Raw genomic sequence first — 53591 nt, 5'->3', positions numbered from 1 at the left:
TCACGCTGTTTGGGGCTGCCATCTTTGCCGTAGCGCACCACCGCTTCTGGCTGCTGGCGGGGGCGCTGTCGGGCTTTCTGGTGGTGGCGCCAGTGCTGGCCACCAGCCTGTATGCGCTGAGCCGCGCGCTGGAGCGTGGCGAGCCCGCCAACCTGGGCGTGGTGCTCAAGACCTGGTTCAACTGGCAGAACAGCCACGTGAACAAATGGGGCAACGACTACTGGTGCATGGTGCAGTTTGGCGCCCTGCTGGCGCTGGCGGCCTCGGGCTGGGTCATGACTTCGGCGGCGCTCATCACGCTGCTGGCGCCGGTGCCGATCGAGACACCGCTCGACTTTCTGCGCCACGTGGTCATGGCGCGCGATGGCTGGCTGTTTGAAATCTGGCTGGCCCTGGGCAGCCTGATGGCCGCGCCGATTTTTGCGTCCAGCGTGGTGGCCATGCCGCTGCTGCTGGACCGCCGCGCCACGCTGCTGCAGGCGGTGCTGACCAGCTGGCAGGCCGTGGTGGTCAACCCGCTGCCCATGGCGTTCTGGGCGGCGATCATCCTGGGCTTTACCTTGCTGGGCCTGGGCTCGCTGCTGCTGGGCCTGATCGCCGTGATGCCCATGCTGGGCCACGCCAGCTGGCACGCCTACCGCGACCTGGTGGATGCATCCAGCCTGCCCGAGCGCGACCTGGCTGCACCCGCTGCACCGGCGCGTACGCCTGGAGGGGCATCGTGATATTTGGCTTCACCGAGGCACAGATCTCGGGCTTCTTCCTCACCTATGGCGTGGGGGCGTTCATCGCCTACATGCTGTTCATCATCGGGCAGCTGGCGTGGGAATCGAAGGCCGGGCGGTTTGGCACCTTTGTGCTCTTCCTGGGCCTGGGCGTGGGGTTTCTGGGGTTCCTGGCCAAGGTGGTAATCCAGTGGTGGCTGGAGAAGTGAGCGGGCCAGAAATCCTCTGAGACCACCGCACGGGCTCTGCAGCAGCCGCCTCAGCGCGGCCAGGACCGCAGGCCCAGCTCCTGTGCCAACTGGCGGTAGTCGGCCAGACTGCGTTGCACGAACTCCTCCAGCGCCGCGCCGGTGCGTGCAAACGGGTACAGGCCGTACTGGCTGCACAGCGCGGCATAGCCGGGGGCGGCCAGCGCATCGGCAAAAGCCGTCACCCAGGCGCGCACGGCGGCATCGGGGGCGCTGGCGGCCATGTACAGGCCGCGCACCGTGGGCCAGACCAGGTCCACGCCCTGCTCACGGGCTGTGGGCAGATCGGCCAGTGCGCCGGGCAGGCGGGCCTGGGCCAGCACGGCCAGAAAGCGCAGGGGTGCGCCTTTTTCCAGGGCCTGCCGGGCCTCGGCGGCATCGCCGGTAAAGACGCCGATGTGGCCGCCGCGCAGGGCCTTGAGCGCCTCGCCGCCGCCTTCGAATGACACAAAGCGCATGCGCTTGGGGTCCTGCCCGGCGGCGCGGGTCAGCAGGGCGCCTTTCATCCAGTCCTGGCTGCCCAGGGTGCCGCCCGCGCCAAACACCACGCGGGCCGGGTCCTTGCGCAGCGCGGCCACCACGTCTTGCAGGCGCTGGTGGGGCGATTCGCGGTGCACGGCCACCACGCCGTAGTCGGTGCCCAGGGTGGCGATCCAGCGCACGGCGCTCACCGGGTGCGGGCCAAAGCGGCCCTGTGCGATGTTGAGCAGCGAGCCGCTGGAGAACGCCACCAGCGTGCCTGGCCCGCCCAGCCGTCCGGTGGCAACCTGGTCAAACGCCATGGCGCCGATGCCGCCGGGCAGGTAGCGTGTGTGCAGCGGTGGGCGTGCGGGGCGCACGGCTTGCACGGCCTGCGTGGCCAGGCCGCAGGTCAGGTCGAACCCACCACCGGGGCGGGAGGGGGCGATGCACTCGGCGGGCTCCAGCGATGCGTCGGCCGCCCACGCAGCTGGCGTGTGCGCAGCGCCTGCGGTGCCCGCCAGTGCTGCCAGCCACTGCAGGGCGTGGCGGCGGGGCAGGGTGGGGAAGGGGGGTGGTGCGGATGGCATGCGGGGCGAATTCTGGCGGAATCTGGGGCGCTGCGGGATGGGGGTTTTCAGCCCCGGGGCCACCACAGGATGGCCAGCAGGCCGGGACCACCCGCGCGTTCTTCCAGCCGCAGGCCGCCCCGGTGCCGTTCGGCAATGGAGCGCGCGATTGCCAGCCCCAGGCCCGAGCCGCCTGCCGCCGCCTGTGAGCCACGCCGGTAGCGCTGGCCCAGTGCATCGCGTTCGCTGGCGGGCAGGCCGGGGCCGTTGTCTTCCACGCTGAGGCTCCAGCCCAGGCCGTCGCCCGCAGCAGACACGGTGACCGTGCCGTGTTCGGGCGTGTAGGCAATGGCGTTGGCGGCCAGGTTGGTGAGCGCCTCGCGCAGCAAGCCGCTGTCGCCCACGGCCATGAACTCGGGCGTGGGCGTGTGGATGCCAAAGTCGATCTGCCGAGCGCGGGCGCGGGGCAGCAGCTCCAGCGCCACGGCGCGCAGCAGCGCGGCCAGGTCGAATGGGGTCAGCTCTACCGCAGCCGTATCGCTGCGGCCCAGGGCCAGCAGCTGCTGGGTGCTGCGCGTGGCGCGTGCGACTTCGCCGCCGATGGCTTCCAGGGTGTGCTGCACCTGGGTGGCGTCGGCCTCGCGCCGGGCGTAGTCGATCTGCATCTGCAGTGTGGTGAGGTGGGTGCGCAGCTGGTGCGAGGCGTCGTCCAGAAACTGCCGCTGCTGGGCCACCAGGTCTTGCGTGCGGGCCATCTGCTGGTTGGCGGCAGCCACCAGGGGGCGGATGTCGGCGGGCAGGTCGGTGTCGGCCATGGGGGTCATGTCGTCGGGGCTGCGCGCCTGCACCTCGCGCGCCAGGCGCGCCAGCGGCCGCAGCGCCACGGCCAGCGTGGCGGCCGTGCCCAGCACCATGAGCGCCAGCACCAGCGTGTCGCGCAGCGCTGCCCGGCGCACAAAGCGGCGCGTGAACTCCTGCCGCGAGCGGGTGCTTTCGGCCACCTGCACCAGCACGCTGCTGGCATCGGCCCCTGGCGCGGCGCCTTCCACCGCGCGGCGGTAGGCGGCCAGCCGCACGGATTCGCCGAAGTAAGTGGCGTCGTAGAAGCGGGGCACGCCGGGCGTGAGCGGGCCGGGCGGAAGGGGCAGGTCGGCGTTGCCCAGCTCCACCAGCCCGTCGGACGACGCCACGCGGAAGTACACATTGCCGCTGGCCGTGAGTTCAAAAAATTCGAGCATGCTGTAAGGCAGCTCGGCCGACAGGCCACCCGAGGCGGTGGAGATGTTGGCGTCAATGGATTTGAGCGCCCCGAGCAGCGAGCGGTCGTAGGCCGCGTTGGCCGCCTCCAGCGCGTCGTGTCGCGTCATCCACAGCTCCACGCCTGTCACCACGGCCAGCAGCGGCAGCAGCAGCAGGGCCAGCAGACGCCACAGGCTGGCGCGGCGCAGGCGCGCGATCAGTCTCATGGTTCAGCCTGTTTCCAGCGCGTAGCCCAGGCCGCGCAGGGTGGTGATGCGCACACCGCTGCCATCGAGCCGCTTGCGCAGGCGGTGCACAAACACTTCCACGGCTTCGGGGTGCACGTCCTCGTCGTCAGAGAACACGCGGTCCAGGATCTGCTGCTTGGAAAACGGCTCGCCGCTGCGCTGCACCAGCACGCGCAGCACGGCGTGCTCGCGCGGTGACAGAGCCAGGGGCTCGCCGTGCAGCGTGAACTGCTTGCGCGGGTTGTCGTAGACCAGCGCGCCACAGGCCAGGCGCGGGTGCTCGTTGCCGCGCGCGCGGCGCACCAGGGCGTGCAGGCGGGCCTCCAGCTCGGCCAGCTCGAAAGGCTTGGCAAGAAAGTCGTCAGCCCCTGCGTTGAGCGAGCGCACGCGCTCGTCCAGCGAATCGCGGGCCGTGAGGATCAGGGCGGGCAGGCGCTGGTCGCGGTCGCGCAGGCGCTGCAGCACGGCCTGGCCATCCAGCCCGGGCAGGCCCAGGTCCAGCACCAGCGCGTCGTAGTTGTCGTGCTGCTGCAGGGCACGGTCGGCCAGGCGCCCGTCGTTCACCCATTCCACCTGGATGCCCGCATGCTCCAGCGCGCGGCTGAGCCAGGTTCCCAGGTTGTGGTCGTCTTCGGCCAGGAGGATGCGCATGGGGGGGATGCTAATGCCGTTGTGCCGTGGCCCGGTCCGCCAGCAGGCTGTTGAAACTGGCGCGCCCCCAAAGCCAGTGCCACCGTGGAGCGGGCTTTGCCCGGCCACCGGTGGCGTCCCCCTCGGGGGAAGACGCGAAGCGGCTCAGGGGGGCTTCCTAGTCCGGCTTGATCTGCGCGCGCTTGATGACTTTCTGCCAGCGCGCCTGCTCCGCCGCAATGAACTGCGCAAACTGCGCGGGCGTGCCGCCGATGGCTTCGGCGGCGTCGCCGTTCAGGCGCTTGAGGGCTTCGGGTGCCTTCACGGCCTTCATGGTTTCGGCGGCCAGCTTGTCCAGGTGGTCCTTGGGCAGGCTGGCAGGGGCCAGCATGCCGTACCACTGCGTCATCTCGAAGCCGGGGAAGCCCTGTTCGGCCACGGTGGGCACGTCGGGCAGCTGGGGCAGGCGCTGGGTGGAGCCGGTGGCGATGCAGCGCACCTTGCCGGACTTGATGAACGGCAGCAGGGCCGCTGCGCCCACCGAGGCGGCATCAAGGCGGCCCGAGAGCAGGTCGGTCATCATGGGGCCGGTGCCCCGGTAGGGCACGTGCAGCATGAAGATCTCGGCGGTCATCTTGAGGTATTCAAACGCGAGGTGGCCCGCGCTGCCATTGCCTGCCGAGCCGTAGCTGAGCTTGCCTGGGTTCTTCTTGGCGTAGGCGATGAACTCCTTGAGGTTCTTGGCGGGCACGTCGGGGTGCACCACGTACAGGCTGGGCACCTTGGCCAACAGGCTCACGGGCTTGAAGTCCTTGTTGGCGTCGTAGGGCAGTTTGTCGAAGATGTAGGGGTTGACGGCCAGTGTGCCGATGTGGCCCAGGATGAGGGTGTGCTGGTCTTCGGCACGGGCGACTTCCTGCATGGCGATGTTGCCTGCGGCGCCGGGCTTGTTGTCTACAAACACGCTCTGGCCCAGGGTCTTGCTCAGTTCGGCCGCTGTGGAGCGCGCCACGATCTCGGAGCTGCCGCCCGGTGCAAAGGGCACCACAAAACGCACGGACTTGGAAGGCCACGCGGCCTGGGCCGACGCGGTGGTGGGCAGAAGGCCACCCAGGGCCAGGGCGCTGCCTGCGCCCAGCAGGTGGCGGCGGGTGGGGTGGAAGGCGGGGGGAATGTCGTTGTCGAACAGCATGGGTGTCTCCGTAAAAGCCATTGCGGCGTTGCCCGGCCTATGGTGTGCGCAGCGTGCTTTCGGAATGCTGTCAGTCGGCCTGGGGTTTTCCCGAGGCACCCCGCACGGACAGAGCGAGGATTACGCCAGTGCAGCTACTGCCGTGCCGCTCAGCACGGCACCTTCCAGAGTGGCGGGGTAGGGGCCGTCCACATAGTCCCCGCAGGCCGTAAGCCCCGGCAGCACCTGCATGCCGGGCCGCTGCAGGCCAGGGGTGCAGGCAAAGGTTGCGCGTTTTTCCACCACAGTCTGCACGGGCTGCAGGCCGGGCAGGCCCAACTGGGTGGCGGCCTGCTGCAGCACCTGCTGCTCGATCAAGGCGCGGTCGTCGTCACTGGCGCTCACCACAAAGGCCAGCAGCCCGTGCTGGCCGTCGAGCTGGCCCCGGTCGAACACAAACTGCGCCGGGTGGGTAGCGGTGTTGCGCAGTGCCAGCATGGGCAGGGGCAGGTGGGCGCCTGGGGCGTGGGCATAGACGGTGGTGATGGCCTCAAACCGCAGGGCGCTTGTGGTGGCGCTCCAGCGGGCTGCACTGGCCAGGCCCGCAGTGCCTGCCAGGCCTTCGACCAGGCGACTGGCCTCCCAGGACGGGCAGGCCAGGGTGACGTGGTCGAACGCTCCGGGTTCTTCGGTGCCGTTGGCGGCCACGACCGGCTGCCAACGCCCCCCGGGAAACGGCTGCAGGCGCTGAATGCGCTGGCCGGTGAGGACCTGGCCGCCTTGCTGCTGCAGCCAGCGGGCAGCGGCTTCGGGAAAGAGGGCGCCTAAGTCCGCACGTGGCAGCAATAGGTTGGAGCCGCCGCGCCCGCTGAACAGGCTGTCCTGCAGCACGCGCAGAAACACCTGGCCGCTGGCCTGGTTGGCAGGGGTGTTGAGGGCCGACACACACAGCGGGTCGATGAACTCGGTCATGAGCCGGGGCGTGAGAGGCGCGCACAGCGCGGCCACCGAAGTGGCGGGCGCGCAGCGAAAGCCGCGCAGCTGCCAGGCCGTGGCTGTGCGCAGCAGTGCCAACTTGTCGCGCCAGCCCCAGCCCTTGGCGCGGGCAATGCCCAGCAGCGCATCGAGGGGTGGGCGCAGGTCGGGCAGTTGCAGGCCCTGGCCATCAGGGAATTGAAGTGTGAGTGGCAGGCGCAGCAGGGCGGTATCGATGTCCACGCCCACCAGCCGCATCAGGCGCAGGCTTTCGGCGTAGGCGCCGATCAGGATGTGCTGGCCGTTGTCGAGCGTGGCGGGTGTGCCATCGGGCAGCGCGCTCGGCACGGCACGCGCCCGGCCGCCCACGGTGCGCGCGGCCTCGAACACGGTGACCTGGCGCCCTGCCTGCACATGGGCGATGGCGGCGGCCATGCCCGCCCAGCCTGCGCCGATGACGGCAACCTTCATGGACGCGGGCCCACTGCTACGACATCCGGCCGAGCGCCTGCACCTTCCACGCCAGCCAGAACTTGCGCAAGGGCGTGAGGCGGATGCGCTGGTGCAGCACCTGGAAGTTCTCGTGCTCGATCTCGCGCAGCAGGGTGCGGTAGATGTTGGCCATCATCAGGCCGGGCTTCTGGGCGCGGCGGTCGGCATCGGGCAGCAGGGCGAAGGCCTCGTCGTACAGCCGGTGCGCGCGCTCGGCCTGAAAGCGCATCAGCGCCGTGAAGCGGTCGGAGTAGGTGCGCTTCAAGATTTCGTGCGCCTTCACATCAAACTGCTGCAGCTCGTTCACCGGCAGGTAGATGCGGCCCAGCATGGCGTCTTCGCCCACGTCACGGATGATGTTGGTGAGCTGAAAGGCCAAGCCCAGCGTGTGGGCGTAGTCGGTGGTGCGCGGGTCGGTCTGGCCGAAGATGCGTGCGGCGACTTCGCCCACGATGCCCGCCACCAGGTGGCAGTAGCCCTTGAGGCCCGCAAAGTCGAGGTAGCGGGTCTGCTCCAGGTCCATCTGGCAGCCGTCGATCACGGCCTGCAGGTGGCGTTGTTCAATGCCGTAGTCGGCGGCCAGCGGCATCAGTGCCTGCATCACGGGGTGGGTGGGCTGGCCCGCATAGGCCTTGGCCACCTCGGCCTGCCACCAGGCCAGCTTGGTGCGGGCTACGCCAGGGTCGGAGACTTCGTCCACCACATCATCCACTTCGCGGCAGAAGGCGTAAAACGCCGTGATCGCGGCGCGGCGCGGGGCCGGCAGGAACAGGAAGGCGTAGTAGAAGCTGCTGCCCGAGGCCACGGCTTTTTGCTGTACGTATTGCTGTGGGGTCATGGGGCGAGATTGTCCCATGGCGGACATGGCCCGCGAATGCAACCTGGCAGCTGGTGGAGGCCGCAGTTCCCCAGTTTGGCCTGCCTGTTCTGCGGCAGTTCTGCGGCAGGCCGAAGGGCATCAAAAGGCGATCTGTTCCACGCCCACGTCGCTGGGCCGCTTGAGCGCTTCGCGCATGAAGACGCTCATGGGGAGCGTGCCTTGGTCCGAGTGGAACCACTTTTTGTAGAGAGCCGCCATCTCCCCGGTCTGGATCAGGCGGCGGGTGACTTGGTCTACCAGCTCCTTGAAGCGAGGGTCTTGCCTGCGCAGGCCAATGCTGTAGGGCTCTACCGAAAGGCGCTTTTCCAGAAACTGGTAGTCCCCCATGGCCTTGCCCAGCCGGGTCATGGGGCTCCACAGGCCTGCATCGTCTGCAAAAACCGCATCTGCCTCCCTGCGCGTGAGTGCATCCAATCCCTGTGCGGTACTGTCTACCGGCACGTAGATGAATTTGCGGTGGTAGGTGCGTTCGTTCGTGGCCAGCAGGCCGTCATTGGTGGTTTTCCGTTCGACGGCAATGCGTTTGCCGTTCAGATCGTCCACCGTCTTGATGCCCGAGTCCTTGCGCACGAGGAAGGCGGTGGTGGCAATGAAGATGTGGTGGCTGAAGGCGACTTCCTTCTGGCGTTCCAGGGTGTTGGTGGTCGTGCCGCATTCCAGGTCCACTACGTTGTTTTTCAGGTCCGCAAGGCGGTTCTTGCCGTCTACCAGTACATAGGTCAGGCGCAGGTCGGGGCGCTTGAGTTCCTTCTTGAGCTCCTCGTAAATCTTGGTGCAGATATCAACGCTGTAGCCACGCACCTGTCCAGTGGCTGGGTCTTTGTAGGAGAAGGGGTGGGATGCCTCGCGGTGCCCCAGTCGCAATTCGCCGGTCTTGGCAATGTGGGTCAGGGTGTCTTGCGCCCAGGCGCCAGGGGACATCCAGGACAGGGGAAGGATCAGTAGCAGGGCTCGCAGCGCAGAGAAGAGGTGCATAGGAAACGGAAAAGGTGACGGGACCATGCATGCCAGGCGTCGCAGGAAGCGCGCGAGGCTGCACGCCGCGCATTGTGCTGCGGCATCTGTTGTTGTGTCACATTGGCGACAGGTTTGTCAGCATTCCACAACATTCACCGCCAGCCCGCCACGCGATGTCTCCTTGTATTTGACCTTCATGTCCGCGCCGGTCTGCATCATGGTCTTGATGACCTTGTCGAGCGAGACCACATGCTGGCCGTCGCCACGCAGCGCCATGCGGGCGGCATTGATGGCCTTGATGGCGCCCATGGCGTTGCGTTCGATGCAGGGGATCTGCACCAGGCCGCCCACGGGGTCGCAGGTCATGCCCAGGTTGTGCTCCATGCCGATTTCGGCGGCGTTCTCGATCTGCTCGGGGGTGCCGCCCATCACCGCAGCCAGCGCGCCTGCGGCCATGGAGCAGGCCACGCCCACTTCGCCCTGGCAGCCCACTTCGGCTCCCGAGAGCGATGCGTTTTCCTTGTAGATGATGCCGATGGCGCCTGCCGTGAGCAAAAAGGTGGCAATGCCATCGTCGTTGGCCGGGATGGGGCCTTGCAGGAAGTTGACGTAGTAATGCAGTACGGCGGGGATCACGCCTGCAGCGCCGTTGGTGGGCGCCGTCACCACGCGGCCTCCGGCGGCGTTTTCTTCGTTGACGGCCATGGCATAGAGGTTCACCCAGTCGAGCATCGAGAGGGGATCGCGCAGCGCGGCCTCCGGCTGCGTGCTGAGCTTGTGGTGCAGCTCGGCCGCGCGGCGGCGCACGTGCATGGGGCCAGGCAACGTACCGGTGCTGGCGCAGCCGCGCTGCACGGCACCGGCCATGGTCTTCCAGATGGCCATGAGCTGGCGGCGCACCTCGAATGCGCTGCGCCAGTGTTGCTCATTGGCCGCCATGAGCTGGGCGGGGGTGAGGCCGGTGGCCTGGCACTGGGCCAGCAGCTCGGCCCCCGTGCGGAAAGGGTGGGGCAGGCCTTGGGCATGGCCGGCCGCATCGGGCCCAGCGGTGGCGGCGCTGTTGAGTACACGCTCGCCCGCCGCGTCGATCACAAAACCGCCACCCACCGAGTAGTACTCACGCGCCGCAATCTCGTTGCCCTGCGCGTCGAACGCGTGAAACGCCATGCCGTTGGGGTGCAGCGGCAGGCTTTTGCGGCGAAACAGCAGGTGCTCTTTTTCGACAAACGGCACCATATGCTCGCCCAGCAGCTCCAGCGTTTGCCGGATGCGGATGTCGGCAATGGCAGGCTGGATCTGGTCCGGGTCGATGTGGTCGGGCTCGTGCCCGGCCAGGCCCAGCAGCACGGCCTTGTCGGTGCCGTGGCCCACGCCGGTGGCCGACAGCGAGCCGAAGAGTTCTACGGTGACGTGGTGCACGGCGGCCAGGCCCAGCGTGTCACGCACATGGCAGGCAAACTGCCGCGCCGCAATCATGGGCCCCACGGTGTGGGAGCTGGAGGGGCCGATACCGATCTTGAAGAGGTCGAAAACGCTGACGGACATGGTGGGTGCGTACCGGAAGGGCCCGGGGCCTCAACGCTTGTGGCGCGGGCTTGGGTTGCGTGATGGGGCCGCACGGGGCGGTTGGTGGCCGCGAGGCTAACCGCGCGCTGCAGCAGCCGGATGCTCGCTATCCCTGCCTTACGGGATTGCCCCTCATCAGCGTGCAGCGCCCAGCAGGGAAAGCGTTCCTGAATTGATAGCTGCCAGCGATTGATAGATAAGCGCTAGGAGCCAATTTGGCTTGTAATTTTGGCCAAGAAACATGCCGATGTCAGCGCGCCTTGTGGCCCATGAATCTTTCTTACATCACCAGCGCGCGGCCCAGCATCACGCACCAATCCCACGCATGCAGGCGTGGACGGGTGTGCAGGCTGCCGCCTTTGAGGGCGTCCACCTTGTCCAGAATGCGAAGGCCGCCTTGCACCACCAGGCGCAGCTCCCACCCGGCGCGGCCGGGCAGGCGGTGCACCAAGGGGGCGCCTATTTGCATGCTGGCGCGGGCCCAGCGGGCGCAGTCGGAGATGAGGCGCACGTTCTCGGGGGTACTTCTGAGTGCCAGCAGCTCGGCCTGGCAGGCGCCATGAACGGCGCAGTCAGCGCGGGGCAGGTAGTGGCGCCCTCGGGGGATGTCCACGGAGAGGTCCTGCCAGAAGTTGATGAGCTGCAGCGCGGTGCAGATGGCATCGCTTTCTTGCAGCGCCTGGGCGTCTGTTACGCCGTACAGGTGCAGCAGCAGCCGGCCCACGGGGTTGGCTGAGCGGCGGCAGTAGTCCAGCAGCTCGGCGCGGTCAGCGTATCCCTCGGCATCACGGGTTTTTTCAACATCTTGGGCAAAGGCGCTGAGCAGGTCTGCCAGCAGTGGCACGGGCAGCTGGTGGCTACGCAGCACCGCTTGCAGCGGCAAGAACACGCTGGCCCAGCGGGGCGAGGGCGGCTGGCCTTGGGCGACGGCCATCAGGTCGGCATGGTAGGCGGCCAGGTCGGCCAAGCGGGCGGCAGCCAGGGCGTCGCCCTCATCAGCGATGTCGTCGGCGGTGCGCGCAAAGCCGTAGATGGCGGCAATGGGCTGGCGCAGGTGCGGTGGGCACAGCAGGGACGCGACCGGGAAGTTCTCGTAGTGCGTGACAGGGGCGGCCAGGGTGGCAGACGCATGGTGTGGTGCGGTCTGGAGCGGCTGTGGCGCGTAAGTTGCAGCGGACGCCACTTCAGGCTGGGGAGGGGGGGATCGGTCGTTCACACCCTGGATTGTCGCTTGACAATGCCAAGGGCTTCTCATAGATTACTAACCGGTCAGTCAGTAATCAAAAAACCAATTCAATCAGGGACAAGGAGGCTGGCCGGTAACTGTTACTGCAGTTCCGTTTTCAGCGCAGGCATTCGTGCCTGCGTTTTGCGTGCAGCCCCTGCAACTCCTTGTAGCCCTTCTCTATTCACCGGATTTCCCATGCGCACATCCTCCGCTTCGCGGCCTTTTCAACGGCACTGCCGGACCTTGCTGATGGTGGCCGCCGCTGCTTTGCTGGCCGCCTGTTCCCGCCCCGCGCCGCCCGAAGAGCCGGTGCGCTCCGTCAAGTTGCTGACGGTGGGGGTGGGTGCGCTGCAATCCAGCCTGGAGTATTCGGGTGAGGTGCGGGCGCGCGTGGAGTCGCGCTTGGGGTTCCGCGTGGCGGGCAAGATCGTGCAGCGCCAGGCCGAACTGGGCCAGCGTGTGCGGGCCGGACAGGTGCTGGCCCAGCTGGACCCCAAGGATTACCAACTGGCCACCGACGCCGCGCGCGCACAGTTGGCATCGGCCACCACGCAGCGTGATCTGGCCGCTGCCGACTACAAGCGCTACCAAGCCCTGAAGGACCAGAACTTCATCAGCGGCGCCGAGCTGGAGCGCCGCGACGCGACGCTGAAAGCCGCCCAGGCCACGCTGGACCAGGCCCGCGCGCAGCTGTCATCGCAAGGCAACCAGGCGGCCTACACCACGCTGGTGGCCGACGTGGCGGGCGTTGTCACTGGCATTGACGCCGAGCCTGGCCAGGTGGTGTCGGCCGGGACGCCTGTGGTGCGCATTGCGCAGGATGGCCCCCGCGATGTGGTGTTTGCGGTGCCGGAGGACAAGGTGGGGCTGATCACCCCAGGCTCAGAAGTGGCGGTGCGCGGCTGGTCCGGTGGCGCCAACCTGACGGGCCGCGTGCGCGAAGTGGCCGCCAGTGCCGACGCCGCCACGCGCACTTACCAAGTCAAGGTGGCCATCGACGGTGCCGATGCGCCTGCCCTGGGCTCCACCGTGTATGTCACGCCCAAGGCGCTCAGCCATGCGGGCATTCCGGCTATCAAGCTGCCCACCAGTGCGCTGCGCCAGGAGGGGCAGTCCACGGCGGTGTGGGTGTATGACGCGGCCAGCAGCACGGTGAAGTCGCAGGTGGTGCAGATTGCCACGGCCGATGGCAACGAGGCCGTGGTGGCTGCGGGTCTAGCCCCCGGCATGCAGGTGGTGGCCACGGGGGTGCATGTGCTCTCGCCTGGGCAGAAAGTGCTGATTTATCAGCCAAAAACGGCCTCAGCGCCCGCCAGTAAAGCGCAGACAGCTACCAATCCAGTAGCAATGCCTGCCGCGCCTGCTGCCACAGCAGCGGCACCCGCAGCTTCCACAGCCAACTGAGGCCGGCCATGACGCAAGTACAACCCAAAGAGGGGTTCAACCTCTCCAAGTGGGCGCTCGACCATCCCGCCCTCACGCGCTACCTGATGGTGGTGCTGATGCTGCTGGGGTTTGCCGCCTATTTCCAGCTGGGGCAGGACGAGGACCCGCCGTTCACCTTCCGTGCCATGGTGGTGCGTACCTACTGGCCGGGCGCCACGGCGCAGCAGGTGGCCGAGCAGGTCACTGACAAGATCGAGCGCACGTTGCAAGAGGTGCCCTACGCCGACAAGATCCGCAGTTATTCGAAGCCCGGCGAGTCGCAGATCATCTTTCAGATCAAGGATTCGTCCAAGGCCAGCGAGGTGGCCAACGTCTGGTACAGCGTGCGCAAGAAGGTGGGCGACATGCGCTACACCTTGCCGCAGGGCATCCAGGGCCCGTTCTTCAACGACGACTTTGGCGATGTGTATGGCGTGATCTACGCGCTGGAGTCCGAGGGCTTCAGCTACGCCGAACTCAAGCAGTTTGCCGATGACGCACGCCAGCAGCTGCTGCGTGTGCCCGATGTCGCCAAGGTTGAGCTGTTTGGCGTGCAAGACGAAAAACTGTTCATCGAAATCTCGCAAAAACGCCTGTCGCAACTGGGCCTGGACATGAACCAGGTGCTGGCCCAGCTGGGCCAGCAAAACGCCGTGGAGAGCGCCGGAGCTATTCAGACCCCGCAAGACCAGGTGCAGGTGCGGGTGCAGGGTCAGTTCAACGCCATTGAAGACCTGCGCGCCATGCCGATCCGTGGCCCGTCGGGCGCACAACTGCGCCTGGGCGATATCGCCGAGGTCAAGCGCGGCTATGTGGACCCGGCCACCGTGAAGGTGCGTCACCAGGGGCAGGAAGTGATTGCGCTGGGCGTCTCCATGGCCAAGGGCGGCGACATCATTGCGCTGGGCAAGGCGCTGCATGCCGCCACCGACCGCATTGGCGGCACGCTGCCAGCGGGGGTGAAGCTCGTCAACGTGCAAGATCAGCCCAAGGCGGTGGCCACCTCGGTGAACGAATTCGTCAAGGTGCTGATCGAGGCCGTGGTCATCGTGCTGGCGGTAAGCTTCATCGCGCTGGGCCTGCACAAGCGCCCCGGCAAGAACCCGCTGTGGAAGCGCTGGTACATCGATCCGCGCCCAGGGCTGGTGGTGGGCATCACCATTCCGCTGGTGCTTGCCGTGACCTTCTTGGCCATGTGGTACTGGGGCATCGGCCTGCACAAGATATCGCTGGGCTCGCTCATCATCGCACTGGGCCTGCTGGTGGATGACGCGATCATTGCGGTCGAAATGATGGTGCTCAAGCTTGAAGAGGGCTACGACAAGGTGCGTGCCGCTACCTTTGCGTATGAGATCACGGCCATGCCGATGCTGACGGGCACGCTGATCACGGCGGCGGGCTTTTTGCCCATCGGCCTGGCCAAGTCCACTACGGGCGAATACACCTTCGCCATTTTTGCGGTCACCGTGATCGCGCTGGTGCTCAGCTGGTTCGTGTCGGTGTACTTTGTGCCGTACCTGGGCACGCTGCTGCTCAAGGTGCCGCCGCATGTGCTGGCTGCCCAGGCCAACAAGGGCATCACCGACGATCCACACGAAGTGTTTGACAGCCCGTTCTACCGCACCTTCCGCCGCCTGGTGGACTGGTGTGTGTTGCACCGCTGGATCACCATTGGCGCCACGGTACTGACCTTTGCGCTGGGCATTGTGGGCATGGGCAAGGTGCAGCAGCAGTTCTTCCCCGATTCGAGCCGGCCTGAAATTCTGGTGGACATCTGGTTCCCCGAGGGCACCTCATTTGCAGGCAATGAAGAAGTGACCAAACGTGTGGAGCAGCGCTTGCTCTCTGAGCCTGGCGTCAGTTCTGTCAGCACCTGGGTCGGTTCCGGCGTGCCGCGTTTCTATTTGCCGCTGGATCAGGTGTTTCCCCAGAGCAACGTGTCGCAGTTCATCGTTCTGCCCCAGGATCTGAAGGTGCGTGAGTCTCTGCGCGTGAAGTTGCCTGCGCTGCTGGCTGAGGAGTTCCCGGAGGTGCGTGGTCGCGTCAAGCTGCTGCCCAATGGACCGCCGGTGCCTTACCCCGTGCAGTTCCGCGTGGTGGGGCCTGATCCGCTGGTGCTGCGTGAGCGCGCCGATGAAGTGAAAGCCCAGCTGCGCAAGAACCCGGACATGCGCGGTGTGAATGACAACTGGAACGAGTCTGTGAAGGTGCTGCGTCTGGAAGTGGACCAGGCCAAGGCGCGCGCTCTGGGTGTCACCAGCCAGTCGATTGCCCAGGCGTCCAAGACTATCCTGTCGGGTACGCAGGTGGGCCAGTACCGCGAGGGTGACAAGCTCATCGACATTCTGCTGCGCCAGCCGCTGGACGAGCGCAACGCCATCACCGACATCGCCAACGCCTACCTGCCCACAGCCTCGGGCAAGTCGATCCCGCTCACGCAGATCGCAAAGCCGGTCTTCACCTGGGAGCCCGGTGTGATGTGGCGCGAGAACCGCGACTACGCCATCACCGTGCAGGGGGATGTGACCGAGGGGCTGCAGGGGGCCACGGTGACGGCGGCGCTGCTGCCTGCTCTCAAGGACATTGAGGCGAAGTGGCGCGCTGCCGGGCAGACCGGCTACCGCATCGAAGTGGCGGGTGCTGTGGAGGAAAGCTCTAAGGGCTCGGCGTCGATTGCAGCCGGCATTCCGGTCATGTTGTTCATCACCTTCACGCTGCTGATGCTGCAACTGCACAGCTTCAGCCGCGCGATGCTGGTGTTCCTGACCGGGCCGTTGGGCCTGGCAGGGGTGGCTGCGGCGCTGATTCTGCTCAACCGTCCGTTCGGCTTCGTGGCGTTGCTGGGGGTGATTGCACTCATGGGCATGATCCAGCGCAACTCGGTGATCCTGATCGACCAGATCGAACAGGACCGCGCGAGGGGTGTGCCTGCGTGGGATGCGATTGTTGAATCGGCAGTGCGCCGCCTGCGTCCTATCGTGCTGACGGCTGCGGCTGCGGTGCTGGCCATGATCCCGCTGTCACGCAGCGTGTTCTGGGGCCCGATGGCCGTGGCCATCATGGGCGGACTGGTGGTGGCCACCGTGCTGACGCTGCTGGCGCTGCCCGCGATGTATGCCGCGTGGTTCCGTGTGAAAAGGCCTGCGCCGGAGGTCCTTGGAGGGGTTTGATTCCCACCCCGCCCGCATCAGGGTAAAATAGAAGGTTGACCGATTTCACACAGGCGGCAGCTGAGGTTGCCGCCTGTTTGTTTGTTGTAGAACCGCGCGGGTGGCGAAATTGGTAGACGCACCAGGTTTAGGTCCTGACGCCAGCAATGGTGTGGGGGTTCGAGTCCCCCCCCGCGCACCACCCATGTGAGACTTTGCGGAACACGGCGCTGCTGCGCTGCAGCCAGCACGATCCACATTCATAAGAGGAATAGCCATGGCCGTTACTGTTGAAACCCTTGAGAAGCTCGAGCGCAAGATTACGCTGAGCGTGCCCGTCACCCTGATCCAGTCCGAAGTCGACACGCGCCTCAAGCGCCTGGCCCGCACGGTCAAGATGGACGGTTTCCGTCCCGGCAAGGTGCCCATGAACGTGGTGGCCCAGCGTTACGGCTACTCGGTGCAGTACGAAGTGCTGAACGACAAGGTGGGTGAAGCCTTTGCCGTGGCAGCCAACGAAGCCAACCTGCGTGTTGCTGGCCAGCCCCGCATCACCGAAAAGGAAGGCGCTCCTGAAGGCCAGGTCACTTTCGATGCCATTTTCGAAGTGTTCCCAGAAGTCAAGATTGCCGATCTGTCTGATGCCGAAGTCGAAAAGCTGTCGGCTGAAGTGACGGACGCCGCCATCGACAAGACCATCGACATCCTGCGCAAGCAGCGCCGCAGCTTCGCCCAGCGCGCCATGGATGCTGCTGCGCAAGACGGCGACCGCGTGACGGTCGATTTCGAAGGCAAGATCGATGGCGAGCCGTTTGAAGGCGGCAAGGCCGAAGACTTCCAGTTCCTGGTGGGCGAAGGCCAGATGCTCAAGGAGTTCGAAGACGCCGTGCGTGGCATGAAGTCTGGCGAAAGCAAGACCTTCCCCCTGGCATTCCCTGCGGAGTACCACGGCAAGGATGTCGCTGGCAAGACCGCTGACTTCCTGGTGACCATCAAGAAGATCGAAGCTGCCCACCTGCCCGAAGTGAACGATGCCCTGGCCAAGTCGCTCGGTATTGCCGATGGCTCCGTGGAAGGCCTGCGCGCCGACATCAAGAAGAACCTGGAGCGTGAAGTCAAGTTCCGTCTGCTGGCCCGCAACAAGCAAGCCGTGATGGACGCCCTGGTGGCCAAGGCTGAGCTGGACCTGCCCAACTCCAGCGTGCAGGCTGAAATCGCCCGCCTGCTGGAAGGTGCCCGCGCTGAACTCAAGCAACGCGGCATCAAGGACGCCGACAAGGCCGAGATCCCTGAAGACGTGTTCCGCCCCCAGGCTGAGCGCCGCGTGCGCCTGGGCCTGGTGCTGGCCGAGCTGGTGCGTGCCAATGAGCTGCAGGCCAAGCCCGAACAGCTCAAGGCCCACATCGATGAGCTGGCTGCCAGCTACGAGAAGCCTGAAGATGTGGTGCGCTGGTACTTCGGTGACCGCCAGCGCCTGGCGGAAGTCGAAGCCGTTGTGATCGAAAACAACGTGACCGAATTTGTGCTGTCCAAGGCCAAGGTGGTCGAGAAGGCCGTGTCGTTTGACGAACTGATGGCCCAACAAGGCTGATAGGCTGTCGACTGGGCGGCTTGTTATCGAATTGCCCGGTTGTTGCCGATACATACAGGGGCTTGTGCTTTCGTGCACAAGCCCCAATTCATTTCTGGGTACAGTACCTGCTTGTCTGGAGAAAAACATGAGCGCATTGGAAACACAAGGCCTGGGCATGGTTCCCATGGTCATCGAGCAGTCGGGCCGTGGCGAACGGTCCTACGACATCTACTCGCGCCTGCTCAAGGAGCGCGTGATTTTTCTGGTGGGTCCGGTCAACGACCAGACCGCCAACCTGGTGGTGGCTCAGCTGCTGTTCCTGGAGAGTGAAAACCCCGACAAAGACATTTCGTTCTACATCAACTCCCCAGGTGGCTCGGTAAGCGCCGGCATGGCGATCTTTGACACCATGAACTTCATCAAGCCTGATGTCTCGACCCTGTGCACCGGCATGGCCGCCAGCATGGGCGCCTTCCTGCTGGCCGCAGGAGCCAAGGGCAAGCGTTTTGCGCTGCCCAACTCCAAGGTCATGATCCACCAGCCTCTGGGCGGCATGCAGGGCCAGGCAACCGAGATTGAGATCCACGCCCGCGAAATCCTCAAGACCCGCGAGCAGCTCAACAAGATCCTTGCCGAGCGCACGGGCCAGCCGCTGGAAAAGATCCAGCGCGACACCGAGCGTGACTATTTCCTGTCGGCTGATGAGTCCAAGGAATACGGTTTGGTCGATCAGGTGATCAGCAAGCGCTCCTGATAGCCAGAGGGTCAAACAGCGGCGTTTTCCTTTGGGGAAGACGCCGTTTTTTATTTGGTTATCATCCCGACAACTTTCCGTAACAAGCAAGGCATTGCCCCCATGGCCGAGAAAAAAGGCTCTTCCAGCGAAAAAACCCTTTACTGCTCTTTCTGCGGCAAAAGCCAGCATGAAGTGAAGAAGCTGATCGCCGGTCCGTCGGTCTTTATCTGCGACGAGTGCATTGACCTGTGCAACGAGATCATTCGCGATGAGCTCCCGGCTGGCGACCTGGCGCGCGAAGGCCGCAGTGACCTGCCCACCCCCGTAGAGATCAAGACCAACCTCGACAACTATGTGATTGGTCAGGACGTGGCCAAGCGCACGCTGGCGGTGGCGGTGTACAACCACTACAAGCGCCTGCGCCACAAGGACAAGGCCCACAAAGACGATGTGGAGCTGTCCAAGAGCAACATTTTGCTGATTGGGCCCACGGGTTCGGGCAAGACGCTGCTGGCGCAGACCCTGGCGCGCATGCTGGACGTTCCCTTTGTGATGGCCGACGCCACCACGCTGACGGAAGCCGGTTATGTGGGCGAAGATGTGGAGAACATCGTCCAGAAGCTGCTGCAAAGCTGCAACTATGAGGTGGAGCGCGCGCAGCGCGGCATCGTCTACATCGACGAGATCGACAAGATCTCGCGCAAGTCGGACAACCCCAGCATCACGCGTGACGTTTCGGGCGAGGGCGTCCAGCAGGCGCTGCTCAAGCTCATCGAAGGCACGATGGCCAGCGTGCCGCCGCAGGGCGGACGCAAGCACCCGAATCAGGACTTCCTGCAGATCGACACGACCAACATTCTGTTTATCTGTGGCGGTGCGTTTGCGGGACTGGAAAAGGTCATCGAGAACCGCACCGAAGCGTCGGGCATCGGGTTTGGCGCATCGGTCAAGAGCAAGAAGCAGCGTTCGCTGACAGAGGTGTTCACCGAGATCGAACCCGAAGATCTGATCAAGTTCGGCCTGATTCCTGAGCTCGTGGGGCGCATGCCCGTGGTGACGGCTCTGGCTGAACTCAGCGAGGATGCGCTGGTGCAGATCCTGACGGAGCCCAAGAACGCGCTGGTCAAGCAATACAGCAAGCTCCTGGCCATGGAAGGTGTGGACCTCGAAATCCGTCCTGCCGCGCTTAAGGCCATCGCTCGCAAGGCCTTGGTCCGCAAGACCGGAGCCCGCGGCCTGCGCTCAATCCTGGAGCAATCGCTGATTGGCACGATGTTCGACTTGCCCAATACAAGCAACGTTGAAAAAGTGGTGGTGGACGAGTCCACCATCGAAGAAAACAAGCCGCCGCTGCTCGTCTATCGCGAAGCGGCCAAGAAGGCCTGAGAAGGCGTGAAGGAGTCTGCGATGCCCGCATGGACACGCCGGAATCCTTCACACCGTCTGAGATGACCGGAGCGGGCGCATTGGTGTCGCCCATTGAACCATCAACCCTTGTGCCAGCGCGGCTTGCGCGTAAGGGTTGAAAATCCCCACATGTGGACCCATTTCCACAGAGCACTTTGAGGATTTCCATGTCCGGACATACCCCCCTGCCAGCCACCCCTATCGATCTACCGCTGTTGCCTTTGCGTGACGTGGTGGTGTTTCCCCACATGGTCATCCCGCTTTTTGTGGGGCGTCCCAAGAGCATCAAGGCGCTTGAGTTGGCCATGGAGGCCGACCGTCGCATCATGCTGGTGGCACAGAAAGCTGCAGCCAAGGACGAGCCTTCCGTGTCGGACATGTTCGATGTCGGCTGCGTCTCCACCATCCTGCAGATGCTCAAGTTGCCTGACGGCACCGTGAAGGTGCTGGTCGAAGGCCAGCAGCGCGCTCTGGTGACGTCCATCGAGGACGCTGAGACCCATTTCACGGCCACCGTCACGCCGGTAGAAGCCACACCCGAGGCCAACAAGCCTAGCGAGATTGAAGCGCTGCGCCGTGCTGTGATGCAGCAGTTTGACCAGTACGTCAAACTCAACAAAAAAATTCCCCCGGAGATCCTCACATCGATCTCCAGCATCGACGATCCAGGCCGTCTGGCCGACACCATCGCCGCGCACCTGCCGCTCAAGCTCGAGAACAAGCAGGTGGTGCTGGACCTGTCGGATGTGAAGGCGCGCCTTGAAAACCTGTTCGAGCAGCTTGACCGCGAGGTGGACATCCTCAACGTGGACAAGAAGATCCGTGGGCGTGTGAAGCGCCAGATGGAGAAGAACCAGCGCGACTTCTACTTGAACGAGCAGGTCAAGGCCATTCAGAAGGAGTTGGGCGAAGGCGACGAAGGCGCGGACATCGAGGAGATCGAGAAAAAGATCAAGCTCGCCAAGATGCCTGCCGAGGCACGCAAGAAGGCTGATGCAGAACTCAAGAAGCTCAAGCTGATGTCGCCCATGTCGGCCGAGGCCACCGTGGTGCGTAACTACATTGACGTGCTCACGGCGCTGCCTTGGAGCAAAAAGACCAAGATCAAGCACGATCTGGTCAATGCCGAAGGCGTGCTCAACGAAGACCACTTTGGCCTGGACAAGGTAAAGGACCGCATCCTTGAATATCTTGCGGTGCAGCAGCGCGTGGACAAGGTGAAGGCTCCCATCCTGTGCCTGGTGGGGCCACCTGGCGTGGGCAAGACCTCGTTGGGGCAATCCATTGCCAAGGCCACGGGCCGCAAGTACGTGCGCATGGCCTTGGGTGGCATGCGCGACGAAGCTGAAATCCGTGGGCACCGCCGCACGTACATCGGCGCGCTGCCTGGCAAGGTGCTGCAGAGCCTGTCGAAGGTGGGCACGCGCAATCCGCTGTTTCTGCTGGACGAAATCGACAAGCTGGGCACGGACTTCCGAGGCGACCCGTCGAGTGCGCTGCTGGAGGTGCTGGACCCCGAGCAGAACCACACCTTTGGCGATCACTACGTCGAAGTGGACTTCGACCTGAGCGACGTGATGTTCGTCGCCACGTCGAATTCGATGAACATTCCGCCGGCCCTGCTCGACCGCATGGAAGTGATCCGCCTGTCGGGTTACACCGAGGACGAGAAGACCAGCATCGCCATGAAGTACTTGCTGCCCAAGCAGCTTAAGAACAATGGCGTGAAGGACGAAGAACTGCTGATCACCGAGCCCGCCGTGCGCGACATGGTGCGTTACTACACGCGGGAAGCCGGCGTGCGTTCGCTGGAGCGCGAGTTGTCCAAGATCTGCCGCAAGGTGGTCAAGGGCCTGCAGCTCAAGAAGCTCGAGCCCCAGGTCGTCGTCACCGCCGACAACCTGCCCGACTTCCTGGGTGTGCGCAAGTACACCTACGGCCGTGCCGAGGCGCAGAACCAGGTGGGCCAGGTGGTCGGCCTGGCGTGGACTGAGGTGGGCGGCGACCTGCTGACCATCGAAGCCGCCGCCATGCCCGGAAAGGGTGTGATCACGCGCACCGGTTCTTTGGGTGATGTGATGAAGGAGTCGGTGGAGGCTGCCCGCACGGTGGTGCGCAGCCGCTCGCGCATTCTGGGCATCAAGGACGAAGCGTTTGAGAAGCGCGACATCCACATCCATGTGCCAGACGGGGCAACCCCTAAGGATGGTCCGAGTGCTGGCGCTGCGATGACGACGGCGTTTGTTTCGGCCCTCACGGGTATTCCCGTGCGCGGTGATGTTGCCATGACCGGTGAGATCACATTGCGCGGTGAAGTTACCGCCATTGGTGGCCTCAAGGAAAAGCTGCTGGCGGCTCTGCGCGGCGGCATCAAGACGGTGCTGATCCCCGAAGAGAACGTCAAAGACCTGGCCGAGATTCCGGACAACGTGAAGAGCGGGCTGGAGATCGTGCCTGTGCGCTGGATCGACAAGGTACTGGAAGTGGCCTTGGAAACCAAGCCTGTGCCCCTGACGGATGAGGAAGTGGCGGTCGTGGCTGCTCCCTCGACGGACAAGGCCGTTGCAGCGTCGTCCGCGACAGATGGCCTGAAACATTGACGCAAATTTTTTTGAGAACCCCAAAAAATGCGCTACAATTCATTCCATCGCAGCAAACGTTGTACAATGTGAGGCTTCGGTAAAATGCGGGAATAGCTCAGTTGGTAGAGCGCAACCTTGCCAAGGTTGAGGTCGAGAGTTCGAGACTCTTTTCCCGCTCCAATTTCCACAAAAAGGGAAGCAAATGCTTCCCTTTTTTGTCAGAGAAATGTGAATTTCTGGCGCGGTAGCAAAGCGGTTATGCCCCGGATTGCAAATCCGGTTAGTCCGGTTCGACTCCGGACCGCGCCTCCAGATACGGTCTGTGTCTTGATGTCTGAAGATCTTCTGTGATCGTCGTAATCAAGATGACTGTTGAAGGATGGATGGTGATTGGTTGATTTTTTGGTTTGCAATCGAATAGAGCCAAAAAATAGCGATATAATTTGAGGCTTGCTGATTGGCTCTGATGGAAACGTCGGGCGCAGTAAGCAAATGCGGGAATAGCTCAGTTGGTAGAGCGCAACCTTGCCAAGGTTGAGGTCGAGAGTTCGAGACTCTTTTCCCGCTCCATATTTGTAAGGGAAGCTTCGGCTTCCCTTTTTTCTTGGTGGTGCAAGGCGGGCGGCTCGGCAGGGCGTCGGCCCTGTGACCAGAGATACGACAGGGCATTGCGCGCATGCGCTGCCCGGGTTACGCTGCGACGCAGGAGTGCGTTGGGCAGCCGGCGCCCCGATGGTGAAATTGGTAGACACTGCGGACTTAAAATCCGCCGCTTTCCTGAAAAGGGGCGTGCCGGTTCGACCCCGGCTCGGGGCACCATTCATGTGTTTTCATTTGTGCAGCAATTGCACAAAGCTAGACAAATCAACGCTCTAGCGGTTCTCTCTTTGGTGGTACAGTGCGCCCGCTGCACACATTTGCACAAGCGGCGCCCCCGAAATTCCCCCACCAATCCCCCCAATGGCAACCCCCATCAAAACGGCGCAAGGCACGTGGCGTATTCAGGTCGAGGTAAAGGGGCATCGTGTGAGCAACACGCTGCCCACAAAGCGCGAGGCCACTGAATGGGCTGCGATGCGGGCAACTGAACTACGGGCCACAGCCAGTGGGCGTGCTGGCGAGGTGAAGTCGTTGGGCCAGGCTCTCACACGCTACGGCGAAGAGGTTTCCAACGAAAAACGTGGCTGGCAGAAGGAATTGATTCGTCTGAAGGCGTTCCCAGGCCAACCGCACTTTCCGGCGAAACGGTTGCTGGCTGAACTGACGCCGACTGACATAGTGGCGTGGCGTGATGCGCGGCTGAAAGTCAATTCGCGCAGCACGGTACTGCGTGACATGGTTTTACTCTCGCACGTGCTGGAAGTGGCTCGGCGCGATTGGCAGTGGCTGAAGTCGAACCCTATGCAGGATGTGCGCAAGCCCTCGGAGCCGGACCACCGCGAGCGAATCATTTCTGGCCCCGAGGTGCGGCGCATGCTGCGCGCCTTGGGCTGGAGTCGGGGGCCGGTGCGGTCGGTAGGCCATGCGGTGGCCAATGCGTTCTTGCTGGCCCTGCAGACAGGGTGCCGGGCTGGTGAGATCTGCGGCGTCCGCTGGGAGGATGTGGGGGCGGGTTACTTCAAGGTGGACGGCAAGACGGGCAAGCGTGATGTGCCTGCCGTGCCCTCCACGATGCGCACCATCGAGCTGATGCGCGGCTATGACACGGATCTGGTGTTTGGGCTCAAGACGCAGAGCCTGGACGCGATGTTTCGCAAGTACCGGCAGCGGGCGGGGCTGGAGGGCTTTACCTTCCACGACAGCCGCCATACCGCTGCCACACGCCTGGCCCAGCGCTTGCATGTGCTGGACCTGTGCAAGATGTTCGGGTGGACCAGCACCACCCGCGCGCTGGTGTACTACAACCCGAAGGCCGTAGACATCGCCCAGCGCATCACGACTGGCGCTGCTCCCATTCAATCACCTCGCTGAGCAGCCATTTGCCGTCGCGGCCTGGGCGCGGGAAGTCGCGGTCGGTGGCCAGGCGCTTGGCCAGGGTGTTGCGGTGTACACCCATGCGCTCGGCCAGTTGGCCACGGTCCAAACGGGTGCCCAACATGGTGGCCATCAGTTTCATGGCGCTGGCCATCTTGTCGATTCGGTCGAGTAGTTGGGTATCGCTCATGATGGAAACCCGTCCCAGGTGCGACCATCCAGCAAGCGGCCTGCTCGTTTCTTGCCTACGTGCCTGATCTCCTCAACGCCAGAGGGAATGCCATCTGGTCCCCATGTTCCGCGCCCTGGATGAGGCGGGAGGAACCACCAGCCATCACCACTGGCACGGGCGTTCTCCCCACGCGACAAAGCGCACTCACGCCCGAGGCGGTCAATGCAGCATAGGTGTGACGCGTAGCTTTCCGGGTCAACAGTGTGGGAAGTCCACTCGCCCCATTGTTTGAATAAGAAGGGCACTCCAGCAGCTTCACATTGGTCGCGCAGACTTCGGGCCCAATCTGCGTGCATAGGGCGCGCGTCGGTGCCGCTCTCGCCGCCGACTATGACCCAGTGAAGTCCACTGCTGGCCATGGCCGATTCGGGTGTGGGCCAAAGACCTGATTTGCCATCGTCTGGCCCCATCATGTAGCCGATGCGCTCGGGCCCTTCATCATCGGCCGGTATGCGCCCGCTGCTGGTGAATTGAACCGGACCCAGCAGCGGCTCCATACTCAGGAATCGCACGCGTGCGGGCACCGCCAGCAGCTTGCAGATATCGCGATCAAACTCTGGTTGGTCGGTGATGGTGGCGCCGATCCATACGTTGTGGGGAGGGTTGCCCTCCTCAAGCCACTCCTGCAGCCACCATGACAACGGCTGTGCATCCACGGCAGGCCAGTGCTCCAGCACGTATGCGTGGGCCTGCTGCAGGCGGGATACAGCGGCACCGATGCGCTTCGTCAGCATCAGCCAGTCAAGGCGCGGTGTGGTGCGAATCAGCTCCAGCAGATCCACGAGCCACTCGATGGGCACCTGGTTGTCAGCCCAGTCACCTAGGCTGAGCGTAAACACACGCTGACGCCGCCCGTAGTGCAGCTCGAACTCGGCTGCCTGCTCATTCCAGCGCTTGGGCTTTGCCCAGTTGCTGACGCTGGTGCGGCGGCGTGGTGCACCTGGTCCCCAGTTGATTGCGGTGCCGCCAGCAAAGCGTGCGTTGCGCGTTTCTGCGTAGCAGTGGTCGCAGCCAGGGCCAACCTTCTGGCACCCTTCCCACGCATTAAATGTGTGGTCGCACCACTCGATCTTGGTGTTTTCGCTCATGGTGTGACCGTCTCCTTTGGCACGTTGAAGAACCCCAAGCGCCCCTTGAATGGCACGAAGGGAATGGGGGTGCTGTCGCGCAGCACGAAGCCGTGGGAGCCGTCTTGCTTCCAGGGCGATGGGTGGTGCTGGCGGCAGTCGGTGACGTGGGTCCAGCCGACGAAGCCGCCACGCTGCAGGTCTTCGTAGGCGGGCATGCTGGGGGGCAGCAGGCCCATGCGCAGCAGCTCCTCGCAGGTCTCGTCGAAGTAGCGGCGGGCCATGGTTTGGCCTGCGTGTACCAGCAGGCGGCCCCGGAAGTTGGTGGGCCAGTCGCGGTTCTCGATGTCTTTGAAACCGTGGACGATGAGCCAGGCCCAGGGCTGGCGGATGCTGAGGGCGGGGATCATGCTGGCACCTCCATTCCCAGCTCGGCCGGGGCCACGTTGAGCAGCTCGCCGCCGCCCTGGCTTTGCATGTGAGCGATGACGCGCTTGGTGGCGGTGTGCAGCTCGATCGCTGCCAGGTTGCGCAGCTGGTGTTCGTGCAGGTCCACCATGTTGGTGATGGCGTCCAGCTCGTACAGCTGCAGCTGTGTGGGGCGCCATTGGCCTGTCTCGACACCACGCGTGAGCGCGCTCTTGATCGCGATCAGCGCGGCCTCGATGTGGCCGTGCAGGCCGCGCACGTAGCCCAGGCGCTCGATCTCCAGCGCGATGAGCATGGTGGTGCGCAGGGCTTGCACCTGCAGCTCGGTGGCTACGCCCTCGCGCATGCGGGTCGCGCAGTGGTGGACGGCGTCCATGATCTCGCGGATCTCGGCCTCGGTGAGGCGCGAGGCGCGCACGCGGGCCTTGAACATGGTGTTCACCGGCACTGGCGCCGGCTGGCGGCGTGGGGGGATGCGGAAGCGGGGTAAGCCCATCACGCACCTCCCTTCGTTGCCAGGGCTGCGTCGTCAGGCTTCGGCGAGAACGCAGGGTTCACAGGAAAGGTACGCAAGATCGCGTCACGCAATACTGCTGCCTTGTCGTCTCCCCATCCAGAGGGCGTCACAACCACGTAGCCGCCAGTGATGCTGGCGCCCTTGATCGTCGGCAGGGCATCCCGCTGCCCGCACCCCGCCTGGAAACAGGCTGCACGGAGTGCTTCAATTTCCAAAGCACCTTTGATGCAGGTTTTCGCATCCAGCTTGTCCCATCGGTGGCCGTCTGGGTAGTTGGTCGCCATGGCCCGCAGTCTGGCTGCAGCGCTTTCGCCCTTCGGCATGATTGCCGCCTGTGCTGTTGGGGAGGTCTGGAGTGCGTTGTCGGGCGCCCTGGCGGCATCTGTGCCCTCGGTATTGCCGAACAGCACGATGCTCATGCGGTGCCTGTAGTACATCGGTGCGCCTTGGTCTCTGAGGTACTTATCAACCTCGCAGGCAGCGTCAAACCGCGTCATGTCACGGGCCATCATCCGAGATGCCTTGTCTCCATGCTCCTTGATATGTTTTTCGGAGAGTGCCCCCGCTTGCTGGGTGGCTGGTGCCGAGTGGCCCTGGAACATAGCCACCAGCTCGTCGGCCTCCTTGCCTGTGAGGCGATGCCAGCATGTGAGCGATGCCGCAAGGTGCCCGCGCACGTCCCAGTCAGATCGAACGGTGGCCGTGCCTTCTGCTGCTGCGACCAGATCATTTTTCGACATCAGCGGCCTCCAGTTCGGTGTAGTCGGCGATCAAGCCATTGGCGCCTGGCAGATCGGGCACGTTGAGCATCCAGGCGCGGTCGCCTGCCTTGCTGGTGATGACGCCCTTGGCACCCTTGGTGAGCATCAGCTTGCCCTTGGCGTTCTTGAGGTCGATGCGTACGCGCACGTTCTGGCCGGGCTCGAAGTTGTTGCTGGCGGGTGGCTGGGCTGCGGTCATGGCCTGGGCGATGCCCGCCATCACCTCGGCCTGGCTGGCCTTGCCGGTGCCGTCCACGGCGCCCTTGGCTTTGCCTTTGGTCTTGAGGGCGGGCTTTGCCTTGTCGGCGGGAGCTGCTGCCTCGGCGTCGGCCTCGGCCGCACGCTCTACGGCTTCGGCGTTCATCGCCTGCTGCACCTCGCGCTTGATGGCGCCGATATCGACCTTGGCAATGGGGGCCACTTCTTCAAGATGCAGGGCTTCGTCGGCGGGCCGGTTGAACATGGGGCCGTGGTCGAAGGCAGCTGCGAGCATGAGCAGCACCATGTTCTGCACGCGCGGTGGGGACTCAGCGACCCCGCGCACAGCGCTCTGCAGGGTGTCGTCGCTGAAGCCTGGGCTCAGCTGGAAGATTTGCGCCAGGGCTTCGTCGTGCGTCTCCCGGGCCATGGTGAGGACTACGCGGTAGGCGGCCTGCTGGGGCAGTGAATCCAGATCGTCGGGCTCGGCGTCAATGCGCAGCCCCTCGATGGTGGCGCGCACTGCGGCGCTGCGCCAGCGTTGCTGGTATTCATCCTCCAGTTCTTCCTTGGTGCGTGCGGGGGCCTTCTTGTCGGCCTTACCCGCTGCGCCCTTGGCCTGCAGCGCTTCGCCCGCAGCACGCACGGGTACGGCCTCCACCACGCCGCCCGTGGGCGTCTCGATCAGCACCACCTTGCTCTGGGGCACTTCCTGGCCCAGCACCTCGCGCATGGGCTCTGTGCCGCCTTTCTTGGGCTTGTCCAGCAGGATGTAGCCCTTGGGGGTGGCGCCCTCGGTGGGCATCAGCTCGCGGGCTTCGCGGCCCGTGATGATCTTGCGGCCTTTGGCCTGGGCGTCGGCCTTGAGGGCTTCGTAGTGGGCCTCCTTTTTGTCGGCAAAGCAGGCGGTGTCCGTACAGACGTCTGCACCCGCCTTATCCCACAGCTCGGGGTTGGCGCCGGTGCGCTTGGGGCACTGGGTGCAAGCGCCCACCTGGGGCAGCAGCTGGGCGTTGTCCAGGGCGAAGGGCGCCTGGGTGAGGTCGGTCATGTAGTTGCGCTGGGCCAGATCCTTGGCGCTGCGGTAGCTGAGCGGGCCGCCATCGGGGCCGCCTGTGAGCACCTTCCTGGTGAACTCCACCTGCAGGGCTGGCGTGGGGCGCTGGGCCACCAGCAGGGCCACGCTGCGGTTGAGCGTGCCCGCCTTGAGGGCTGCGATGGCCTCGGGGCAGATTTTGAGCAGGCGCAGGCTCTCCATGACGTGACTGAGGCTCTTGCGCAGGGCGTCGGCTACAGCCGCGCGGGTCATGCTGTGGGCGTCTACCAGCAGCTGGATGCCGTGCGCTTCGTCCAGGGGGTTGAGGTCTGCGCGGTGCAGGTTCTCGATGAGCTGCATCACCACGGCGTTGCTGTTGTCGGCCGCAACGATGTGCACGGGCACCCGGCGCAGGCCTGCGATGCGGGCGGCCATAAAGCGGCGCTCACCCGCGATGATCTCGTGGGTGGCGTGCTTGGTGGCTTCGTCTTCAAACGTGTCTTGCAGGCGCTCGGCGGGCAGGCGGCGCACCAGCAGGGGCTGCAGCACGCCGTAGACCTTCATGGTGGCGGCCATTTCCAGCAGGGCTTCGTCTTCAATGATCTGCCGGTTGGTCTTGCTGCGCACTAGTTCCGATAGGGACAGGGTGCTGTCAGCGGGCGCGGCCTGGGCGGCATCGGCGCCGACCACAGTGAAGTCGGCCAGCGGCACGCTCACCTGTGCGGCGCCGCACTGTAGCCAGTAGCTGCGCCCGCCTGGTGGCTTGCCGATGACCTGCGCTTGCTGGCCTGCATAGGGATGCTTGCCGCCGCCTTTGGCTGGCTTGGCGTCGGGGTTGATGGTGACCGTGAGGCCAATGAGTGGATCTTTGGTGGCCATGGTTTATGCAGGCTGTGGGGTGCGGAAACTGGTACGGCTGGGCAGGCGGAAGGCGTCTGTCGAGCCCGGGCGGTAGGGGTTGGTGCGCAGCTCGGGGCAGGTGTACGGGTCGCCCTTGGTGGTGCTGTTGCGCACGGGCACTTCGGCGCTGGCGATCTCAAGGCGCTCGCTCTTGCGGCGGGCCTGCAGCTCGGCCTGCGATGGCACGGGGCTGATCAGTACCTTGCCGTTGCCGGAGACTTTGGCGGTGGGAATGGGCTGCATTGCTGGGGTAGGTTTGCGGGTGGTCATTGCTTGATGCCTTCCGTAACTGATTGGATGTTGGTTGCCAGCGTCGCGTTGATGGCGTCGCGTAGTTGGTGAAAGCGTTCGAGGTACAGCTGCGCCCAATCGGTCCAGCTGCGTTGTGCGCGGGCGGCGGTGTGCAGTTGCACCCAGTGGGCGGGTTCGACCTTGCGACCCGGGGTGTCCAAGATGGCCCAAGGCGCCGATATGCCCTCGGTGTAGATGACGAGGTCGCGGCGCTCGGTGGCCAGCGCCATCAGGTCTATGGCCTTGATTTGCGCTCGATGGCTTAGGAAGATGCCCATCAGCCCGAAATGGCGGCGCACCGCGTTGGCCTGGGGCGATTCCAGCCGTTCCCACGCGCTGCCCAGTTCCCACTTCACGGGGGAGCTGCAATCGCCCACATACACCTCGTGCGCGTCATGCATCAGGCAGGCAAGTTGCACAACTGCGGGGAGCATCAGGTGCGCTGCGATGTCGGCACAAAGCAGCTGGTGTTCCACCACGCTGTAAGGGCGGATGCAGTGGCCGGTGAACCGATTGATCTGCGCGCCCGCGTGGGCGATGACCTCGATGGAGTATTTGTTTTGGGCCATGTCGTACCCACTGAGGTAGTGGGGCATGCCATCGGCCGTGACGATCCAGTGGCTGCTCATGCTTGCGCCTCAGCCATGAGTTGATTGAGTTCAGTGGCAGTGAGCGGGCCAACGGCCATGGGGTGCTGGCTGCGGTTCACCACATCAATGGCCGCGCGCCACAGGCTTGGGGGCACGCCAAAGGCATATCCATCGGCCTGGGTGATGTCATGCACCAGCGACAGCGCGGGCACGGCTTGGGTGCCGTGTGTGACGCTCAGGCCCTGGTGATGGCAGTAGTTGACCAACTCCAGCGCCACGAGCTGGGCTGGGTTGAGAGCCGCGCCATGGGTGGGCTTTGCGAGGTCGGTGCCCAGGGTCACGTTGCCATGGGCGTCGGTGGTCAGCGTGAAGGTGACTGTGGTTTTGCGGGTCATTCCAGATCCTTGCGAGTGGATGGGGTTTGGTAGGGAAGGCCGATGTGCGCGGCGTCGCAGTCGAGGCGGCGCGAGCGGAACCGGGGGTTGGTGGCGTCCAGCTCGGCCACCTGGCCGCGCAGGCTGCGCGCGAGGGCACTGGCCGCGTAGTGGCTGGCGGGGCTGGCGTTGGGGTAGGTGTGGCGGGCCACTACGTGCTGGCCCGTTTGTGCGTCGGTCAGGTGCACATCGAGCACGGGCACGCCCTTGCGGGTGGTGCCGCAGATGGCCGATGTGACTTGGCCGCGTATGCGGAGCTGCAGGGCGGTGGTCATGGGCGGCCCCGTGGCCGCTTGCGGCGTTCGCGCAGGTCCAGGTCCATGTGCGTTGCGGCCTTGATGCGCACGTGGTTGCCGTCGAAGCTCCACCAGTTGCGCAGGTAGGTCAGGATGAAAAGCAGGGCGCGCATGCTCAGCCTCCTCGGAGCACTACGGCCACCAGCGCCACCAGCAGGGCCGATGCCAAGGGGCGCAGTGGGCGCGTCTTGCTGCGGGCGTAGTAGGGGCCGTCTACCTGGATGGGGCAGCCGGTGTAAGCGCGGCGCTTGGGCTTGGGGGCCTCGACCACCATGAAGCGCCGGTCGTTCGTTCCCTCGGGCGGGAGGAAGTCCACCGCGCCTGATGTGAAGAAGATGGTGATGGCGCGCGCTGGAAAACCAGCGGTGTGGAACGGCTTTGTAGGGGCCGGGAAGCGATCACCGGGGGCGGTGATCAGCTCCTTGATGTGGGCGCTGGCTGTCATCGCAGTGGCCCCACGGTGATGCTGCGGGCCTCTGGGTAGAGGCTGAAGGCGGCGTCCATGGCCTCGCGCGTGCTGTGGAAGATGCCGTCGTAGGGCTTGTGGCCCTGCACCTTGATGCGGTAGGTCAGCATGGGGATGCCTCCCCAGCGTTGGATTGCTGGGCCGGTGCGAACACGGCCTTGCCTGCGTCGGTGGGCTTGGCGTTACTGTCCAGCAGGCCCCGCGCTTCAAGGGCGCGACGGGTGTGGTACTGCTTGTACGGCCCAGCACACAAGCCTTTGGCGAGAGATTCGCCGCGGACTGCGTTGCGCAGCATGTTGCGCATGGCGGGGGAGAGGCGTGGGGTTCTCATGGGTGCACCTCCACCAGCGTGCCGAAGTCGTCGGGCACGTAGTAGCGCGGGCTGCTATTCCACCTCTCGAACCCAAGCGCAGCCGTGCGTATCTCATACCCCCACCAGTGGTGAGGAAGGGGGCCATCGTGCATGCGTTGCATGTAGTAGTGGGCGCTGCGATAGGCGTTTTCTTCGCCGAACCAACGCACCAGGGTTTCCTCATGTGGCAGCAACAGGATCGCCTGCGGGTCGATTTCCACCTTCAGCTCAGTGGGCCAGGGCTCGAACTTGAGCGAGGCTTCATGCTGTCGCTGCAGTTCGGCTGGGTCCAAGCTGTTCGCGCTTGCGGCCTCCTCGGTCAGCAGCTCGTAGGTGCGGCTTCCTGGCCCGATGAGCCACGCCAGGCGAGCATCGCGCTGCATCTGGCGCAGGATGTGGTTGACTGCGGCGCTCATGCTGCACCGCCTTCGTGTTCGGCGTTGGCCGCTTTGGCGCAACGTGCCGCTTGGTACTGGTCGGCGTCCACTCGAATAGCGGTGGACTTGGTCTTGTTTGGTTGGCGGGCCTTGACGATCAGAGTTCGCTGGCCCGGGTAGGCGCGCAGCACTCGCATTGCCAACAGTTCGTCAATTGAAAGACGCGGTCCCGTGCTGCGCCGTATCTCCAGAGCAGGGCCTACACGTGCATGCAGCAGAGCCAGTTCGAGCTGGGAGCGCACGCGGGGCGTGCAGAAATAGTCCACGTCATGCGGGCTGACGTGTTCGGTGCCTTCCGGGCCAAAGCTGCGCTCAAACAAGGCCGTGTCGTCGTTGGCGTCGCCTTGGGCTATCAGGTCGCTGGCTTCTTTGATGTCGTAGACGACGCCGCGCTCACACCAGCCGGTGGTGCTGATGTTCCAGGCCAGTGATAGCAGTGCCTCTAAATGGAAGCTAGGGTGAGTGGCTGCAGGGCAGTCGAAGAACACCCAGCGCTCTTGCAGCGGGCGGTCGCTCTCGCACATCGCGTCTGGCAACAGGACGATGGCGCGGTACAGGCGGCCGTGCGCTAGGTAGTGGGCGGGGTGGGGGCGGCTCCCGGGTAGCCGGGGCGCTGGGTTGGCTGGCGCTGCCGTTGGGCGGCAGGCCGTGCTTTGCAATGACATGAAACCTCCATCGCCCGGGGTGGGCGTGGAGGAATTCTACAATCGTAGATTGTCGGCTGTCAACAATCGTAGAACGAATGGGGATCTATGTGATTATTTGGGCTTCGTTTGTCCTTGGGGCGCCTACTCTGGGGACTGCACGCCGGTCACAACGCCATTTTCGACATAGACATATTGGGATTTGAATCCGCCACGGTCGTACACCCACTGCTCGTGGCTACCGTAGCTCCCAACGCTGCGATTGATTTTCGTAGGTGCGCCCCATGATCGCCGCGCTTGCGCGGCGGTCATTCCGACCACAATCTTGCTGGTTGCAATTGCTGCATTAATTCGTGAATCACGCGGTGTGGTTGGGGGCACCGGATCGAGTTTTAGTGACTCAGCAGTTTTCGCGGTGCTGGAGCAAGGAGCCTCTTGATAGGCTACTTTCCCATCAGCGCCGACGCATTTGTGGACGGCCCACGAGGGGCTGGAGTAGACCAGGAGGCATGCGGCCATCCAGCTTGCTTGGGATGCATTCATGTCTCGCTACCCTCCTGAAATCTGGTTTGGAAATAGTAGATTTTGGCCGAAGGCCTACGGCTGAATGCGTCGGCTTTTACGTGCGTCGCTCTCTCTGGTTTTTACGATGCCTTGAATGAATGTATCTACGTTATTGATGTCTTCATTGCTGAGAAGGCGTTGAAACACCTCTTGGCTTACCGTGAATGGCCAATATGGAGGGCGGTGTAGTTCTTTCCGGATATCGTTCACAACGTGAGAGTCGATGGGGTGAGCGCTTTCAGGTAAATCCATCGTCTGCCCCCATGTGACTTTTGCCTTTGCAACGGCAGTCCAGTCGGCTGATTCGTCCAGCAGCTGCTCAAGGGTGAGTCCCAGGGCCTTTGCTAGGGCTGGTGCTTTTTCCGAACGTTTGCTGTCACGTACCTCGATCGCGCTGATGGTGCCGACGTCCACGCCGCTTTTCAACGAGAGGTCTTCTAGCTTCCAGCCATGAAACAGGCGGTAGCGCTTTACTTGTTTTCCTAAGGCCATGAAGAAGCCTAAACAACTGTAGATGCACGAGCAAATACGCTTGTAGACTTTTCGTCTTCTACAAGTGTAGAATTGTCGGCATGAACACACCGCATCGTGCCCAACCTCTCGATCAAGTTGCGTACGCGATTGAGATTGTGGGAGGCGCAGCCGCCCTTGCGCGGAGCCTCAATGTCACTACGCAAGCAGTTTGCTTCTGGAGGGATGGCAAGCGCCGACTTCCTGAGTCGCTCGGGGCGCGCATTGAATCTGCGACTGGAGGGAGGGTTACGCGCCAAAGCCTGTGGCCGGACACCTGGCAGGAGGTCTGGCCGGAGTTGATTCCGGGCACTGAAAAACAGCCTCCAGCGCCTGACCAGAAAGCGCAAGCCGCTATCAAAAATGAAGTTATGGAGGCTGCCCATGCATGAAGCCTTCACCCTGCAGCTGCTGGAGATGGCCGAACGCTGGGCAGAGGCCGCTGGCACCACGCTGCGCCATCGCAAGTTTTTCGCGCCCACCGTGTTCACCGTGACCCGCCGCCCTGAGGAGCGGGCGTTGCTGGCCGCAGCGGTGGAGCTGTATGACCTGGTGGGAGCTACCACCGAGGGCGTGATGATCCTGCGCTCCATGGGACTGGAGCCGGACGCCGGCGCATTGCTGGAGGAGCACGACCTGGTGGCGCGCTGGAATGAGTGGTGCGCCCAGCGCCTGAGCGGCAAGGATGACGGCTCAGCAGGGCAGGGGTGAGCGGCCATGGGTAGCCACAAGCCAATCTTCGACGACGTGCGTGAGGTGGATCGTGCTTTCAGCCGTGTCAGCCTTGGCCTTGTGTTTTTGGACCCTGCGCCTGCTGCAGTTGTTTTATCCGCGCTTCTATTACGCCTGACCACTCCTCCCAGTGCTTCGGTTGCTGGAACTTCGGAGGCATCAGTGCCACTTGGTGATCCACCTCGGCTTCGTACTCCTCCAAAACAGAGGGGAGAGCCGCCAGAGGAACCCGATTCAGTATGGATTTCACCATCGCCCCGAGCGCCAACTGGCGGCTCATCGTCTGCCGAAATGTCTCTTGGAGGTCTGTGATGGCCTTGATGGTCTCTTGCTGGAATTTCTCGGGTTCGTGCATGTCCGCCCCCCTTGGCAGTGGTTGTGTTGAGGCTTCCATCGTATGCCAGGGGTGGGTGGGCACCCATCACGCGGGCGGAGGGCTGCGCCATGTCTGACGACCTTGAAGCCAAGTTCAACGCTTGGAGGGCCTCCAAGCGGTTCGTGATCGGAGCGGCGCCCTGTGTCAGCTGGCCGCAGCCACCGCAGCGCGGTGCATGTCCAGCAGGATGGTTTCTGTCGCTGTCTGGCCCTGCCGCTCTTCGTTCTTCGCCAGCCGTGCCAGGTCGTTGGCAAAGGCTGCTTGCTTGTCTGCGGGCAGTTGTCGCACGGTGGCGAACACCAGCGCGCCGAGGGCGTTGACGATGGCGTTCGCTGTTTCGGCTGTCAGCGGCAGGGTGTTGTCGTCGCTCATGTGTTCCTTCAATGGTTCCTGTTTTCGATTCGCGGGCGTTCGCGGCCCACGGGTCATTTTCCGCCACGTGGCCGCTTGCAGCGGTGGCCGTGCTTCCTCCCTTTGTGTTCCTTCCTCCCTCCTTGGGCGCACGGCTGGCGGGCTTTTTATTCATGGTGATTTCAGTGCATGGCTCCATGCACTGAAGTCTCTTTTTTTTGCCCAAAAAAAGCATTCCGAACGGTTCCGAATGATTCGGAACCGTTCGGAACGTTGCGGGCAGCACAGTCATGAGGTGAGCTGCTGTGAATGATCCGTTGCTGTATGAAGATGAATTGGACGCCGCGAAGGATGCGGTGAAAGCGCTGGGGGGCGCCAAGAAGGTGGGGCCGCTGATCTGGCCGGATAAGGCGCCGGAGACCGCCGCCCGCCATCTGCTCGATTGCTTGAATGGGTCGCGTGCCGAGCGCTTGAGCCCGTCTCAGCTGCTGCTGTTGATGCGGCTGGCCCGTGAGGTGGGGTTTCATGGCCTCACTGCCTATCTCTTGCGTGAGGCTGGTTATGCGCCCCCGGTCCCCGTCGAACCGCAGACTGAGGCGCAGATGCTGGCGCGCCAGATGGAGGCCATGGTGGGGCAGTTCTCTGCGTTGACCCATCGCCTGGAGCGACTCACTGGGGCAGGGCGAGGCTGATGGACAACTATCAGGACGTGCTGCTGCAGATGAAGCAGTTCGGGATCGAGCTGCGTGACAAGGATTTGCCGCTGAAGCTGGACACGCCCAAGAGCAAGACCTGTGGCAAAGACGGTAAGGACTGGTACAAGCTGCGCATCTTCCGCCGAGACCCTGACAAGGGTGGTGGCGAGTATGTGGTTGGCTCTTTTGGCACATACCGCCATGGAGGCGCTCGCCAGCAGGTGGATGTGGAGTGGGCGCCCCTCTCCCCGGAGGAGCGAGCGCGCCGGGCTGCGGAGCTGCGGGCGCAACGCGCCAAGGCGGCGGCCGAGCGCCGGGCCGAGATTGCCAACGCGATGGCAGAGGCTATCGATGTGTGGCGCCGGGGCATGAAGGATGGGCAATCGCCTTACCTGGACCGCAAGGGCGTGAAGGGGGAATCCTGCCGCTACCTGGCCGAGCCCTTTGTGTTGCGCTGGCCGGGCGATCCTGGCGAGGATGACACGGTGGTGTTCCTGCCCACGGGCACGTTGCTGGTGCCGCTGCTGCGGTATGACTTGCCCCGCGAGGAGGCTTTGCGTGCCTTGCAGTTCATCCGCCCCGATGGGGCCAAGATTTACCAGCGGGGGATGGATAAGCCGGGGTGCTGTCTGCGCTTGGGTGACATCAACATCGACACCACCCCGCTGCTGCTGGTGGTGGAGGGCTATGCCACGGGCTTGACGGCCCGGGCGGCCGTCGACGGGCTGTACCCGGTGTTTGTTGCCCTGGACGCGGGCAATCTGGCGCATGTGGTGCCGCTGCTGCGCAAGCTGTATCCCCACACCCGCATCTTGATCCTGGCCGACGACGATTGGCAGACGCGCGACCAGGTATCTGGCGATCTGACCAACCCCGGCCGCCATGCCGCCCGGGCTGTGGCCCGCAAGGTGGAGGGCTGTGATCTGGTTTGGCCCATCTTCAAGCTGGATACGCGGGACAAGAAGGACACCGACTTCAACGATCTGCAGGCGCGTGAGGGCCTCGATGCCGTGCGCAAGCAGCTGGCTGGCGTCGTCACGATGATGGCGAGGCGCTATGGCTGAAACAACGCCAGGCAGCGGGCCACAGGGCGGGGCGGTGGAGCCCGCACCGACTGCAAGCGAAGCATTGCAGGCGCACGTTGCACCCGGCGCGCCAGCGCCGCACGATAGTTCTGTCGTTCGCGTGGACTTTGGCGCGGGCAAGGGGCAGGGCGGTGGTGCTGCGTCATCTGATGCTGAAAGCGGCCCCAGCTCGGCCCCGCCCCCCCCTCCCCCAAAGTAGCGCAGCTGCGCTCATGTCGGGGGATGGGGGTGGTGACGCCGGGGAGCCTTCTGAGCCTCCAGCAGATGACGCCGCTGGCGACAAGCCGGTGCAGGGGCGCAAGAAAGAAAAGACCATCGACTGGGGGAAGTTCAACCACCTGGTCGAGCACTTTGTGCTGATCTACGGCACGGACACCGTGTGGGATGGCTCGGAGCGGCTGCAGATGAAGATCGCCAACATGGGCCACGCCCACGGCGCGGACATGGTGCGTATGTGGAAGTCCAGCGAGCGGCGGCGCACTGTGCGGCTGGATGACGTGGTGTTTGACCCCACGATGCAGTGCGACCCAGAAACGACGGTAAATCTGTATGACGGCATGGCCATGGTGCCCAAGGAGGGCAACGTGGACCCCATCCTTGATCTGGTGCGCTACCTGACCAGTCGGGCGGCCGAACACGATGCCGAGTGCGACGAGATCATGCACTGGCTGCTGTGCTGGCTGGCCTACCCGCTGCAGCACCCTGGCGCCAAGCTGCGCACGGCGGTGGTGATGCACGGGGATGAGGGCGCCGGGAAGAACTTTTTGTTCGACATCATGGTGGCGATCTATGGGAAGTACGGCGCCCTGGTCGGTCAGGATGAGCTGGAGGACAAGTTCAACGACTGGCGCAGCTGCAAGATGTTTGTGGTGGGCGATGAGGTGTCCAGCCGCGCTGAGCTGGTGCACAACAAGAACAGGTTGAAGGCCCTGATCACGTCGCCTACGGTTCAGATCAACCCGAAGAACTTGGCTCGTCGGGAAGAGAAGAACCAGATGAACATCGTGTTCCTCTCGAATGAGCTGCAGCCGCTGGCCCTGGACAACTCAGATCGGCGCTACCTGGTGGTGTACACGCCCCGGGCCAAAGACCCCGACTACTACCGAAAGCTGGGCGAGTGGCGGGATAGCGGGGGCGCTGAGGCGTTCTATCACTTCCTGCTGACGTACCCCCTCAGTGGGTTTCACCCCTATTCGCCCGCGCCCATGACGGCGGCCAAAGAGGCGCTGATCGAGATCAACAGAAAGAGCCCTGAGCAGTTCTGGGCTGAGTGGTCGAGTGGTGAGCTGGATCTGCCGTACCAGGCGTGTGCTGTGGATCAGGCGTATTCCGCCTACCTCAAGTGGTGCCAGCGTACTGGCGACCGCTACCCATTCAAGCGCAACCAGTTCACGCCCACGCTCACCCGGTTCTCTGAAGGGCAGGGCAAGCCTGCGCGCACCAAGGCTATGAACGTCACGCGCCCTGGTGAAGCCAAGAAAACCACCCGAATGCTGCTGGTCTGTGAGCCCGTCTTGCGCAAGCCCGACGCTGGGCCTGACGACGTGACCATGACAGAGACCGAATGGGCTACCAGCTCTGTGACCGACTTTGGTGTGGCCTTGCGCAAATACATCGGCTATGGGTCTGGCTCCCCGTCCCACGATGGCGGCAATGCCGATGGAGGTGATGAATGAGCGCCCGTGGAGTTACGCGGTTACGCGAGCGCGTAACGCACAAACCCAGCACTGGCGCGGGTAGTTACGCGATTACGCGGTTACGCGCCTCCCGTGTGTGCATATGTGCGCAGGCATGCAGGCGGGCGCGTGTGTGCGTGCATGCATGTGTGTGCGTGTGCAGCGTAACCGCGTAATCGCGTAACTCGCTAGGCGTGGCGCGGGTTGTGGTGTTACGCGTGCGCATAACCGCGTAACTCGGTTTGTTCTTTTTAAGAAAGAAAAGGAAAAGGGAATGACAACGATAGATGGCTTGATGGTCACAGGTGTGGATGTAGGGGCGGAGCGCATGACGTTCTCGGTCACTCGATGCGTGATCGTGGGCACCCCTGGTCGCTCGGACCCGCTCGGCCGCGTCTGGGTTGACCCTGTCAGGGTTGACCCTACCCCCCCTCTAGGTACTCCCGGGGCCGTTCGTCATGGGGGTAATTCGACCCCCGCGCGGACGCTAGTTGCACGCGCTGGGAAAAGTCCGGTTCTTGGTCCGGTTTTGGGGCTGTAGTCCGATGGCGGTCCGGCTTTTGACAAAGGCAGCGTATGCCCGGCATCGCGGTTGCGATGAGAAGGCAGTGCGCAAGGCCATCGCCGACGGGCGTATCAGCACCATCGACGGGAAGATCGACCCCGATGTGGCTGATATCCAATGGGCGAAGAACACGCGCGCCCGGGCCGATAGCAAGCGCACCGAGGCGACTCTTCCTGTTGAAGGTGGGGGGGCGTTGCCCCCTGCGCCGCAACCTGCTGGCGGCCCGGACAACGCACCCTCGGCACCCGGCTATTCAGACTTTCGTGCCATCCGCGAAAAGGCTGATGCGGAGATGGCGCAGCGGGCCAACCTCAAGGCTGCGGGCTTGCTGGTTGAACGTGGTGCCACAGAGCGCGGAATCTTCGACGTCATCCGCACCTACCGCGACGCCGTGATGTCCGTGGGCCAGCGCGCAGCTCCCAAGGTTTTGGGCCTGACTGACGCCCGCGACATCGAACACACGATCACCGACGAAACCCGCAAGGCGCTGGAGGGCTTCGAGTCCCGCCTGCTCGCGCTCTTGCCTCCAAAGGAAAACATCTGATGCGCACCCCCCAATTCATCCTTGGCCTGGACGATGAACTGCTGGTCGATGAGTTCGCCTGTGGCGGCGGCATGTCCGAAGCAATTGAGCAGGCCACTGGCCGCCATGTGGACATCGCAGTCAACCATGACGAAGACGCCTGCAGCATGCACGCAGCCAACCACCCGCAGACCGAGCACCACTGGAAAGACGTGTTCGAGGTGTGCCCGCGCAGGGCCACCAAAGGGCGGGCCGTGGGTTTGCTGCACCTCTCGCCCGACTGCACCCACCACAGCCAGGCCCGGGGCGGGCAGCCGCGCAACAAGAAACTGCGCGGCCTCGCCTGGATCGCTCCGCGCTGGTGCGGCACGAAGCGCCCTCGCATCGTCACGCTGGAGAACGTGAAACAGATCCTTCAGTGGGGACCGCTCATCGCCAAAAGGTGCCCTAAGACGAAGCGCGTTGTGAAGATCGACGGCACCGTGGCCTCAGTCGGTGAACGCGTACCTGTCCAGGAGCAACATCTGATTCCTGACCCGGCGCGAGCGGGCAAGACCTGGCGCGCATTTGTCCGGGCGCTGGAAAGCCTGGGCTACGTTGTTGAATGGCGCATTCTGTGCGCGGCTGACTATGGCGCCCCCACCACGCGCAGCCGCCTGTTCATGGTCGCGCGTTGCGACGGCGCCCCTATCGTCTGGCCGGAACCCACCCACTTCAAGAACCCGGCCAAGGGCCAGAAGCGCTGGCGTTCGGCAGCAGAGTGCATCGACTGGAGCATCCAAGGCCGCAGCATCTTTGAGCGCGAGAAGCCGCTGGCCGATGCCACCCTGCGCCGTGTGGCTCACGGTATGAAGCGGTACGTGCTGGACAGCGCTGACCCCTTCATTGTGCAGATCGCCAACTGGTCGCGCGCTGGAGTCACCAGCGCCAGCGATCCGCTCTCCACCGTCACGGCCTGGCCGCGCGGCGGGTCGCACGCCGTGGTGGCCCCCGTGATGGTCCAGGCAGGCCATGGCCAGGGCACACCAGACGCGCCACGCTGGAGTCACGGCAACAAGAGCGTGCGCGATCCCGTAGGCACGGTAACCGCCAGCGGCGGCGGCCAAGCCGTGGCCTTGGGGACGCTGGTGCAGATGGGCTACGGCGAACGCGAAGGCCAGGCTCCGCGCGCCCTGGACGCCCATCAACCGCTCGGCACTGTAGTCGGCGCTGGGAAATTCGCCGCAGTTGCTGCTTTCGTAGAGCAGGCCAACGGCGGCTTCAATGCCACCCCCGCCCGCGATGCCCGCGAGCCCTTGTCCACCAGCACAGCCACGGGTTCACAGCAACGGTTGGTAACGGCCCACCTCGCCACCTTGCGTCAGAACTGTGTCGGTGAGGACTTGGCCGATCCTGTGCCCACGATCACATCCGGGGGTGAGCACCATGCGCTCATTGAATACACCCTGTCGCCCGAAGCCGAAGAGGGCGCTTTGCGTTGCGCAGCCTTCCTGATCCGCTACTACGGCCAGGGCGGGCAGCTCGGCGACATGCGACAGCCCATGTCCACCAGCACTACCAAAGACCGCCTCGCACTTGTCACGGTATGGCTGCGCGGAACGCCCTACGTCATCGTGGACATCCAGCTGCGCATGCTCACCCCGCGCGAGCTGTACAACGCCAACGGCTTTCCCAAGACCTACATCATCGACCGGGGGCACGACGGGCGCGTTTTCAGCAAGTCCATCCAGGTGCGCATGTGCGGCAATGCAGTGCCGCCACCGCTGGGGCGGGCTGTGATTGAGGCGAACTGGAACAGCAAGGTTCCGATGCGGAGGGCAGCATGACAACCGTGTCACGTCCCGCCCTGCGCTACCACGGCGGTAAGTTCAGGCTTGCCAATTGGGTGATGCAGTTCTTTCCCCCGCATCGGATCTACACCGAAGCCTTCGGTGGCGCGGCCGGTGTTTTGCTGCAGAAGCCGCGCTGTCACGGGGAGGTTTACAACGACCTCGACGACAACGTGGTGTCATTCTTCCGTTGCCTGCAGTCGCCTGAGCTACGGGATCGGCTTGTGCAGGCCATCACCCTGACGCCCTACGCACGGGCAGAGTTTGATACGGCTTGGGAACCGACCGATGATCTGGTCGAGCGTGCGCGGCGCACGGCAGTTCGAGCCCAGATGGGTTTCGGTTCAGCAGGAGCCACCAAGGGGAGCACAGGCCTGCGCACCGACACGATGCGGCGCTACTCCACCGCTCAGATGGATTGGGCTGCCTATCCGCCTGTCCTGCTCGACGTAGCGGAGAGGTTTCAGGCGGTGCTGATCGAGAACCGCCCAGCAGTCGATGTGCTGCAACAGCATGACAGCCACGAGACGCTGCACTTTGTTGACCCGCCCTATGTCCACAGCACCCGAGTGCTTCGCAACTCAAGCGGTTGCTATCGACACGAGATGAGCGACGACGATCACGCTGAGCTGCTGGGAGTACTGCGCGAACTGCGGGGCATGGTTGTCCTGTCCGGCTATGCGTCGGACTTGTACGCTGACGAGTTGCCGGGATGGACCTCGCATTGCACGGCGGCAAGGATAAGCAGTGGTCGGGGAACTGCCTTGCGGACGGAGGTGGTTTGGCTGAATGCCAACTGCCAGTCAGCGTTGGCCAGTGCAGACAGCGGCCTCTTTTCCGAGGTTGCCTGATGACCAAGCAAGAGTTCGCTAAGGAGCGGTCACATTTCTCCAATGAGCCGAAGCTCTGGGTGGCTGTCTTTTTTTTGCGTCGCCAGTATGGGGCGGTCGTTCTCATTGACTCCAGCAAAAGAAACCTCCCCAGTTTTCAGCATCGTCTGAAACCTCTCTCCCTCTACCGGCCCGATCCCGAGTTTTGCCATCGCGGCGCTGGCCGCCGCGACGAGCGCGACGTTCTCGGGTTCCGAGAGCGTATGTCCGCGCCTGATTCGATCCCAAGGGGTAGTCGTGTCGTCGTAGAAATACCAAGTCATAGCGAATCTCCAGTGTTTGACCAGCGCATTCTCGCGCGGGAAGGCGTGGCATGAACCTCGCTGACGGCTATGAACTGGTCGTTCGCGCAGCCATTGAGGGCGCGCGCCCAGACCCCGAGCTGCGCATCGACGAGTGGGCCGAGGAGTTCATGGAGCTGCCCAAGAGCGCAGCCCACCCTGGCAAGTTTCGATTCGAGCGCACGCCCTATGCGCGGCGGGTGCACCAGGTGCTTTCACCAGGCCACCCGTGCAAGCGCGTGGTCGCGAAGGTCGCCTCGCAGATGTTCAAGACGCAGACTGCGATCAACGCCATCGGAGCGTGGATTCATCGTTCGCCCGGCAACATCCTGGCCCTGCAGCCCACCGATGGCCTGGCAAAGCGGTTCTCCGCCCGCATCTCGCAAGCCATCCGCATCGTGCCTGAGCTGCGCGAATGCGTCAGCCAGCAAAAGAGCAGGGACAAGCGGAACACCACCCAGGCCAAAGACTTCCGTGGCGATGCAACCCTTTACATCAACACCGCAGGTTCCGCGTCCAACCTGGCGGAAATCACCGCACGGTACCTCTTCATCGACGAAGTTGACCGGCTGCCGCCGCTGGAGGAAGGTGATTCGGTCGAAATCGCCGAGGCCCGGGCCACGCAGCATGAGCGCGATTGCAAGTTCTACGAAGTCTCCTCGCCCACCTTCGAGGGCTTCAGCAAGATCGATGACCTGTTTGAGATGGGGACACAGGAGGTCTACCGCGTTCCCTGCCCAAATTGCGGAGATCACCACGAACTGGTGCTGGAGAACTTCCGCTACCGACGCGACGAAGATACCGGCTTCATGGATCGGGCCTGGTTTGTCTGCCCGAGCTGCGAGTGCGACATCGAGGAACGCTACAAATCCAGCATGTTCCTCGACGAGGCAGAGGGAGGCACTGCCCACTGGCATGCCACCGCCACGGGCGACGGCGAAACTGTCAGCTTCACCATGTCGGCTTTCTACATGCCGATTGGTGCCACCAGCTGGCTCACCCTGGCACGCCAATACGACCGCGCCAAAAAGGCACGGCAGCGGGGTGACCACACACTCATGCAGGCGTTCTACAACACACGCCTGGGCCTGAGCTACCGCAACACAGAATCCAACACCACCGCCAAGCAACTGCAGGACCGTGCGGAGGACACCCCTCCACGTGTGATTCCCGATGAGGCGCTAGTGGTTACCATGGCAACCGACACCCAGGATACGTGGCTAGAGGTACAGATCGAGGGTTGGGGTCCGGGCATGCAGCATTGGGTGCTGGACCACATCATCCTCCCAGGTCTGCCCTCAGATTCGCCTGACGACCCTAAGAGCGTCTGGGCGCGGCTCGATGAAATTCGCCGCACCCCGTTGCTGCATGCAAGTGGCCGAGCTATCCAGATCAGCGCAGATGGTATCGACGCGGGGGGACACCACACCCAGGATGTGTACAACTACGGATCGAACCGCGCGCACCTTGGCTGCACGGTGCTGGGTGGATCGCCTAGGCCAAACCGTCCAATCATCAGCAGCACGCCCAGCAAAGTGGATATCGACTGGGGCGGCAGCAAGCGGCCAGGAGGCGTGGAGCGCTGGATGGTCGGTACCGACGTCGCCAAAGACTATCTGTTCAACCGCTTCCACCTGGCCGAAGGTCCGGGCGCCATGCGCTTTCACAAGAGCCTGTCGGCAGAGTGGTTTGCCGGACTGGTGGTGGAACAGCCTCGAACCCGATACGTGAAGGGTAGGGCGGTGCGCGAATGGGTCAAACCCAACGGCGCCCGTAATGAGCCGCTGGACCTTTCCGTCTACAACCTCGCCATCGCCTACCGCCTGGGCTTGCACAAGTGGAGTGCCCTGGACTGGCAGCGCCTGCGCGACAAGCTCATCCCTCGCAACAGAGACATGTTTGCCCCCATGCCGGAGGCCACTCCGGCATACCTGTCAAACACCGACGCAGGCGAGGTTCGGCAAGTCCACATGGCGCCTGGTCCAACTACCTCCCCAGCGCCCCAAGCCGGACCGACCGTACAGACGTCTGTACCCCAGCAAGCCAGCGTAGCGCCCACCCCCCCGCAGAGCGCTCCCACGCCCACCCCCATTTATCAACCTCAGGCGCCTGTCGGGCGCCGGATGCGATCAAGAGGACTTCGCCGATGACAAACAAATCAAACCAGTACGACACAGAAGCCTTGCGCTTGGCGGCCCCAGGTCCGGCGAGCCGTGACGGCGAGGAGATGTCACCACTCGATGAAGAGCAACGGGACCTCGACGATTTGTGTGAACGCTGGGTCGCATGGAAGGCAACCAGGAGGCTGTACGGCCCGCCACCAACAATGGGATCGGTGTTGGGGCAACTCAGCGGCACACGTACGCGGCCGTTGCAGCCCGGGGGGCCTGATGCAATTTCCAGCGCTGAGTTGGCGGCATTTCACATCGCGTATACGTGTCAGCCGGACGCGCTCGACAAGCGTGTGTTCGAACTCTACTACGTCCACCGTGTCGCACCGGTCAAGTCGGCAGCAGCGGCTTTGAAGATCAGCCGCTCCCATTTCTACTTGGTGCTGTCAGAGTTTCGGAAGAAGCTGTACAAAGCCTCTACTGCATTGTTAGAAGTTGAAATGTCGAAGTTCGCTACCATGACAGCCGGACGCACCCAGCCAAAATCAGATGGTGCATCTGAAATTGACTAACTACATGGAGGAAATATGGGCGAACTTAGAAAATGCCAAATCAAGCGCGAGTATCAGGATCCACTCACTGGCGTGTTTCACCAATGGGGCAGCAAGATTGGCTATGGGGAGGGAGATCAGCCATTTCAGGTTACGTATGGGGTGGTTGAACTTGACAGTGGAGAGGTCAAGGAAGTAGCTCCAGCGAGTATTGTTTTCTTGGACAAGTAGTTCTAGTCTCTTTTGTCAATCTCAGTTTTGTCATCTCTGGATAGGACACTTTTGAGATAGACGTGATAAGACACTTTGGCCCAAAATTGGCCCCAATTCAGGTAGGTCTCAAAACTCCGCCAGCCTGAAAATCAATAGTCCACAACGCAGTTGTGCAGCATGCCCCCGGCAGCCGAAAGGCCCCGGGGGCTTTCTTTTGGGGCTTCCAAACATGCTTGAAATTCGCCGCAGCGGCAACATGGCCGATGTGATTGCATCGGTGCGTGACGTGCCCGCTCGCATCGTGCCGTACGCCGCCTCCACGGCGCTCACGCGCACCGCGCAGCACGCGGCCAAGATCGAGCTGCCCGCCGAAATGCGTTCGGTGTTCGGCAACCCCGTGGCCTACACCCTGAACTCGCTGCGCATTGAGCCTGCGACCAAAGACACATTGAGTGCGCGGGTGATGGTCAAGACGAGTGCTGCGGGCATTGCGCCCGAGAACTTCTTGCTTCCTCAGGTCGAGGGCGGAGGCCGCAAGCACAAGCGTGCCGAGGCCGCCATGCGCTACGCCGGTGTGCTTGGCGCGGGCCAGTTCGCCATGCCCGGCAAGGGGCTGTCGCTGGACGCAAACGGCAACGTCAAGGGTGCCGAGGTTCGCACCATCCTGGCGGCGCTCAAGAACATCCGTGCCGTCTCCAACGCGGAGTTCAAACAGCGTAAAGGCCGCAAACTGGAAAACGACCTGTTCGTCGGCAAGCCCAACGGCGGCAATCGCCCAGACGGCATCTGGCGCCGGGAAGGCAAGCGCATCCGTGCGCTGTTCGTCTTCACCAATGACGCCCCCACCTACGGCAAACGCCTGGACTTCACGGGCGTGGTCCAGCGCGTGGCCCTGCAGCGTTTCCAGCCCGAGTTCCAGAAGGCCATGGCCGCCATGGTGGCGCGCGGGGGGCGGGCATGAGCGCGGCGCCTGCAATCACGCCGCTGGAGCTGGCGCAGCAGCGCCTGGCGAACTACCTGACGGCCGAGGCAAAGATCCTCGAATCGCAAGAGTACAGCGTGGGGCAGGGCGGCACTGCCCGCCGCACGCGCCGGGCCGAGCTGGAACAGGTGCAGAACGGCATCCGCGAAGTACGCATCGAGATCGCCAAACTGACGGCCGCAGCCACCCGCCGTGGGCGCGTCTCTTACCTACGCCCGAGGTGCTGACATGCACGCATCCCTCCTCGATCGCCTCGTGAGCCGGGTGGCGCCGACGTATGCCGTGAACCGCCTCAAGAGCAAGATGCAGTTCGATGTGATCGCATCCCTTGGTGGCTCTCTCGGTGGCGAAAACGCCCTTTTTGGATCAGACGATGCCACGGGCACGCGCGACGATGGTGGCTCACGCCGCTGGCGGCCCGCGCCCCGCGATGCCAAGGCCGACAGCCTCAAGCACCTTCCCCTGCAGCGCGGGCAGTCGCGCGACCTTGTGCGTACCAGTCCCATTGCCTTGGGCGCCATCAACACCAACGTGGATCGCGTCGTCGGCACCGGCCTTGCTCTCAGTGCACAGCCGCACCGTGGCATCCTGGGTTGGAGCGTGGAAGAGACCGTGGCCTGGAAGATGCACGTTCAGGCCGAGTTCAGCCTCTGGGCTGACAGCCCTGAATGCGATATCGCAGGCACGCTCAACTTCTACGAACAGCAAGGGCTCCTGTTGCGCAGCACGCTGGAGAGCGGTGACACCTTCACCATCCTGCCTGACGGTGAACCCACCTCTACACAGCCCTACCGCCTCCGCATTCAGTTGCTGGAGGGTGATCGCTGCGGCAATCCTCAGGGGACGCGGGACACCGAAGAAGTTGCGGGCGGGGTCCGCATGGGGCAAGGCGGCATGCCCATGGCCTTTTTCATCTACGACCACCATCCCGGTGGCGTGCGTGTCGCGGGCAACCGCTGGGCAGGCCGGTGGTACGACCGCCTGGGCAGGTCCGGGCGCCGGCGCATCCTGCACCACTACCGCAAGCTGCGGCCCGAGATGCCTCGCGGCGTGCCCTACCTGGCGCCCATCGTCGGCTGCATCAAGCAACTCACACGCTACACAGAGGCCGAGATTGCAGCCGCTGTCATCAGCAGCTATTTCACCGTCTTTATCAAGAGTGATGGCGGCAACGCTGCAGCACCCATCTTCCAGGGTGGAGGCGCGCCCGGTGAAGGCGGCGGCGGAGGCGACGTTTCCGAACTGGGGCCAGCCGCCATCATCGATCTGGCGAAGGGTGAAGAAGCGCAGTTTGCAAACCCTCTGCGGCCCAACCCTAACTTCGACCCCTTTGTCCAAGCGGTGCTGCGCCAGATCGGCATGGCGCTGGGCATCCCCTACGAGCTGCTGGTCAAGAAGTTCGACGCCAGCTATTCCGCCAGCAAGGCAGCGCTGCTTGATGCTGGCATTTACTTCCGCTCGGTGCGCACCTGGCTTTCGCGCAGCTTCTGCCAGCCCGTGTATGAGACATGGCTCGCCGAAGCGGTGTCACGCGGCCGTGTCACGGCCCCGGGGTTCTTCACCGACCCCCTGCTGCGTTGGGCATACACCCGCGCACTCTGGCATGGCGACAGCATGGGCAGCATCAACCCCAAGGATGAGGTAGCTGCATACAGCGCTGCTGTAAACGAGCGGTTCATGTCTCGTGAGCGTGCCGAGTGGGAGTTGTTCGGCACCGATTGGAACGACACCTTCGACCAGAAGGAAGCCGAGGAATCGCGCCTGCGCAAAGCCCAAATGCTCCCAGTGCCCAAGGCTGGTGCAGCAGCTCCACAGAACTCGCCCAAGCCATCGGCAGCTCCCTCAAAAGAGGATGCCGTCGAAAACGAAGCGGTACCCGCATGACCGAGAAAACCATTTCTGCCGAACAGGTCGCGATCCTGGCCGAGCGTGTGGACACCCTGCTGCTCAACTACTCGGAACTCAAGGGCCTGCTGTTGGCCATCAGTCAGCAACAAAGCACCGTCAGCAGCCAGTCTGCGGTGCTGCAAGAGCGTCTGGTGTCGTTCGACGCCAATCAGCGCCGCCTGTTCCAGCTTTCTGACGAGCACGCGCACTCGATCAAGCAGATCAGCTCCGAACTCAAGGTGCACAGCTGGACCTGGAAACTCGTGGGCTCCGTCGCGGTGTCATCGCTGGGCTTGGTCGGCTGGGCGTACACCGAGTTGCGCAGCCTGCAAGGCCAGGACAACCGGCATGAAAACCGGCTTTCCATTCTCGAATTCATTGTCGGCGGCCGCGCATCACCGGCCCCGAAGTCCAAGGAGGGCACTACCCCATGACTCTGCTCGATCTCATCACGGGCGCCTGGGCCATCGACCCCGACAAGCTGCGCGAGATCCAGGCAATCTATGCCACTCACCTGCGCGGCGAGAAGATCGACATCGCCGCCATCGAGGCCCGCCTCGGTCGCCCCCTTTCCAGTGAGCAGCAGGCCTACTCGGTGGAGCCTGGCGGTGTGGCAGTGCTTCGCATGTCTGGCGTGATCGCACCCAAGGCAAACCTGTTCATGCAGGTCAGCGGGGGGCTCAGCACTCAGATGGCCACCAAGCAGCTCGAAAGCGCCACGGTTGATTCCAGCGTGCGTTCCACCATCCTGGCGCTGGATACCCCGGGCGGCAGTGTTATTGGTACGCCTGAGATGGCCGCTGCCGTGCACGAGTTGGCGAAGATCAAACCCATCGTCACGCACAGCGATGGCGCTCTTGCCAGCGCAGGCTATTGGATCGGCAGCGCGGCCAACGCCGTGTACGTCAGCGGCCCCACAGTGCAGGCCGGCAGCATTGGCGTGGTCATCGACCGCACTTTCAATCCGAACAGCGCGCTGCGCGAGGAAAGCATCGTCGCTGGCCGATACAAGCGCCTCACCAAGTCCAACGAACCACTGAGCGACGAAGCCCGCGCCATCGTCCAGGCCGACGTGGACTACGTCTATTCGCTGTTCGTGGACGCCGTCGCGCAATACCGCGACACCACGGCACAACAAGTTCTGGACCGCATGGCCGATGGCCGTGTGTTCAGGGGCCAGCAGGCCATCGATGCGGGGTTGGTGGACGGTGTCTCCACCCTCGACGCACTGGTGGAAAGCATGGCCACCAACCCCGCCCCGTACGCCACGCGCCGCAAGGCCGTGTTTGCCGTGGCGGCACTTCCGTCCCCAAGCGCCGGTGCTGCGCCCAAAGACACAACCACAACCCGTGAAAAGGAACCCGTCATGGCTGACCCTGACAACAAAACCCCCATCACGCGTGCGTCTTTCGAGCAGGACCACGCGCCACTCTTCGCCCAAATGCGCGGCGAATTCCTCGCCCTGGGGGCCACGCAAGAGCGTGAGCGCATCCAGGCCGTGCTGGCCCTCGACGCCCATGGCGAAAAGGAGCTGATCAATACCCTGGCCTTCGACGGCAAGACCTCTGCGGGTGATGCCGCTCTTGCCGTGCTCAAGGCCCAGGCCGCACGCACCTCAGCAGCTGCTGCCCAGCACCAGCAGGATGCCCCGCCCGCCGCACCTGGCAGCGCCTCCGCCGCGCCCACGAATCAGGGCGAAGACACGGACCGCAGCATCGGCAAGCGCGCCGCTGCAGCCTTCAACGAACTCCGGGGCCGCTAAGGCGTCGGTTCCATCAACACCCATTTGAAGGACCAAGAACATGACGTTCCTTGCAACCTACAAGAGCCAGGGGTATGTACCTCGCGGACTCATCGCTGGCAACGCAGCATTGCTGATCAGCGAATCCATCTCATTGCTGGCGGGCAACCATGCACGCGGCACCTTGCTGGGCCGTGTGACGCTGGGCGATGCCACTTCGGCCGCGAAGGCTGGTGGCAACACCGGTAACGGTGTGCTGACCCTCGATGCGACTCCCCGCCTCGACGGCGCACAGGCTGGTGTCTACGCCGTCACCTGCACCACTGCTGCAGCCAACGGCGGCACCTTCACGGTAGTCGCGCCAGATGGCTACTCGCTCGGCACCGTATCCGTGGGCGCCACGTTTGCCAACCAGATCAAGTTCAGCATCGCCGATGGCAGCACGGACTTCATCGTGGGCGACAGCTTCAACATCACCGTCGCGGCGGGGTTGGGCGGCTTTGTGAAAAGTCTCTCCACCGCCAATGACGGCTCGCAGGTGCCCGAAGCCATCCTGGCCGAAGACACCGACGCCACGCTGGCACCGGCTCCCACCATCGCCTACACGCGCGGTGACTTCATCTCCGATGACGTCATCTTCGGCGCAGCCCACACCGTGGACTCCACGCGCGCGGTGCTCCGCGACAAGGGCATCTTCCTCATCGGTCAAGTGCCGGTCTGAGGCCCATCCACAACCCCAACACATAGGAGCCTTACACCATGCCCGATATCTTCAGCACTGACAGCCTGGTCGCTGTCGTCGAAGAGCTGCGCGTGCCCAACCTGGGCCTCGCAAACCGCTACTTCATCAACGTCCAGCAAGACGAATCCGAAGAAATCCACTTCGACATCGAGAACAAGCCGCGCCGCATGGCTCCGTTTGTCAGCCCTCTGGTGGCTGGCCAGGTGGTCGCCAGCCGTGGTTTCCGTACCGACACCTTCAAGCCTGCGTACATCAAGGACAAGCGCGTGTTTCACCCGGGTCGCGCCGTCAAGCGTGCCATGGGCGAGAAAATTGGTGGTGAGGAGCTGTCCGCCGAGCAGCGCATGGAGTTGCTGGTGGCGCAGGATCTCCAGGATCAGATTGACGGCCTGGAGCGCCGCCTCGAATGGATGGCGGCCCAGGTGCTCTACGCGGGCAAGGTCGTTGTCCAGGCACCCCAGTACCCAAAGGCGGTCGTGGACTTCGGGCGCCACCAGGACCTCACCATCAACCTGCAAAACGCGGAGCGCTGGGGCGAGAACGGCGTCAAGCCACTCGATAGCCTGCAGGACTGGTCGGACACCATGGTCAAGCTGACAGGCGTTGGCATCAGCGATGTGACGATGACCATCGACGCCTGGAAGGTGTTCCGCGCCGATCCTGACGTAAAGGAACGCCTTGACCGCTATCGTGGCAACAGCACCATCCAGCAAGACGCCCACAACCGCGAAGGCCTGGTGTTCCAGGGCATCGTGGATGGCTTCAACATCTACACCTACAGCGGGTGGGGCATTGAGCCAGGCGACGAAGAGGCCCAACAGAAAACGCTGCTGCCCGCCTTCACGGTGATCTGCACCGCCGCGCCAGACCTGGTGGAGGGCACGCGCCATTTCGGCGCCATCCTCGACCACGATTCGCTGCAGGCCATGCCGTACTTCCCCAAGAGCTGGTTGGAACAGGACCCCAGCATGCGCTACCTGCTGCTGCAGTCGGCGCCCTTGCTGGTGCCATACCGCGTCAACGCCACGATGCGCATCAAGGTGCGCTGATCGGCCATGCTGGATCTCGAAGAAGACATGGCCACCGTGTTCTACGGCCCCGACTTCGCCACCACCTTCACGCGCCAGCGGCCATTGGTCGCTGACGTGGATGTGACGGTGATTTTTGGGGTGGTCGATACAGAGGCCCTGGATGGCCGCGCCATGGCCGCCACGCGCAAGGTGCAGATGCCTGTCACGCAGGATGTCCGCGCTAATGATGTGTTGGTGGCCAAGGAGGCTATCCCGGCCCTCAGCATCGCCGTAGGCGCCCGGTTTCGCGTGCTGGACAACCCCCTGCGCGTGAACGACGGCATGGAGATGGAGGCGCTGCTGGGCAGCGTGTCGCCATGAGCACGCTCAAGCCAGACACGTTGCCACAGGGCGCCCCCTTCGCCATCGGTGCGGCCATCGTTGCGGCGCTGCGGGTGGCCCCAGCGCTCGACGGTGCAACGGTGCTGGACAACCCCAAGCGGTCCAGCGCCCTGCAAGACGGGGCACGCATCGTCTTCTTTGAGGATCAGGCCGACAAGCTCATTGCGCAGCCGGGCCACGCCGCAAAGCGCACTTACGGTTTTTCGCTGGGCGTCATCAATCGCACAGAGACCGACCGGCTGGGCGCTCATTCCGACTACCGGGCGGCCAAGCGCGTCATCCGCAACTGCATGCCAGAAATCGTCAAGCTGGTGCAGATCGTGGACCGTGGCCTGGTTGAAGGCGACGTGCTCTATCGCCTTGAAAACCTCGACGTGGGAGGCGGGCTGGTGCTTGGCCTGTTCACGCTCGACTACCGCGATCCGGGCTGACAAGCCTGTTTCGATTTTCCCAACCCGAGGGCCCGCCGACGTGCGGGCCTTTTTGTTTCTACTGAAAGGAGGCGGTTATGACCGCACGTGCAGTTCTGGCTGGTGGCCTGGTGACCTTGTCCGTCTGGAATACGGTGACGCAGGCGTGGGGCCCTTGGGGCGATGCCCTGGATGCCGACAAGTTCGCCATCAAGCCCAACTCGGAGAAGAAGTCCAGCACCTCCAAGTCCCACAAGGATTACGGTCAGTCGCGAGCTTCTGTTGTCATTCCCAAGCCCACCGAGCTGTCCATCTCCATCTCGGCCGCCAGCGCGGCAACTTTGGCCATGCAGTTCCAAGGCATCGTTGAATCGGTGACGCAAGGCGCGGGGACGCTGGCTGCGGCCGAAGTCACGGTGACTGCGCTGGGCGATTGGCTGCCCATTGGCAAGCGCAACTTGGTGGAAGAAGGCTTCGAGGTATTCCAGGCAGATGGCAGCACTGAACTCGCTGCCGGGACCTATGAAGTTAACTGGTCGCGTGGCGAGATCCGCGTGAAAAGTGGCGTCACTGTGGGCAACA

General features: G+C 63.7%; 59 protein-coding genes and 5 tRNA genes (2 of these 64 cut by a window edge). 34 read left to right on the top strand and 30 right to left on the bottom strand.

The genetic code is table 11. The features are described 5' to 3' along the window. Positions 1–725, top strand: the 3' portion of a protein-coding gene (locus ACQ4MJ_RS12315; protein ID WP_431152489.1) for a DUF2189 domain-containing protein. Its footprint begins 130 nt before the window's first position; the window shows 725 of its 855 coding nt (coding positions 131–855); its start codon lies off the left edge, out of view; the stop codon is at positions 723–725. Continuing rightward, positions 722–934 (top strand): DUF2788 domain-containing protein, encoded by a 213-nt coding sequence (locus tag ACQ4MJ_RS12310; protein ID WP_015014900.1) that lies wholly within the window; start codon positions 722–724, stop codon positions 932–934. The genes ACQ4MJ_RS12315 and ACQ4MJ_RS12310 overlap by 4 nt, the downstream gene beginning before the upstream one ends. Before the next feature lie 50 nt (positions 935–984). Here ACQ4MJ_RS12310 and ACQ4MJ_RS12305 read toward each other — a convergent pair whose 3' ends face one another. The 9 genes from ACQ4MJ_RS12305 to hpnC all read right to left on the bottom strand — a co-directional run bounded on the left by ACQ4MJ_RS12305 (position 985) and on the right by hpnC (position 11375). Further along, positions 985–2022 carry a tripartite tricarboxylate transporter substrate binding protein gene (locus tag ACQ4MJ_RS12305; protein WP_431152490.1) on the bottom strand — a complete coding sequence of 346 codons (1038 nt, stop codon included), beginning with the start codon at positions 2020–2022 and terminating at the stop codon, positions 985–987. 47 nt (positions 2023–2069) lie between these two features. Then, the gene (locus ACQ4MJ_RS12300; RefSeq protein ID WP_431152491.1) at positions 2070–3467 is read right to left on the bottom strand and encodes a sensor histidine kinase; all 1398 of its coding nucleotides are present in this window, start codon (positions 3465–3467) and stop codon (positions 2070–2072) included. A gap of 3 nt (positions 3468–3470) precedes the next feature. Next, the gene (locus ACQ4MJ_RS12295; RefSeq protein WP_121506955.1) at positions 3471–4139 is read right to left on the bottom strand and encodes a response regulator; all 669 of its coding nucleotides are present in this window, start codon (positions 4137–4139) and stop codon (positions 3471–3473) included. Positions 4140–4296: 157 nt separating this feature from the next. Then, positions 4297–5310: a Bug family tripartite tricarboxylate transporter substrate binding protein gene (locus ACQ4MJ_RS12290; protein ID WP_431152492.1), complete on the bottom strand. Its 1014-nt coding sequence runs from the start codon at positions 5308–5310 to the stop codon at positions 4297–4299. Positions 5311–5430: 120 nt separating this feature from the next. Next, positions 5431–6735, bottom strand: a complete 1305-nt coding sequence (gene hpnE / locus ACQ4MJ_RS12285; RefSeq protein ID WP_431152493.1) for a hydroxysqualene dehydroxylase HpnE — start codon at positions 6733–6735, stop codon at positions 5431–5433. 16 nt (positions 6736–6751) lie between these two features. Next, positions 6752–7594: a presqualene diphosphate synthase HpnD gene (gene hpnD / locus ACQ4MJ_RS12280; RefSeq protein WP_431152494.1), complete on the bottom strand. Its 843-nt coding sequence runs from the start codon at positions 7592–7594 to the stop codon at positions 6752–6754. Positions 7595–7714: 120 nt separating this feature from the next. Then, complete coding sequence (locus ACQ4MJ_RS12275; protein ID WP_216845919.1) at positions 7715–8611, bottom strand: amino acid ABC transporter substrate-binding protein; 897 nt, start codon at positions 8609–8611, stop codon at positions 7715–7717. A 117-nt stretch (positions 8612–8728) separates the two neighbouring features. After that, positions 8729–10138, bottom strand: coding sequence for an L-serine ammonia-lyase (locus ACQ4MJ_RS12270; protein WP_431152495.1), 1410 nt, complete (start codon positions 10136–10138; stop codon positions 8729–8731). Between the two features lie 301 nt (positions 10139–10439). Then, positions 10440–11375: a squalene synthase HpnC gene (hpnC, locus tag ACQ4MJ_RS12265; RefSeq protein WP_238385662.1), complete on the bottom strand. Its 936-nt coding sequence runs from the start codon at positions 11373–11375 to the stop codon at positions 10440–10442. Between the two features lie 207 nt (positions 11376–11582). Between hpnC and ACQ4MJ_RS12260 the strand changes: the two genes are divergently transcribed. The 12 genes from ACQ4MJ_RS12260 (at position 11583) to ACQ4MJ_RS12205 (ending at position 24230) form a co-directional block, all read left to right on the top strand. Next, positions 11583–12791: an efflux RND transporter periplasmic adaptor subunit gene (locus ACQ4MJ_RS12260; RefSeq protein WP_370449711.1), complete on the top strand. Its 1209-nt coding sequence runs from the start codon at positions 11583–11585 to the stop codon at positions 12789–12791. 8 nt (positions 12792–12799) lie between these two features. Then, complete coding sequence (locus ACQ4MJ_RS12255; protein ID WP_121419598.1) at positions 12800–15982, top strand: efflux RND transporter permease subunit; 3183 nt, start codon at positions 12800–12802, stop codon at positions 15980–15982. Between the two features lie 94 nt (positions 15983–16076). After that, positions 16077–16163: transfer RNA gene (locus tag ACQ4MJ_RS12250), tRNA-Leu, on the top strand. Positions 16164–16238: 75 nt separating this feature from the next. Beyond that, positions 16239–17552 (top strand): trigger factor, encoded by a 1314-nt coding sequence (gene tig, locus ACQ4MJ_RS12245; protein ID WP_055399519.1) that lies wholly within the window; start codon positions 16239–16241, stop codon positions 17550–17552. A gap of 127 nt (positions 17553–17679) precedes the next feature. Continuing rightward, on the top strand, positions 17680–18288 hold the full coding sequence (gene clpP / locus ACQ4MJ_RS12240; RefSeq protein WP_055399521.1) for an ATP-dependent Clp endopeptidase proteolytic subunit ClpP: 609 nt from the start codon (positions 17680–17682) through the stop codon (positions 18286–18288). Between the two features lie 102 nt (positions 18289–18390). After that, positions 18391–19656 carry an ATP-dependent Clp protease ATP-binding subunit ClpX gene (gene clpX / locus ACQ4MJ_RS12235; protein ID WP_431152496.1) on the top strand — a complete coding sequence of 422 codons (1266 nt, stop codon included), beginning with the start codon at positions 18391–18393 and terminating at the stop codon, positions 19654–19656. 188 nt (positions 19657–19844) lie between these two features. Then, on the top strand, positions 19845–22277 hold the full coding sequence (gene lon, locus ACQ4MJ_RS12230; protein ID WP_055399523.1) for an endopeptidase La: 2433 nt from the start codon (positions 19845–19847) through the stop codon (positions 22275–22277). An 86-nt stretch (positions 22278–22363) separates the two neighbouring features. Continuing rightward, positions 22364–22439: transfer RNA gene (locus tag ACQ4MJ_RS12225), tRNA-Gly, on the top strand. Between the two features lie 58 nt (positions 22440–22497). Next, a tRNA-Cys gene (locus ACQ4MJ_RS12220) sits at positions 22498–22571 on the top strand. Positions 22572–22753: 182 nt separating this feature from the next. Beyond that, positions 22754–22829, top strand: a tRNA-Gly gene (locus ACQ4MJ_RS12215). A gap of 156 nt (positions 22830–22985) precedes the next feature. After that, positions 22986–23078, top strand: a tRNA-Leu gene (locus tag ACQ4MJ_RS12210). 141 nt (positions 23079–23219) lie between these two features. Next, positions 23220–24230 (top strand): tyrosine-type recombinase/integrase, encoded by a 1011-nt coding sequence (locus ACQ4MJ_RS12205; RefSeq protein WP_431152497.1) that lies wholly within the window; start codon positions 23220–23222, stop codon positions 24228–24230. Here the strand turns inward: ACQ4MJ_RS12205 and ACQ4MJ_RS12200 are convergent. From ACQ4MJ_RS12200 to ACQ4MJ_RS12115, 18 genes are all read right to left on the bottom strand, one after another. Continuing rightward, on the bottom strand, positions 24193–24423 hold the full coding sequence (locus ACQ4MJ_RS12200; protein WP_431152498.1) for a hypothetical protein: 231 nt from the start codon (positions 24421–24423) through the stop codon (positions 24193–24195). The genes ACQ4MJ_RS12205 and ACQ4MJ_RS12200 overlap by 38 nt on opposite strands. After that, positions 24420–25553 (bottom strand): phage Gp37/Gp68 family protein, encoded by a 1134-nt coding sequence (locus tag ACQ4MJ_RS12195; RefSeq protein WP_431152499.1) that lies wholly within the window; start codon positions 25551–25553, stop codon positions 24420–24422. Before ACQ4MJ_RS12195 ends, ACQ4MJ_RS12200 begins: the two co-directional genes overlap by 4 nt. Then, the gene (locus tag ACQ4MJ_RS12190) at positions 25550–25942 is read right to left on the bottom strand and encodes an ASCH domain-containing protein (protein WP_431152500.1); all 393 of its coding nucleotides are present in this window, start codon (positions 25940–25942) and stop codon (positions 25550–25552) included. Before ACQ4MJ_RS12190 ends, ACQ4MJ_RS12195 begins: the two co-directional genes overlap by 4 nt. Then, a complete protein-coding gene (locus ACQ4MJ_RS12185) occupies positions 25939–26457 on the bottom strand; it encodes a hypothetical protein (protein ID WP_431152501.1) in 519 nt (172 codons plus the stop codon). Before ACQ4MJ_RS12185 ends, ACQ4MJ_RS12190 begins: the two co-directional genes overlap by 4 nt. After that, positions 26457–27218 (bottom strand): hypothetical protein, encoded by a 762-nt coding sequence (locus ACQ4MJ_RS12180; RefSeq protein ID WP_431152502.1) that lies wholly within the window; start codon positions 27216–27218, stop codon positions 26457–26459. The genes ACQ4MJ_RS12185 and ACQ4MJ_RS12180 overlap by 1 nt, the downstream gene beginning before the upstream one ends. Continuing rightward, complete coding sequence (locus tag ACQ4MJ_RS12175) at positions 27205–29352, bottom strand: ParB/RepB/Spo0J family partition protein (protein WP_431152503.1); 2148 nt, start codon at positions 29350–29352, stop codon at positions 27205–27207. Before ACQ4MJ_RS12175 ends, ACQ4MJ_RS12180 begins: the two co-directional genes overlap by 14 nt. 3 nt (positions 29353–29355) lie before the next feature. Continuing rightward, entirely contained in the window at positions 29356–29643 is a 288-nt protein-coding gene (locus ACQ4MJ_RS12170; protein ID WP_431152504.1) for a hypothetical protein, read from the bottom strand. Next, on the bottom strand, positions 29640–30293 hold the full coding sequence (locus tag ACQ4MJ_RS12165) for a hypothetical protein (protein WP_431152505.1): 654 nt from the start codon (positions 30291–30293) through the stop codon (positions 29640–29642). The genes ACQ4MJ_RS12170 and ACQ4MJ_RS12165 overlap by 4 nt, the downstream gene beginning before the upstream one ends. After that, entirely contained in the window at positions 30290–30649 is a 360-nt protein-coding gene (locus ACQ4MJ_RS12160) for a hypothetical protein (RefSeq protein ID WP_431152506.1), read from the bottom strand. Before ACQ4MJ_RS12160 ends, ACQ4MJ_RS12165 begins: the two co-directional genes overlap by 4 nt. Beyond that, entirely contained in the window at positions 30646–30963 is a 318-nt protein-coding gene (locus tag ACQ4MJ_RS12155; RefSeq protein ID WP_431152507.1) for a hypothetical protein, read from the bottom strand. The genes ACQ4MJ_RS12160 and ACQ4MJ_RS12155 overlap by 4 nt, the downstream gene beginning before the upstream one ends. Then, positions 30960–31097: a hypothetical protein gene (locus tag ACQ4MJ_RS12150; protein ID WP_431152508.1), complete on the bottom strand. Its 138-nt coding sequence runs from the start codon at positions 31095–31097 to the stop codon at positions 30960–30962. The genes ACQ4MJ_RS12155 and ACQ4MJ_RS12150 overlap by 4 nt, the downstream gene beginning before the upstream one ends. A gap of 2 nt (positions 31098–31099) precedes the next feature. Beyond that, a complete protein-coding gene (locus ACQ4MJ_RS12145; RefSeq protein WP_431152509.1) occupies positions 31100–31429 on the bottom strand; it encodes a hypothetical protein in 330 nt (109 codons plus the stop codon). Continuing rightward, on the bottom strand, positions 31426–31560 hold the full coding sequence (locus tag ACQ4MJ_RS12140) for a hypothetical protein (RefSeq protein WP_431152510.1): 135 nt from the start codon (positions 31558–31560) through the stop codon (positions 31426–31428). Before ACQ4MJ_RS12140 ends, ACQ4MJ_RS12145 begins: the two co-directional genes overlap by 4 nt. Then, entirely contained in the window at positions 31554–31781 is a 228-nt protein-coding gene (locus ACQ4MJ_RS12135) for a hypothetical protein (RefSeq protein WP_431152511.1), read from the bottom strand. The genes ACQ4MJ_RS12140 and ACQ4MJ_RS12135 overlap by 7 nt, the downstream gene beginning before the upstream one ends. After that, positions 31778–32218, bottom strand: a complete 441-nt coding sequence (locus tag ACQ4MJ_RS12130; RefSeq protein WP_431152512.1) for a hypothetical protein — start codon at positions 32216–32218, stop codon at positions 31778–31780. The genes ACQ4MJ_RS12135 and ACQ4MJ_RS12130 overlap by 4 nt, the downstream gene beginning before the upstream one ends. Continuing rightward, complete coding sequence (locus ACQ4MJ_RS12125; RefSeq protein WP_431152513.1) at positions 32215–32904, bottom strand: hypothetical protein; 690 nt, start codon at positions 32902–32904, stop codon at positions 32215–32217. Before ACQ4MJ_RS12125 ends, ACQ4MJ_RS12130 begins: the two co-directional genes overlap by 4 nt. A 123-nt stretch (positions 32905–33027) precedes the next feature. Next, the gene (locus tag ACQ4MJ_RS12120; RefSeq protein ID WP_431152514.1) at positions 33028–33426 is read right to left on the bottom strand and encodes a DUF4124 domain-containing protein; all 399 of its coding nucleotides are present in this window, start codon (positions 33424–33426) and stop codon (positions 33028–33030) included. A gap of 54 nt (positions 33427–33480) precedes the next feature. After that, entirely contained in the window at positions 33481–33939 is a 459-nt protein-coding gene (locus ACQ4MJ_RS12115; RefSeq protein WP_431152515.1) for a helix-turn-helix domain-containing protein, read from the bottom strand. Positions 33940–34019: 80 nt separating this feature from the next. Here ACQ4MJ_RS12115 and ACQ4MJ_RS12110 point away from each other — a divergent pair, with 80 nt between their 5' ends. Together ACQ4MJ_RS12110 and ACQ4MJ_RS12105 are read left to right on the top strand one after the other, a co-directional pair. Next, positions 34020–34349 (top strand): transcriptional regulator, encoded by a 330-nt coding sequence (locus ACQ4MJ_RS12110; RefSeq protein WP_431152516.1) that lies wholly within the window; start codon positions 34020–34022, stop codon positions 34347–34349. Then, on the top strand, positions 34342–34668 hold the full coding sequence (locus ACQ4MJ_RS12105; RefSeq protein WP_431152517.1) for a hypothetical protein: 327 nt from the start codon (positions 34342–34344) through the stop codon (positions 34666–34668). Before ACQ4MJ_RS12110 ends, ACQ4MJ_RS12105 begins: the two co-directional genes overlap by 8 nt. Positions 34669–34735: 67 nt before the next feature. On the opposite strand, the gene ACQ4MJ_RS12100 is transcribed toward ACQ4MJ_RS12105, so the two are convergent. Then, on the bottom strand, positions 34736–35044 hold the full coding sequence (locus ACQ4MJ_RS12100) for a hypothetical protein (protein WP_431152518.1): 309 nt from the start codon (positions 35042–35044) through the stop codon (positions 34736–34738). Positions 35045–35209: 165 nt separating this feature from the next. Continuing rightward, complete coding sequence (locus tag ACQ4MJ_RS12095) at positions 35210–35437, bottom strand: hypothetical protein (RefSeq protein WP_431152519.1); 228 nt, start codon at positions 35435–35437, stop codon at positions 35210–35212. A 284-nt stretch (positions 35438–35721) separates the two neighbouring features. Between ACQ4MJ_RS12095 and ACQ4MJ_RS12090 the strand changes: the two genes are divergently transcribed. From ACQ4MJ_RS12090 to ACQ4MJ_RS12065, 6 genes are all read left to right on the top strand, one after another. Then, positions 35722–36108 (top strand): hypothetical protein, encoded by a 387-nt coding sequence (locus ACQ4MJ_RS12090; RefSeq protein WP_431152520.1) that lies wholly within the window; start codon positions 35722–35724, stop codon positions 36106–36108. Beyond that, positions 36108–37175 (top strand): toprim domain-containing protein, encoded by a 1068-nt coding sequence (locus tag ACQ4MJ_RS12085; RefSeq protein WP_431152521.1) that lies wholly within the window; start codon positions 36108–36110, stop codon positions 37173–37175. The genes ACQ4MJ_RS12090 and ACQ4MJ_RS12085 overlap by 1 nt, the downstream gene beginning before the upstream one ends. 233 nt (positions 37176–37408) lie before the next feature. Continuing rightward, on the top strand, positions 37409–38872 hold the full coding sequence (locus tag ACQ4MJ_RS12080) for a primase-helicase family protein (RefSeq protein WP_431152522.1): 1464 nt from the start codon (positions 37409–37411) through the stop codon (positions 38870–38872). Positions 38873–39480: 608 nt separating this feature from the next. Further along, a complete protein-coding gene (locus tag ACQ4MJ_RS12075; protein WP_431152523.1) occupies positions 39481–39981 on the top strand; it encodes a hypothetical protein in 501 nt (166 codons plus the stop codon). Continuing rightward, positions 39981–41786, top strand: a complete 1806-nt coding sequence (locus tag ACQ4MJ_RS12070) for a DNA cytosine methyltransferase (RefSeq protein WP_431152524.1) — start codon at positions 39981–39983, stop codon at positions 41784–41786. The genes ACQ4MJ_RS12075 and ACQ4MJ_RS12070 overlap by 1 nt, the downstream gene beginning before the upstream one ends. Next, positions 41783–42640: a DNA adenine methylase gene (locus ACQ4MJ_RS12065; protein ID WP_431152525.1), complete on the top strand. Its 858-nt coding sequence runs from the start codon at positions 41783–41785 to the stop codon at positions 42638–42640. The genes ACQ4MJ_RS12070 and ACQ4MJ_RS12065 overlap by 4 nt, the downstream gene beginning before the upstream one ends. Positions 42641–42669: 29 nt before the next feature. On the opposite strand, the gene ACQ4MJ_RS12060 is transcribed toward ACQ4MJ_RS12065, so the two are convergent. After that, positions 42670–42942 (bottom strand): hypothetical protein, encoded by a 273-nt coding sequence (locus tag ACQ4MJ_RS12060; protein WP_431152526.1) that lies wholly within the window; start codon positions 42940–42942, stop codon positions 42670–42672. Positions 42943–42992: 50 nt separating this feature from the next. Between ACQ4MJ_RS12060 and ACQ4MJ_RS12055 the strand changes: the two genes are divergently transcribed. From ACQ4MJ_RS12055 to ACQ4MJ_RS12000, 12 genes are all read left to right on the top strand, one after another. Continuing rightward, positions 42993–45110 (top strand): terminase gpA endonuclease subunit, encoded by a 2118-nt coding sequence (locus ACQ4MJ_RS12055; protein WP_431152527.1) that lies wholly within the window; start codon positions 42993–42995, stop codon positions 45108–45110. Further along, on the top strand, positions 45107–45643 hold the full coding sequence (locus tag ACQ4MJ_RS12050) for a hypothetical protein (RefSeq protein ID WP_431152528.1): 537 nt from the start codon (positions 45107–45109) through the stop codon (positions 45641–45643). The genes ACQ4MJ_RS12055 and ACQ4MJ_RS12050 overlap by 4 nt, the downstream gene beginning before the upstream one ends. Before the next feature lie 421 nt (positions 45644–46064). Beyond that, the gene (locus tag ACQ4MJ_RS12045; RefSeq protein ID WP_431152529.1) at positions 46065–46796 is read left to right on the top strand and encodes a hypothetical protein; all 732 of its coding nucleotides are present in this window, start codon (positions 46065–46067) and stop codon (positions 46794–46796) included. Further along, complete coding sequence (locus ACQ4MJ_RS12040) at positions 46793–47044, top strand: hypothetical protein (protein ID WP_431152530.1); 252 nt, start codon at positions 46793–46795, stop codon at positions 47042–47044. The genes ACQ4MJ_RS12045 and ACQ4MJ_RS12040 overlap by 4 nt, the downstream gene beginning before the upstream one ends. 1 nt (position 47045) lies before the next feature. Beyond that, positions 47046–48701 carry a phage portal protein gene (locus tag ACQ4MJ_RS12035; RefSeq protein ID WP_431152531.1) on the top strand — a complete coding sequence of 552 codons (1656 nt, stop codon included), beginning with the start codon at positions 47046–47048 and terminating at the stop codon, positions 48699–48701. Beyond that, complete coding sequence (locus ACQ4MJ_RS12030; RefSeq protein ID WP_431152532.1) at positions 48698–49138, top strand: hypothetical protein; 441 nt, start codon at positions 48698–48700, stop codon at positions 49136–49138. The genes ACQ4MJ_RS12035 and ACQ4MJ_RS12030 overlap by 4 nt, the downstream gene beginning before the upstream one ends. Continuing rightward, entirely contained in the window at positions 49135–50466 is a 1332-nt protein-coding gene (locus ACQ4MJ_RS12025) for a S49 family peptidase (protein ID WP_431152533.1), read from the top strand. Before ACQ4MJ_RS12030 ends, ACQ4MJ_RS12025 begins: the two co-directional genes overlap by 4 nt. A gap of 40 nt (positions 50467–50506) precedes the next feature. Continuing rightward, positions 50507–51166 carry a hypothetical protein gene (locus ACQ4MJ_RS12020; protein WP_431152534.1) on the top strand — a complete coding sequence of 220 codons (660 nt, stop codon included), beginning with the start codon at positions 50507–50509 and terminating at the stop codon, positions 51164–51166. A 38-nt stretch (positions 51167–51204) separates the two neighbouring features. Further along, positions 51205–52236: a major capsid protein gene (locus ACQ4MJ_RS12015; RefSeq protein WP_431152535.1), complete on the top strand. Its 1032-nt coding sequence runs from the start codon at positions 51205–51207 to the stop codon at positions 52234–52236. Positions 52237–52242: 6 nt separating this feature from the next. After that, the gene (locus tag ACQ4MJ_RS12010; protein ID WP_431152536.1) at positions 52243–52578 is read left to right on the top strand and encodes a hypothetical protein; all 336 of its coding nucleotides are present in this window, start codon (positions 52243–52245) and stop codon (positions 52576–52578) included. Continuing rightward, positions 52575–53030 carry a hypothetical protein gene (locus ACQ4MJ_RS12005; protein WP_431152537.1) on the top strand — a complete coding sequence of 152 codons (456 nt, stop codon included), beginning with the start codon at positions 52575–52577 and terminating at the stop codon, positions 53028–53030. The genes ACQ4MJ_RS12010 and ACQ4MJ_RS12005 overlap by 4 nt, the downstream gene beginning before the upstream one ends. A gap of 77 nt (positions 53031–53107) precedes the next feature. Further along, positions 53108–53591, top strand: the 5' portion of a protein-coding gene (locus ACQ4MJ_RS12000) for a hypothetical protein (protein ID WP_431152538.1). 275 nt of this gene lie beyond the right edge of the window; the window shows 484 of its 759 coding nt (coding positions 1–484); the start codon lies at positions 53108–53110; its stop codon lies beyond the right edge, outside the window.

This window comes from Acidovorax facilis (genome assembly GCF_050626955.1).
Taxonomy (GTDB): domain Bacteria; phylum Pseudomonadota; class Gammaproteobacteria; order Burkholderiales; family Burkholderiaceae_C; genus Acidovorax; species Acidovorax facilis.
Note: the sequence above shows the minus strand (reverse complement) of the source record. Positions and strands in the feature narration are given on the sequence as shown.

Bases quoted from the DNA above. Each gene is read 5' to 3' on its own strand.
- ACQ4MJ_RS12290 (WP_431152492.1), bottom strand. From the start codon at position 5,310: ATGCTGTTCGACAACGACATTCCCCCCGCCTTCCACCCCACCCGCCGC.
- ACQ4MJ_RS12070 (WP_431152524.1), top strand. From the start codon at position 39,981: ATGCGCACCCCCCAATTCATCCTTGGCCTGGACGATGAACTGCTGGTC.
- ACQ4MJ_RS12035 (WP_431152531.1), top strand. From the start codon at position 47,046: ATGCACGCATCCCTCCTCGATCGCCTCGTGAGCCGGGTGGCGCCGACG.
- ACQ4MJ_RS12010 (WP_431152536.1), top strand. From the start codon at position 52,243: ATGCTGGATCTCGAAGAAGACATGGCCACCGTGTTCTACGGCCCCGAC.
- hpnE (WP_431152493.1), bottom strand. From the start codon at position 6,735: ATGAAGGTTGCCGTCATCGGCGCAGGCTGGGCGGGCATGGCCGCCGCC.
- ACQ4MJ_RS12025 (WP_431152533.1), top strand. From the start codon at position 49,135: ATGACTCTGCTCGATCTCATCACGGGCGCCTGGGCCATCGACCCCGAC.
- ACQ4MJ_RS12300 (WP_431152491.1), bottom strand. From the start codon at position 3,467: ATGAGACTGATCGCGCGCCTGCGCCGCGCCAGCCTGTGGCGTCTGCTG.
- ACQ4MJ_RS12020 (WP_431152534.1), top strand. From the start codon at position 50,507: ATGACGTTCCTTGCAACCTACAAGAGCCAGGGGTATGTACCTCGCGGA.
- ACQ4MJ_RS12305 (WP_431152490.1), bottom strand. From the start codon at position 2,022: ATGCCATCCGCACCACCCCCCTTCCCCACCCTGCCCCGCCGCCACGCC.
- ACQ4MJ_RS12155 (WP_431152507.1), bottom strand. From the start codon at position 30,963: ATGACCACCGCCCTGCAGCTCCGCATACGCGGCCAAGTCACATCGGCC.
- clpP (WP_055399521.1), top strand. From the start codon at position 17,680: ATGAGCGCATTGGAAACACAAGGCCTGGGCATGGTTCCCATGGTCATC.
- ACQ4MJ_RS12180 (WP_431152502.1), bottom strand. From the start codon at position 27,218: ATGTCGAAAAATGATCTGGTCGCAGCAGCAGAAGGCACGGCCACCGTT.
- ACQ4MJ_RS12095 (WP_431152519.1), bottom strand. From the start codon at position 35,437: ATGAGCGACGACAACACCCTGCCGCTGACAGCCGAAACAGCGAACGCC.
- ACQ4MJ_RS12170 (WP_431152504.1), bottom strand. From the start codon at position 29,643: ATGACCACCCGCAAACCTACCCCAGCAATGCAGCCCATTCCCACCGCC.
- lon (WP_055399523.1), top strand. From the start codon at position 19,845: ATGTCCGGACATACCCCCCTGCCAGCCACCCCTATCGATCTACCGCTG.
- ACQ4MJ_RS12105 (WP_431152517.1), top strand. From the start codon at position 34,342: ATGCATGAAGCCTTCACCCTGCAGCTGCTGGAGATGGCCGAACGCTGG.
- ACQ4MJ_RS12055 (WP_431152527.1), top strand. From the start codon at position 42,993: ATGAACCTCGCTGACGGCTATGAACTGGTCGTTCGCGCAGCCATTGAG.
- ACQ4MJ_RS12260 (WP_370449711.1), top strand. From the start codon at position 11,583: ATGCGCACATCCTCCGCTTCGCGGCCTTTTCAACGGCACTGCCGGACC.
- ACQ4MJ_RS12080 (WP_431152522.1), top strand. From the start codon at position 37,409: ATGTCGGGGGATGGGGGTGGTGACGCCGGGGAGCCTTCTGAGCCTCCA.
- ACQ4MJ_RS12175 (WP_431152503.1), bottom strand. From the start codon at position 29,352: ATGGCCACCAAAGATCCACTCATTGGCCTCACGGTCACCATCAACCCC.
- ACQ4MJ_RS12110 (WP_431152516.1), top strand. From the start codon at position 34,020: ATGAACACACCGCATCGTGCCCAACCTCTCGATCAAGTTGCGTACGCG.
- tig (WP_055399519.1), top strand. From the start codon at position 16,239: ATGGCCGTTACTGTTGAAACCCTTGAGAAGCTCGAGCGCAAGATTACG.
- ACQ4MJ_RS12030 (WP_431152532.1), top strand. From the start codon at position 48,698: ATGACCGAGAAAACCATTTCTGCCGAACAGGTCGCGATCCTGGCCGAG.
- ACQ4MJ_RS12195 (WP_431152499.1), bottom strand. From the start codon at position 25,553: ATGAGCGAAAACACCAAGATCGAGTGGTGCGACCACACATTTAATGCG.
- ACQ4MJ_RS12085 (WP_431152521.1), top strand. From the start codon at position 36,108: ATGGACAACTATCAGGACGTGCTGCTGCAGATGAAGCAGTTCGGGATC.
- ACQ4MJ_RS12140 (WP_431152510.1), bottom strand. From the start codon at position 31,560: ATGCTGACCTACCGCATCAAGGTGCAGGGCCACAAGCCCTACGACGGC.
- ACQ4MJ_RS12005 (WP_431152537.1), top strand. From the start codon at position 52,575: ATGAGCACGCTCAAGCCAGACACGTTGCCACAGGGCGCCCCCTTCGCC.
- ACQ4MJ_RS12160 (WP_431152506.1), bottom strand. From the start codon at position 30,649: ATGACCCGCAAAACCACAGTCACCTTCACGCTGACCACCGACGCCCAT.
- ACQ4MJ_RS12115 (WP_431152515.1), bottom strand. From the start codon at position 33,939: ATGGCCTTAGGAAAACAAGTAAAGCGCTACCGCCTGTTTCATGGCTGG.
- ACQ4MJ_RS12120 (WP_431152514.1), bottom strand. From the start codon at position 33,426: ATGAATGCATCCCAAGCAAGCTGGATGGCCGCATGCCTCCTGGTCTAC.
- ACQ4MJ_RS12135 (WP_431152511.1), bottom strand. From the start codon at position 31,781: ATGAGAACCCCACGCCTCTCCCCCGCCATGCGCAACATGCTGCGCAAC.
- ACQ4MJ_RS12015 (WP_431152535.1), top strand. From the start codon at position 51,205: ATGCCCGATATCTTCAGCACTGACAGCCTGGTCGCTGTCGTCGAAGAG.
- ACQ4MJ_RS12145 (WP_431152509.1), bottom strand. From the start codon at position 31,429: ATGACAGCCAGCGCCCACATCAAGGAGCTGATCACCGCCCCCGGTGAT.
- ACQ4MJ_RS12050 (WP_431152528.1), top strand. From the start codon at position 45,107: ATGACAAACAAATCAAACCAGTACGACACAGAAGCCTTGCGCTTGGCG.
- ACQ4MJ_RS12255 (WP_121419598.1), top strand. From the start codon at position 12,800: ATGACGCAAGTACAACCCAAAGAGGGGTTCAACCTCTCCAAGTGGGCG.
- clpX (WP_431152496.1), top strand. From the start codon at position 18,391: ATGGCCGAGAAAAAAGGCTCTTCCAGCGAAAAAACCCTTTACTGCTCT.
- ACQ4MJ_RS12205 (WP_431152497.1), top strand. From the start codon at position 23,220: ATGGCAACCCCCATCAAAACGGCGCAAGGCACGTGGCGTATTCAGGTC.
- ACQ4MJ_RS12270 (WP_431152495.1), bottom strand. From the start codon at position 10,138: ATGTCCGTCAGCGTTTTCGACCTCTTCAAGATCGGTATCGGCCCCTCC.
- ACQ4MJ_RS12065 (WP_431152525.1), top strand. From the start codon at position 41,783: ATGACAACCGTGTCACGTCCCGCCCTGCGCTACCACGGCGGTAAGTTC.
- ACQ4MJ_RS12275 (WP_216845919.1), bottom strand. From the start codon at position 8,611: ATGCACCTCTTCTCTGCGCTGCGAGCCCTGCTACTGATCCTTCCCCTG.
- ACQ4MJ_RS12130 (WP_431152512.1), bottom strand. From the start codon at position 32,218: ATGAGCGCCGCAGTCAACCACATCCTGCGCCAGATGCAGCGCGATGCT.
- ACQ4MJ_RS12060 (WP_431152526.1), bottom strand. From the start codon at position 42,942: ATGACTTGGTATTTCTACGACGACACGACTACCCCTTGGGATCGAATC.
- ACQ4MJ_RS12185 (WP_431152501.1), bottom strand. From the start codon at position 26,457: ATGGGCTTACCCCGCTTCCGCATCCCCCCACGCCGCCAGCCGGCGCCA.
- ACQ4MJ_RS12190 (WP_431152500.1), bottom strand. From the start codon at position 25,942: ATGATCCCCGCCCTCAGCATCCGCCAGCCCTGGGCCTGGCTCATCGTC.
- ACQ4MJ_RS12200 (WP_431152498.1), bottom strand. From the start codon at position 24,423: ATGAGCGATACCCAACTACTCGACCGAATCGACAAGATGGCCAGCGCC.
- ACQ4MJ_RS12165 (WP_431152505.1), bottom strand. From the start codon at position 30,293: ATGAGCAGCCACTGGATCGTCACGGCCGATGGCATGCCCCACTACCTC.
- ACQ4MJ_RS12040 (WP_431152530.1), top strand. From the start codon at position 46,793: ATGAGCGCGGCGCCTGCAATCACGCCGCTGGAGCTGGCGCAGCAGCGC.
- ACQ4MJ_RS12295 (WP_121506955.1), bottom strand. From the start codon at position 4,139: ATGCGCATCCTCCTGGCCGAAGACGACCACAACCTGGGAACCTGGCTC.
- ACQ4MJ_RS12150 (WP_431152508.1), bottom strand. From the start codon at position 31,097: ATGCGCGCCCTGCTTTTCATCCTGACCTACCTGCGCAACTGGTGGAGC.
- hpnD (WP_431152494.1), bottom strand. From the start codon at position 7,594: ATGACCCCACAGCAATACGTACAGCAAAAAGCCGTGGCCTCGGGCAGC.
- ACQ4MJ_RS12100 (WP_431152518.1), bottom strand. From the start codon at position 35,044: ATGCACGAACCCGAGAAATTCCAGCAAGAGACCATCAAGGCCATCACA.
- ACQ4MJ_RS12045 (WP_431152529.1), top strand. From the start codon at position 46,065: ATGCTTGAAATTCGCCGCAGCGGCAACATGGCCGATGTGATTGCATCG.
- ACQ4MJ_RS12125 (WP_431152513.1), bottom strand. From the start codon at position 32,904: ATGTCATTGCAAAGCACGGCCTGCCGCCCAACGGCAGCGCCAGCCAAC.